The 50,569-nt window shown below is 74.0% G+C and carries 25 protein-coding genes (1 of these 25 only partly in view); 20 read left to right on the forward strand and 5 right to left on the reverse strand.

Annotated elements, in window-relative coordinates; translation table 11 throughout:
• A protein-coding gene (locus AB0399_RS18240; RefSeq protein ID WP_366411992.1) for a hypothetical protein crosses the window boundary here: on the reverse strand, positions 1-157 show its 5' portion. The gene continues 104 nt to the left of window position 1, outside the view; the window shows 157 of its 261 coding nt (coding positions 1-157); it begins with the start codon at positions 155-157; its stop codon lies off the left edge, out of view.
• A gap of 145 nt (positions 158-302) precedes the next feature.
• Between AB0399_RS18240 and AB0399_RS18245 the strand changes: the two genes are divergently transcribed.
• From AB0399_RS18245 to AB0399_RS18320, 16 genes are all read left to right on the forward strand, one after another.
• Positions 303-866, forward strand: coding sequence for a nitroreductase family protein (locus AB0399_RS18245; protein ID WP_329361291.1), 564 nt, complete (start codon positions 303-305; stop codon positions 864-866).
• A gap of 150 nt (positions 867-1,016) precedes the next feature.
• Complete coding sequence (locus tag AB0399_RS18250; RefSeq protein WP_366411993.1) at positions 1,017-1,775, forward strand: VOC family protein; 759 nt, start codon at positions 1,017-1,019, stop codon at positions 1,773-1,775.
• A gap of 142 nt (positions 1,776-1,917) precedes the next feature.
• Positions 1,918-2,715, forward strand: a complete 798-nt coding sequence (locus AB0399_RS18255) for a HEAT repeat domain-containing protein (protein WP_366411994.1) — start codon at positions 1,918-1,920, stop codon at positions 2,713-2,715.
• Between the two features lie 3 nt (positions 2,716-2,718).
• Complete coding sequence (locus AB0399_RS18260) at positions 2,719-3,747, forward strand: MerR family transcriptional regulator (RefSeq protein WP_366411995.1); 1,029 nt, start codon at positions 2,719-2,721, stop codon at positions 3,745-3,747.
• A 1,907-nt stretch (positions 3,748-5,654) separates the two neighbouring features.
• Entirely contained in the window at positions 5,655-9,608 is a 3,954-nt protein-coding gene (gene eccCa / locus AB0399_RS18265; protein ID WP_366412012.1) for a type VII secretion protein EccCa, read from the forward strand.
• Between the two features lie 244 nt (positions 9,609-9,852).
• Positions 9,853-11,253 (forward strand): type VII secretion integral membrane protein EccD, encoded by a 1,401-nt coding sequence (gene eccD / locus AB0399_RS18270; protein WP_366411996.1) that lies wholly within the window; start codon positions 9,853-9,855, stop codon positions 11,251-11,253.
• A gap of 27 nt (positions 11,254-11,280) precedes the next feature.
• A complete protein-coding gene (gene eccB / locus AB0399_RS18275) occupies positions 11,281-12,621 on the forward strand; it encodes a type VII secretion protein EccB (protein WP_366411997.1) in 1,341 nt (446 codons plus the stop codon).
• Positions 12,614-16,855, forward strand: a complete 4,242-nt coding sequence (locus AB0399_RS18280; protein WP_366411998.1) for a hypothetical protein — start codon at positions 12,614-12,616, stop codon at positions 16,853-16,855. The genes eccB and AB0399_RS18280 overlap by 8 nt, the downstream gene beginning before the upstream one ends.
• On the forward strand, positions 16,852-20,193 hold the full coding sequence (locus AB0399_RS18285) for a right-handed parallel beta-helix repeat-containing protein (RefSeq protein WP_366411999.1): 3,342 nt from the start codon (positions 16,852-16,854) through the stop codon (positions 20,191-20,193). The genes AB0399_RS18280 and AB0399_RS18285 overlap by 4 nt, the downstream gene beginning before the upstream one ends.
• 87 nt (positions 20,194-20,280) lie before the next feature.
• Positions 20,281-20,616 (forward strand): WXG100 family type VII secretion target, encoded by a 336-nt coding sequence (locus tag AB0399_RS18290; RefSeq protein ID WP_329361273.1) that lies wholly within the window; start codon positions 20,281-20,283, stop codon positions 20,614-20,616.
• Positions 20,617-20,675: 59 nt separating this feature from the next.
• Positions 20,676-20,963 carry a WXG100 family type VII secretion target gene (locus tag AB0399_RS18295; RefSeq protein ID WP_329361270.1) on the forward strand — a complete coding sequence of 96 codons (288 nt, stop codon included), beginning with the start codon at positions 20,676-20,678 and terminating at the stop codon, positions 20,961-20,963.
• Between the two features lie 6 nt (positions 20,964-20,969).
• Complete coding sequence (locus AB0399_RS18300) at positions 20,970-21,527, forward strand: hypothetical protein (RefSeq protein WP_328473519.1); 558 nt, start codon at positions 20,970-20,972, stop codon at positions 21,525-21,527.
• A gap of 211 nt (positions 21,528-21,738) precedes the next feature.
• Positions 21,739-25,350, forward strand: a complete 3,612-nt coding sequence (locus tag AB0399_RS18305) for a hypothetical protein (RefSeq protein WP_366412000.1) — start codon at positions 21,739-21,741, stop codon at positions 25,348-25,350.
• 149 nt (positions 25,351-25,499) lie between these two features.
• Entirely contained in the window at positions 25,500-25,937 is a 438-nt protein-coding gene (locus AB0399_RS18310) for a YbaB/EbfC family nucleoid-associated protein (RefSeq protein WP_366412001.1), read from the forward strand.
• A gap of 142 nt (positions 25,938-26,079) precedes the next feature.
• A complete protein-coding gene (locus tag AB0399_RS18315; protein WP_366412002.1) occupies positions 26,080-26,493 on the forward strand; it encodes a hypothetical protein in 414 nt (137 codons plus the stop codon).
• Positions 26,490-37,442: a hypothetical protein gene (locus AB0399_RS18320; RefSeq protein ID WP_366412003.1), complete on the forward strand. Its 10,953-nt coding sequence runs from the start codon at positions 26,490-26,492 to the stop codon at positions 37,440-37,442. The genes AB0399_RS18315 and AB0399_RS18320 overlap by 4 nt, the downstream gene beginning before the upstream one ends.
• A 40-nt stretch (positions 37,443-37,482) precedes the next feature.
• Here the strand turns inward: AB0399_RS18320 and AB0399_RS18325 are convergent, their stop codons facing one another.
• Positions 37,483-37,935 carry a protein kilB gene (locus AB0399_RS18325; RefSeq protein WP_366412004.1) on the reverse strand — a complete coding sequence of 151 codons (453 nt, stop codon included), beginning with the start codon at positions 37,933-37,935 and terminating at the stop codon, positions 37,483-37,485.
• Positions 37,936-38,385: 450 nt separating this feature from the next.
• Here AB0399_RS18325 and AB0399_RS18330 point away from each other — a divergent pair, with 450 nt between their 5' ends.
• A complete protein-coding gene (locus tag AB0399_RS18330; protein WP_366412005.1) occupies positions 38,386-41,481 on the forward strand; it encodes a protease pro-enzyme activation domain-containing protein in 3,096 nt (1,031 codons plus the stop codon).
• Between the two features lie 139 nt (positions 41,482-41,620).
• Here the strand turns inward: AB0399_RS18330 and AB0399_RS18335 are convergent, their stop codons facing one another.
• Both AB0399_RS18335 and AB0399_RS18340 read right to left on the reverse strand, forming a co-directional pair.
• Positions 41,621-42,067, reverse strand: coding sequence for a hypothetical protein (locus AB0399_RS18335; protein ID WP_329361253.1), 447 nt, complete (start codon positions 42,065-42,067; stop codon positions 41,621-41,623).
• Between the two features lie 165 nt (positions 42,068-42,232).
• Positions 42,233-42,877, reverse strand: a complete 645-nt coding sequence (locus AB0399_RS18340; protein ID WP_366412006.1) for an HAD family phosphatase — start codon at positions 42,875-42,877, stop codon at positions 42,233-42,235.
• Between the two features lie 228 nt (positions 42,878-43,105).
• Between AB0399_RS18340 and AB0399_RS18345 the strand changes: the two genes are divergently transcribed.
• Positions 43,106-44,371 (forward strand): MFS transporter, encoded by a 1,266-nt coding sequence (locus AB0399_RS18345; RefSeq protein WP_366412007.1) that lies wholly within the window; start codon positions 43,106-43,108, stop codon positions 44,369-44,371.
• A 139-nt stretch (positions 44,372-44,510) separates the two neighbouring features.
• On the opposite strand, the gene AB0399_RS18350 is transcribed toward AB0399_RS18345, so the two are convergent.
• Positions 44,511-45,923, reverse strand: coding sequence for an ROK family transcriptional regulator (locus AB0399_RS18350; RefSeq protein ID WP_366412008.1), 1,413 nt, complete (start codon positions 45,921-45,923; stop codon positions 44,511-44,513).
• A 535-nt stretch (positions 45,924-46,458) separates the two neighbouring features.
• Here AB0399_RS18350 and AB0399_RS18355 point away from each other — a divergent pair.
• Positions 46,459-48,018 (forward strand): DUF5010 domain-containing protein, encoded by a 1,560-nt coding sequence (locus tag AB0399_RS18355; RefSeq protein ID WP_366412009.1) that lies wholly within the window; start codon positions 46,459-46,461, stop codon positions 48,016-48,018.
• A 310-nt stretch (positions 48,019-48,328) separates the two neighbouring features.
• Positions 48,329-50,431 carry a hypothetical protein gene (locus AB0399_RS18360; RefSeq protein WP_366412010.1) on the forward strand — a complete coding sequence of 701 codons (2,103 nt, stop codon included), beginning with the start codon at positions 48,329-48,331 and terminating at the stop codon, positions 50,429-50,431.
• Positions 50,432-50,569 lie beyond the last annotated feature (138 nt).

Consider the following 50,569-nt stretch of genomic DNA (forward strand, 5'->3'; position numbering starts at 1 on the left):
CGCGGGTCAACAGGATGAGCGGCCACTCGGGGCCCGCTCCGGTCGGCGCGCCGTCGAAGGCGAGCCGGTTCCAGGGTCCCTCGAAGCGCCAGGCTCGCCCTGCCGTGTCGGCGACCTCGTCGCCGAGCGAGAGGGCCGCGGGCGGCCTCCACGGCATGGAGTGGCCGGCGCCCTTCAGCCGGAGTCGCGCCCAGCTCGTGGCCGGCAACGAAGGGGCACCGCGGGCTCGGTGCGGGCTCGGTGCGGGGCTCGGGCTCCGTGCCGCTGGAATACGCGCACCCGGTGGCCGGTTGGGGCAGGACGTGAAGGGACCTCTCCAGCCGAGCGGGGGCATACACCCGCTGCTTGCCGGGCGCTTCAGCCCCTACGGGTTCGACCCCTCGGCTGCCGTCGACGACCACGCTCTCGGGCTGCTGCTGGAAGCCGCGCGGTGGGCGCCGTCGGCGGGGAACTCGCAGCCGTGGGGGTTCTTCACCGGCAGGCCGGGTGAAGCGGAGCACGACCGGATCGTTCCGCACCTCGCGCCGAGCTCCGCGCGGTGGGCGACGGACGCGGGCCTGCTCGTGGTCACCTTGACGCGCCGCCACGTGGACGCCACGCAGCAGTTGCTCTACTCCGAGTTCGCGGACTACGACCTGGGCCAGGCGGTGGCGCACATGACCATCCAGGCCCAGGCTCTGGGGCTGGACTCGCACCAGTTCCGGGCCTTCGACCTGGAGGGGCTCAGCAAGGAGCTGGACCCGCAACCGGGCTGGGCGATCGTCTCGATGGTCGCGGTGGGCAAGGCCGCCGGCGGGGCGCCGGAGGGCCGCGAGCGGCGAAGCGTCGCGGAGCTGCGTTCCGGTCCGTGGTCGGCGGCGCGGTAGCCGAGCGCGGGAGCGGGGTGGCAGGCGGGGCAGGCGCACCGGGCCGGGGTAGCAGACGGAGCAAGCGCACCGGGCCGGGGGCGGTGGGCGCCGGTCCGGCGGGGCCGTGCCCGCGGCCGTCCGCGCGTGGACCGTGGATAGGATCGCCGGATGGCGCTGCGACCTGTGCAGGTGAACTTCAAGGCCCTTGACGCCTCGGCGGTCGGCCGGTTCTGGGCGGAGGCGCTCGGCTGGAGCGCCCACAGCGGCGGCGTGACCACGTACGCCGGACCGTCCGGCGACCTGGTCTGGCCGGACCCGGTCGTGCTCGGTGTCGAGGTCGTGCCCGTGCCGGAACCCAAGACGGCGACGAAGAACCGCGTGCACCTCGATCTCGCCAGCACCTCCCCGGCCCATCAGGCGGAGCTGGTCGCGCGGCTGCGGGCGCTCGGGGCGACGCCCGCCGACGTGGGCCAGGGCGAGGTGCCGTGGACGGTCCTCGCCGACCCGGAGGGCAACGAGTTCTGCGTGCTGGAGCCCCGGGAGGTCTACCGGGACACCGGCCCGATCGCCGCGGTGGTGGTCGACTGCGTCGATGCGCGGGCCATGGCCGGGTTCTGGGGCGCGGCGACGGACTGGACCGTGCACGAGGTGGACGACGACCACGCGGTGCTGCGTTCGGCCCGGGGCGGCGGACCGTATCTGGAGTTCCTGCGCGGGCCCGACGCCAAGACCGTGCCGGACCGCGTCCACCTCGACCTGCTGCCGTACCCCGGTGACGACAAGGCCGCGGAGGTGGCACGGCTGCGGGCGCTCGGCGCCACCGACCTCGACCTCGGGCAGGGTGACGTCCCGTGGACGTGCCTGGCCGACCCGGAGGGGCACGAGTTCTGCGTCCTCGCCCTGCCGGACGCGGACGCGGAGTCGTGACGGTTCCCGGTACGCGGGAGCCCCGGCACCCGGACGTCCCGGCACGTCGGCGGGTGCACGCGTGGCGGGGTCCGTTCGGCCCGGACGGTTTGACCTTGACACGGTGACAAGGTCTTCACTCCTTGCCGAGGAGGTGGTCGCGATGACGATCACGGCAGGGGACGCGGATGCCGTACGAGCCATCGAGGCGCTGGCGGACGGGCGTTCGTCGGTGCGGCTGCGCGCCGCTCTCGCGGCCGGCACGGCGCCGGACCCGCGCTTCGTCGGCCCGCTCGTCGAGCGGTGCGCGGTCGAGCCCGAGTTCTTCGTCCGCGACACGCTGACCTGGGCGCTCACCCGGCACCCGGTGTCCCTGACGCTTCCCGGGCTGCTCCGCGAGCTCCGCTCGAAGCGTGCGCAGGCGCGGAGCCAGGCGCTGCACACGCTGTCCAAGATCGGCGACCGGAGGGCGTGGCCGGCCATCACCCGCGAGCTGCTGTCCGACGCCGACGACGAGGTGGCGCGGTGCGCCTGGCGGACCGCGGTCGTGCTGGTGCCGGAAGGCGAGGAGGCCGCGCTGGCCGCGGTGTTGGTGACGCAGTTGGGGCGAGGCGGGCGGGAGACCCGGCTGAGCCTGAGCCGGGCGCTGGTCGCGCTGGTCGCGCTGGACGAAGCGGTGCTGCCGGCGCTGCGCGTCGCAAGCGCGGACCCCGACCCGCGCACGCGTACGCACGCCCTCGCCACGGAGGGGCTGCTGCGTGACCCGGAATCGGGGTTCGAGTTCGCGGTCGAGGAGGCGAAGCGCGCGGTGGCGCTCGGCGAGGCGGACCAGACCGGTCAGGTGGGCGAGGCGGGCGATGGGGGCGAAGGGGGCGAGGCGGGTCCGTCGGGTCTTTCAGGTCCGTCCGGCGGTTCCGGCGACCCCGGCGCCTCGGGTCGGGCCGGCCAGGAGGGACCGTAGGACGTGCTGATCGGTGAGGTGGCGCGGCGCTCCGGGGTGAGCGCCCGCATGCTGCGGCACTACGAGTCGCTCGGGCTGCTGCGCCCGACGGGCCGCACCGGCGCCGGTTACCGGGAGTACTCCCGGGAGGACGTCCGGCGGGTCCTCGACATCGAGAGCCTGCGCTCGCTGGGCCTGCCGCTGCGCGAGGTCGGCCGCGCGCTCGACGACCCCGGCCTGACCCCCTCCGCGCTCGTCGGCGACCTCATCCGCCAGACCCGCGAACGCATCGCGGCGGAGACCGAACTGCTCACGCGGCTGCGCCGGATCGATGCCGCGGAGCCCGCCGGCTGGGACGACGTCCTGCGGGTCATCGCGCTCCTGCGGTCCCTGGGCTCGACGAGCGCCGACGCACGCCAACGCGCGGCGCTCTCCTCGGCCGGCGAGGTCCAGGTGCCGGTGGAGGCCCTGGTCCAGGCGGCACTGAGCGAGACGGACCCGAACGTCGCGGGGGCCCTTCGATGGGCGCTGGCGCGATCGGACGACGGCGCTCCCGCGCTGCTGGCGGAAGGGCTCGATTCGCCGCTGGCCGCGGTGCGGGAACGTGCGGTCCGGGCGCTCGCCGAGCTGACCGGCGCGGAGGCCACCGACCGGCTGCGGGAGGCGCTGGCGAGTCCCGACCCGGCGGTCCGCGGGCACGCGGCGCTGGAACTCGGCACACGTGGTGAGGTCGACGCCGTCCCGACGCTCGTCGACATGATCGTGGCGGGCCGCAACGACACCGACGCGGCCGACGCGCTGAGCAGGTTGAGCACATCGGGCACGGGCGCGGGCGCGGGCGACACCGCGACGGCCGACCGGATCGCGACCGGCCTCGTCGACCGCCTCGCCCCGGGCGCGGAACAGGCACCCGCACGCGGACGGCTGACCCAGGCGCTCGCGGGCATCCCCGGGACGACGGTGACCGCGGCCTTGAGGGAGTTGTCGCATGACGCGGACCGCGCCGTCGCGCTGACCGCGGTGTACCTCCTCCAACGGCGCGACGCACCATGACGGTTCGCGCCGAGCTGCCTGGTCTGCGCTGAGCTACCGGGGCTGCGCTGAGCTGCCGGGTCCCCGCCGAACTGCCGGGTCCCCGTCGGGCTGATGGGTCCCTGCCGAACCGGCCTGGGGCGACGGGCTGTTGTGCGCGCTTGAGCCGCGGCGCGGTGACCGCCGACCGGGCTCGACCCTCGGGACCGCCGCGGGTGTCGAGGACTCCGGTTCCGCCCGGGAACGGGTCGGCCTCGCCTCGGACACCTGATCGAAGGCCACCTGGTTCGGCGACCTCACCGCCACCGCGATACGCCGGGCGCGGCAGCCGCCAGGCGCGAGCGCCAACCGGCCCTCCGCGATTCCGCTTTGGGCCCCGCCTTCCGCGGACGACTCCGGTTCGACCGCCGGTTCCGCCTCCGGTTATCGGTCGGGCGGCTTGCTCCGCTCTTCGGCGTCCGCCCACAATTCCGGTGACCATCCGCGATCGCGCGGTCGCCGTGCGGTCGGCGAATTGCCGCCGCCCGACCAAACGTCCGGTCGTCAGGAAAGTCGGTTGACGGTACACGCTCCTCACCGCCCGCCCGGCGCAGAACAATTGGTACGGACCCCGCGCCGGACGGCGGCCTTACGGGCGGGCGTGGCCGCGGTGGAGCGAGGCGGCGCCCGGGCGCGCGGTCCGATACCGGCCGGTACGCCGCTGCCTGCGAGGACGCCCGAGCTCTGCCGTTCCGCCGCGCGGTGACGGTTCCCGAGAAGCGTCATCCCGGCGGGCGGTGGCCGGCGCCGTGAAATCCCGGCATTGACGGCAGCCGAATCCCGTACGCAACGCGGAATGTACGGGGGAGGCGAGCGGAATCCATCGCCGACCCTGACGGCCTTTCGGAAAGGAAAAGCGCGTTGTTCCGGAAACGGTGACCTCCCGGCCGTCGTGGCGTTTCCCCGATGGTGTCCTGTTGGGGCGTTCCGGCATTCGGCGAAGGGGAATTCGAGGTGCGCGGGGGCGACGGCGCCGTTCGCCGCGCGGGGCGGCCGGGGCGCGGACGGCGGGGCGCTGCCATGTAACGGCGCTCGGCTCCGATCGCGTAGCGCCGCCCGCCCCCGGTGCGACTGGCGCCCCGGCGGGCCCCGCCGCCGTGCGGCCCTACGCGGGCCCGCCTCGACGGCTCGGGGCTGCTCGGGCCGCTCCGACCGCTTCGACACCGATCGCGCGGACCGCCCCTCTTTGTCCTGGCTGCGGCGTTGGTCGCGGAACATGCCGTTCGGCGGATCTTCCCGCGTACGCGAGAGGCGGGGGAGCGGTGACGGGGGCTCGGCCGATCCCACCCGATTCGGACCCGGGGTTGCCCGTTCCGCTCCTCCCGGCTGACCGGTTGCAGGATGAAACGGTCGATGAAACGGCGGGCGCCGACGGGCCGCGCGGCGGCGGGCATTGGCCGTCGCGGTGTCCTCGCCGGCCCTCGCGGCGCCGTGCGGGCGCGGGGCCCGCGCCGCCGTGCTCGCCGTGCCATGCCCGTCACCTGCGGCAATGCGTCGGGCGGGAACGCGGACGATGCCGGGCGCGGCGGATCGTGTCCGCTTCGTTACCGGGAGACTCCGAGAAAACCGACGCGTGAAGGACTAAAGATGAATTGCCGGGGAATAATGGACCGCCGCAAACAGCGGGTCTTCACCTACGGGACCGTAGGAAATGGCGTTCCTTCGGCCCGATGTCCCTGTGCCGGTGCGGCTCGCACGATCGGGGAAGCGGTGCCGCGACCGGTTACCGTGGCCGGGCGCTGCGAACGGAAAGGAAAATGGGGGCTGTTGCAAGGCGGGGAGGATTCCCTATAGTCGCTGCGGTAACGAGTGACATGCACACTGCATCGGGAGTCACCGCTTTGAGCATTAAGCCGGTGAAGCGCTCACCTCGCCGCGACGGGCCGCCGATGCCCGACGGGCAGGTGGAGTTGGCCGAGCCGCCGGTACTGGGTGAACCCGCCGGCGTGGACTTCGGTTCCGCGCTGCTGTACCTGCCGATGGGGCTGGGTGCCGGTGCGATGGTGCTCATGTTCAGCGTCCGCAGCATGGGCCCGACCACCTACATGATGTCCGGGATGATGGGCGTCGCCATGATCAGCATGACGCTGACCCAGGTGGGCCGCAGCAGCTCGGAGCGCCGCCGCCGGATGAAGGCCGAACGCCGCGACTACCTGCGGTACCTGGCGCAGCGTCGGCGCCAGGCCCGGACCGCCGCGGCCGAGCAGCGCGCCGCCCTGCTGTGGGACAACCCCGACCCGCGCGCGCTGTGGGCGTTCGCGATGGGGCCGCGGCTGTGGGAACGCCGCCCCAGCCACGAGGACTTCGGCCGGGTCCGGATCGGCATGGGCATCCGCCGCGCCGAACTGGTCTTCCTGCCGCCGCAGACCAAGCCCGTCGAGGACCTCGAACCGCTCACCGCGATCTCGCTGCGCCGCTTCACCAAGGCCCACCAGACCGTTCCCGACCTGCCCATCCCGGTGGCGCTGCGCCGCTTCACCCGGGTGGAGTTCGCCGGCGACGGCCAGGAGGCGCTGGCCCTGATGCGGGCGATGGTCGCCCAACTCGCCGTGCTGCACGCCCCCGACGAGCTGCGCGTCGCGGTGCTCGGCAACCCGGCCGCCCGCGCCGAGTGGGACTGGGTCAAGTGGCTGCCGCACAACGCCCACCCCGACGAGCAGGACGACGCCGGCGCGCTCCGGCTGGCCGCCGGCGACCACGACGAACTGATGGCGCTGCTCGGCCCCGAGGTGCGCGACCGCCCCGACCACGACCCCGACGCGTCCCCGAACGTCACCGAGCCCTACCTGGTGGTCATCGCCCAGGGTGCCCATCTGCCGGACAGTTCACGGCTGTTGGGGGAGGGGATGCGCAACACCCTGCTGCTCGACGCCACCGGCGCCCTGCGCGGCGGCGACGACGTCCTGCGGCTGACCGTCCGCGACGGCACCGTCAGCTTCCCGGCCGGCGACGACGCCTCCGCGTCCGCGACCGCCGACGCGCTCAGCGCCACCGCCGCCGAGACCCTCGCCCGGGGCCTGGCGCCGCTGCGCACCGGCGGCAGCGTGGACCTGACCGAACGCCCGCTGGAGTCCGACTTCGACCTGACATCGCTGCTGAGCATCCGCGACCCCCGCACCTTCGACGTGGCCGCCAAGTGGCGCCCCCGGCAGACCCAGTCGGCCCGGCTGCGCGTTCCGCTCGGCGTCACCGACGAGGGCGAGGTCGTCGAACTGGACCTCAAGGAGTCCGCGCAGGGCGGCATGGGCCCGCACGGCCTGCTGATCGGCGCCACCGGCTCCGGCAAGAGCGAACTGCTGCGCACCCTGGTGATGGGACTGGCCGCCACCCACTCCTCCGAGGTCCTCAACCTCGTGCTGGTGGACTTCAAGGGCGGCGCGACCTTCCTCAACATGGACCGGCTGCCGCACACCTCGGCCGTCATCACCAACCTCGCCGACGAGATCCACCTGGTGGACCGGATGCGGGACTCCATCAACGGCGAGATGATCCGCCGCCAGGAACTCCTGCGCGAGTCCGGCCACTCCTCGCTCTTCGACTACGAGAAGGCGCGTGTCGCGGGCGCCACCCTCGCCCCGCTTCCCTCGCTGCTCATCATCGTCGACGAGTTCTCCGAACTGCTCGCCAGCAAGCCGGAGTTCGTCGACCTGTTCGTCTCCGTCGGCCGGCTCGGCCGAAGCCTGGGCGTCCACCTGCTGCTCGCCTCGCAGCGGCTGGACGAGAGCCGTATCCACAAGGTCGAGGGCCACCTGTCCTACCGGCTGGCCCTGCGCACCTTCTCCTCGATGGAGTCCCGCAGCGTCATCGGCGTCTCGCACGCCTACGAGCTGCCGTCGGCACCCGGCAACGGCTACCTGAAGGTCGACACCACCAACCTGGTCCGCTTCAAGGCCGCCTACGTCTCCGGCCCGGCGCCCGAACCCGCCGCCGAGAACGACCCGGCCCAGCAGCAGCGCGCCGCCCAGGAGGTCACCGTCTTCGGGCTCGACCGCAGCGGCGAACTGCTCTCCGCGCGCGCCGAGGAGACCGCGGCGCTCGCCGAGGCGGCCCGGGCCGCGCAGGCGGCCCGCGGCGCGGCCGCCACCACCGGCCCCGACGGCGAACCCCTCAGCGAGGAGAGCCTGTTGGAGGTACTCGTCGGCCGGCTGGAGGACGCCGGTCCGCCGGCCCGCCAGGTGTGGCTGCCGCCGCTGGACTCCTCCGTCAGCCTCGACCAGGTGCTGCCCGCCATCGTGCCGGACCCCGACCGGGGCATGAGCGCGGCCGACTACCCCCGGCTCGCCTCGCTGCGCTTCCCGCTCGGCATGGTGGACAAGCCCTACGAGCAGTCCCGCGACCTGCTCACCGCGGACCTGTCCGGCGCCGACGGGCACATCGGCCTGGTCGGCGCGCCGCGCACCGGCAAGTCCACGATGCTGCGCACCTTGATGCTGTCCCTCGCGCTGACCCACACCCCGCAGGAGATCCAGTTCTACTGCCTGGACTTCGGCGGCGGCGGCCTGGTGTCCACCTCCGGCCTCCCGCACGTCGGCTCGGTCGCCACCCGGCTCGACCGGGACCGGGTACAGCGCACCGTCGCCGAGCTGACCCAGCTCCTGGAGCGCCGCGAGGCCGAGTTCGGCGCGCGCGGACTGGAGTCCATGGCCGGCTACCGCGCGCAGCGCGCCACCGGCGAACTGGACGACCCGTACGGCGACGTGTTCCTCGTCGTGGACGGCTGGGGCACGCTGCGGCAGGACTACGAGGACATCGAACCGCGCGTCATCGACCTGGCCGCCCGCGGACTGTCCTTCGGCATCCACGTCATCGGCTCCGCGGTGCGCTGGTCGGAGTTCCGGCCGCGGCTGCGGGACCTGCTGGGCACCAAGTTCGAACTGCGGCTCGGCGACACGCTGGAGTCCGAGGTCGGCGCGCGGGCCGCGGCGGCCGTGCCGCACCAGCCCGGCCGCGGCCTGACCTCCGCCGGCCACCACTTCCTGGCGGCACTGCCCCGGCTGGACAGCTCCCCGCACACCGAGGACCTCACCGCGGCGACCAAGGAGGCCGTCGCGGAGATCGACACCTTCTGGACCGGCCGCCCCGCGCCCGGCGTGCGGCTGCTGCCCGGCCGGCTGTCGACCGCCCAACTCCCGCCGGCCGAGGGCGACCTGCGGGTCTGCCTGGGCTGGGACGAGCAGCGCCTGGAACCCGCCTGGCACGACTTCTCCGTCAACCCGCACCTGATGGTGTTCGGCGACAACGAGACCGGCAAGACCAACATGCTGCGGCTGATGGTCGCCGCCATCACCTCCCGCTACACCCCCGAGGAAGCCCGCATCATGGTCGCCGACCCCGGCCGCGGCCTGCTCACCGCGGTCCCCGAGGCGTACCGGGTCGGCTACGTCGTGGACAGCGACGCGCTCGGCCAACTGGCCGCCAGCGCCGCGGTGTCGGTCGGCAAGCGGGTGCCCGGCGCCGACATCTCGCCGGAGAACCTGGCCCGCCGCGACTGGTGGAGCGGCCCGCTGCTGTTCGTGCTCATCGACGACTTCGACCTGTTCTCCGGCGCACCGGGCTCGCCGTCCCCGATGACGCCCCTGGTGCCGCTGCTGGCCCAGGCCCCGCACATCGGACTCCACCTGGTCCTGTCCCGCAGCACCTCGGGCGCGATGCGGGCGATGATGGACCCGGTGCTGCGGCGCCTGTGGGAGCTGGGCAACCCGGCCCTGCTCTTCTCCTACCCCAAGGAGGAGGGCAAGTTCATCGGCGAGGCGAAGCCGCGCACCCTGCCGCCCGGCCGCGCCCAGCTCGTCACCCGGCGCTCGGTCAAGCTCATGCAGACCGGACTGGTGGCCGCGGAATGAGCCGATCCCGTCCCGCCGCCGCCGAGTTCCGCGCCGCCACCGGACGTACGACCGGTCAACGTACGACCGGTCAACGTACGACCGGTCAACGTACGACGGGCGAACGCACCGCCGCTGCCCGTGCGACCACCGTCCGTACGACCGGCGCCCGAACCACCGCTGCCCGTACCACCGTTGGGCGCACCGGCGGCGGCCGTACCGCCGCCGCGCGCGACCGAGCCCCCCACCGCACAGGAGCGACCCGATGACCACTGCCTCCGTGGTTCCCGGAGCCGGGACCGGCACCGAGGTGTGCCGGGTGACCGTCGTCGGCCCCGGCGGACAGGCCGACCTCGCGATCCCGGTCACGCTGCCGGTGTCGGCGCTGCTGCCCGTCCTCGTCGAGCACGTGGTCTCCGACGTGCGCGACCGCGGCGCGCCGTGGGCGCTGCAACGCCTCGGCGAGGCACCGCTCGACCCGGACGGCACCCCCGCCGGACTCGGCCTGCGGCACGGCGACGTGCTCCACCTGCGCCCGGCCGACGACCCGCTGCCCACCCTGCACTTCGACGACGTCGCCGACGGCGTCGCGCACGTCGTCGGCTCGCTGCCCGGCCGCTGGCGGCCCGAGCTGACCCGCGCGCTGTCCCTGACCATGGCCGCCCTGGCCGTCGTCATGCTCGCGCTGGCCCTGCTGAGCGCCGGCCCCGGCGACTTCGCGGGGGCCGGCGCGGGCATCGCCGCGGTGCTGTTCGCCGCGGCCTGCGCCACTGGCGCCCGGCTGGCCGCCGACCGGGCCGCGGTGGTGACCGCGGGAATCGCGGCGATGGCCATGGGCGGACTGGCCGGACTCGCCTTCCGCGCCGGCCCGCACGGCGGCTTCGACCCCGGCGTGCCCGGCCTGCTGGTCGCCACCGGCTGCGTCACCGCCGTCGCCGTCGCGCTGGTCGCTCTGCGCGCCATGCCGTTCCTGCTGCCCGGCACCGCGGTCGTCGTCGCCGCGGCCGCGGCCGCCGCCATCGGGCTGCGCGCCGCCTTCGACTGGCGGGCCGGCCAGGCCGTCGCCGTGGTCGGGGTCGGACTGTTCGTCCTCGGCCACTTCGCCCCCCGGCTCTCGCTGCGCGCCGCCCGGCTGCGGGTACCCCAACTCCCGCACAACGCGGAAGAGTTGCAGGAGGACGTCGATCCCGAGCCGCAGGAGCGGGTGGAGCGCCGGGTACGGGCCGCCACCTCCTACCTGGACGCGCTCAGCCTCGGGTTCTCGCTCGCCTTCGCCGTCGTCTTCTGGTTCATGATCCGCGAACACGGCTGGATCGGCTGGGCGTTGCCGCTCGTCCTCGGCGCCGCGGTGCTGCTGCGCGCCCGCGGCCTGGCCGGCACCCTCCAGCGGGTGCCCACCGTCATCGCCGGCGGCGTCGGCCTGGCCCTGCTGCTCCTGCAGCAGTGGACCACCGGCGGCCCCGGCGAGCGCGGCATCGCCGCCGCGCTCCTGGTGCTCACCGCCGTCGCCCTGCTGGCCGGCGCCTGGCGGCTGCCCTCCAGCCGCCTGCTGCCGGTCTGGGGCCACAGCGGCGACATCACCGAGATGCTCGTCGCGATGTCGCTGCTGCCCCTGCTCCTCCAACTCCTGCACGTCTACTCGCATGTGCGCGGACTGACGAGCTGACGGACCGGAACCGAGAGGAGGACCCCCATGCAGACCCGACGGGACCACGTCCAGGCGTACCAGTTCGCCGTCGGCCGGCTGGCCACCGCACTCGTCAGCGGCGACCCCGGCCGCGGCGACAGCCCCACCCGCCGCGCCTCGCTCGGCACCTTCTTCGGCGTGGGCATCGTCATCCTGCTGTGCGTGGGCTTCGGCGTCTACGGCCTGATCGCGCCGGCCCCCGACCACTCCTGGCGCGCCTCGGGCGCGTACATCGTGGAGAAGGAGACCGGCAACCGCTACCTGTACGTCGACGGCGAGCTGCGCCCGGTCCGCAACTACTCCTCGGTGCTGCTGCTCGCCCGCAACCCCACCGCGCACACCGTCTCCCGCCAGGACCTCGAAGGCATCCCGCACGGCACCGCGGTCGGCATCCCCGGCGCGCCCGACGAGGTCCCCGCCCCCTCCCAGGTGATCGGCGACGCCTGGACCCGCTGCCTGCGGCCGCAGTTCGCCGGCGGGCAGAGCATCGACTTCAGCCCCGCGGGCCGGACCACGGCCTTCCCCGCCGACCGGCAGACGCTGCTCGTCGCCGCCGACGGCACCCGCTACCTGCTGTGGAAGGGCACCAAGTACCGCGTCCCGGACCAGGCGACGCTGGTCGCGCTCGGCCTGGACACCGACCAGCCGACCGCCGCCCCCGGCGACTGGCTCGCCGCGGTGCCCACCGGCCGCGCGCTGACCGCGGTCCGCCCCGCCGGACAGGGCAAGCCCGGTGGCACGGTCGCCGGACACGCCGTCACCGTCGGCCAGTTGTTCACCACCACCACCACGGCCGGCGAGCGGCACTACTACGTGATGACCCGCGGCGGGGTGGCCCGTACCAACGCCACCGAGTCCGCGCTGCTGGCCGCCGAGCCGCACGTTCCCCCACCCCTCCAGGTGCCCTCCTCCGCGCTGGCCGCCGTCCGCCTCACCGACGACCCCGAGATGGCCGGCGCGCTGCCGGACGTGGCCGGCGCCCCCGCGGTGTCCGCCGACGGCCAGACGGTGTGCCTGGCCCAGCACGTCGACGGCAGCGCCCTGGGCACGCAGGTCGTCCTCGAACGCGGGGACGCCGCCACCGGCAGCCGCGCCGTCCTCGTCCCGCCCGGCCACGGCCTGGTGGTCAGCAGCCGCGAGGAGACGCTCAGGAAGGCCACCCACCCCAGGACCTACCTCGTCACCGACGACGGCACCGCCTACCGGCTGGCGAGCGACGACGTCACCGCCGCCCTCGGACTGTCGGGACTGGTCTCCCTGCTCCCCGACGACATGATCGCCCTGCTGCCGACCGGCCCCCTCCTGACCATGCCCGGCTCGACGAGCGCGGGAGGCGGCCGTGTTTAAGGGCATCCGCGCGCTGCTGCCGCCCGGCCCCTCGCTCCAGTGCCGCGCCGTCGGCGACGCCCTGCTGATCCAGCCCAAGGGCAGGACCGACCAGTCCGCCTGGCGGTTCGCCAACGCCCTGGCCCGCGACGACCAGCACACCGTCGTGGTCGTGGACGTCCCCGGCGTCGCCCCCGACACCGCGGCCGACGCGATGGCCCGGGCACTGGCCGACAGTACCGGCAGCCTGCGCCTGGTCTTCGGCAGCGGCACCTCCGCGGAGATCCGCAGGGCCGGGCAGCGGATCGCCGACGAACTCGGCACGGTCGTGGTGGTCCCCGACGGCGAGGTGCTGCCCACCGCGGGCGGCGGCCTCTACATCCCCGGCGGCCACGGCTCCGGCTGGCTGCGGCTGCGGCCCGGCCGCCCCTTCGAACACGACTCCATGGGATTCCCCAAGCCCCGCTGGCAGTTCTCGATGATGGACCGGCCCTGGGTGACCAGCCCGTACGCCGTCGTCGAGCCGCTGCCCTGCGGAGTGTGGGTGCGCGGCGCGCTGCCGGACGCGGCGGAGGACAACCGCCGCCGGCTCTTCGGCCGCCTCGCCATCGACCCCGACGTCATGACCGTCGTCCTGGGCTGCCCCGGCGGCCCGGCGGTACCGCTGGCGGACGTCGTACGGTTCTGGGACACCGTGATGCCGACGACCCGCTCGCGCATCCGCTTCGTGCACTTCGGCCCCGTCGCCCTGCCCCAGGAGGGCGAGGCGCTCGGCCAGCAGCTCGCCGACGCGCTGGAGCACCAGGTCGTCCTCTACACCGGCATGACCGACGACGACCGCGCGCCGTCCGACCCGGCCGGCCCCTCCGACCCGTCGGGCACCTCGCCGAACGGTGCCGCGCCGGACGGCGACGAACGCACCGGCGGGCGCTCCGCCTTCGTCCGCGAACTCCTCTACAGCCCGCGCGGCACCGAAGGCGCGCCGCCGCCCGCACTGGTCGGAGTGCGCGAACCGCTGCCCGGCTTCCCACCGGTCGCCCCCGGTGTCTACGAGTACGCCTTCGACGCCGTGCTGGAGGTCGTCCAGAGCGGGCTGTGGATGCGCCCGCACACCGAACCCGACGACGGCGACGACGTCCGCAGGATCGCCGCCGCCCCCGGCGACCGGCTCTTCCTCTACCACCGCGGCACCCCGGACATGGCCGCGCGCATGCGGGCGCTGGCCGAGGACGCGCTGTGGCGGCTCGGCGCCGACGCCCGCGGCGACTTCGTCCTGCGGCCCGCCGACGACCCGGCCGTCGACACCGGCGCCTGGTACGCCGAGCCGATCGCCGTGTCCGACCCGCACGAAGCGGTGACGGCGGCGATCCCGCCGACCACCCGGCCCGCCGGCACCGCGCCCTGGGCGGCGCCTGGCACGGCGGCAACCGGTGCGGTGGGCAGTGCGGTTGATAACGTTGTCGGGGGTGGCGGAGGCCTCGGGGGCGGGGTAGGGGTCGGGGTCGGGGTCGGGGTCGGCGAGAGCGTTCCTGGGGCTGTGGCGAACGAGTCCGCCGCGGGTCCGGCCGCCGAGCCGCGGCACGCTCCGGTCGCTCCGGCCACTCCCTTCCAGGCGGAGGTGTGGGCGTCCGCTGCCGAGGATCTGTCCGCACCCGCACCAGCACCCGCGTCCGCCTCCGTGTCCGCCTCCGTGTCCCGGGCCGTCGCCGAGGAGCCGTCGAGTCCGCGGCCGTTGAGCGGCCTGACCGCCGAACTCGCCCTGCCCGACGGCTGGGTCACCTCGACCGCCACCGGGTCCAACACGGCCGAGGCGGCGATCCCGGCGATGCCCTCCGCGCCTCCCGTCGCGGCGGGCCCCGAGGCGACGGTGACGGCCGGGGCCGCCGCGACCTCTTCGGGTGCCGCAACCGCCGACGGGGCTCTTCAGACGGCCACTTCCGTGTCGGCTGACCCAACGGGCAATGGTGTCACGGGAGTTGGGGCTCCGCAGCAGGCTGCCGCTGCTCCCGTTCCTACGGTCACGCGGCCGGAAGCTTCGGTGACGCCTCTGCTTGCCGGGCGCGCGGGTTCGGGTGAACCGGATGCGTCGGGTGTGGCGGGCGCCTCGGTGGGTGGAGTTGGTGGTGGCGGTTGGGGTGTGCCTGGGGGTGTGGGGATTTCGCGTTCCGGTGCGACGGAGTCGGGGTCGGGTGCGCACGCGGGGGTCGGTGCGGATTCGGAGCGTGGGTCGCTTGCGGGTGGGGGTGCTGGGCCCGAGGGGCCGGCCCACCCGGCCACCGGCCCCGCCGCTGTTGCGCCGGCGCCGCCGTTGCCGGACCCGTTGCCCGCTCCATCCGGGGCGGACGGTCACCCGTCGGTGCGCCGGCTCGCTCTTCCGCTGGCCCACCCGACCACGATCTTCCCGCCGTCGAGCGACAGCCCGGCGCCCGCCGCCGCTGGACCCATGCCTCCGGCGATGCCCTCGGCGACGCAGCCGGCGCCGGCCCCGCGGCACGCACCCGTCCCCCCTGTAGCGCCCTCGACTTCCGGTGCGCTGCCCGCGCCTGGCGCCGCACCCGTGCCCCCGGCCTCGGGCCCGTCCGTGAGTACGTCCCGGGGCGCAGTGCCCGCGCCGGGAGCCGCGCCCGGGTTCGTACCGCCGCCGGAGCCCACCCCGCCGGGTACACCAACTGCCGTGCTGCCAGGTGCTGCTGGGTCCCCTCCGGTGGCGCCGGAGGCCGCGGCACCTGTGCCGGTCGCTTCGAACGTCGGTGGGTCGGGGTCGTCAGCGCCTGTGCCGTCACGTGCGTCAACTGCGTTGCCGCCGACCGCTGCCGGCCCGGAGTCCCGGGTGGCGCCGTCGGTGCCGCCCGCCGCGGCACCCGTGCCGTCCGCTCCCTACGCCGGTGGGCCCACGCCGGGGTCCGCCGTACCGCCTGGGACGTCAACCGCACTGCCACCAGCCGCTGCTGGGCTGCCCCCGCAGCGCGTGGCGCCTGGACCGGGCGCCGTGCCTCCATCCGTGGCGGCGCCTTTGCCGCCGGGGTTGCCGCAGCCCGTGTCCGGTGCGCCGTCGCGGGTCCCGGCGGCGCCGGGAGCATCGCAGCCCGCGGGGACCGCGCCGTCCACCTCGGGCGCGCCGACTCCGCAGCCGTCGGGCGCCGTTGGGCCCGCGCTCGTACCGCCGCCTGCCGCGCCGCCGCCTGCCGCGCCGCGGCCGGTCGGGCTGCGGTTGGAGTCCGCTGGGGTGTACCCGGCGGCTCCGGTGGTGGCCGAACCCCCGCCCGCCGTCAGCGAGTTGGCGCCGCGGATGACCGTCGCGGCCACCCCCGTACAACCGCCCGCCGCGCAGGCGCCCGTGGGGGTTCGCGTGCAGCCCGTGCCGAAGGGGGCCGCGTGTGCGGTGCCGCCGGAGCGGGGGATCGAGCGGGAGCGGGACTGGGTGCGCAAGACGTTCCGGGCGCAGTACGACGTGGCCGCGGGAACGGTGGCGCGGGTGATGTCGGAGGTGCCCGGGCTGCGCAGCGCGAGCCGGGAGAAGGCGTCGGACGCGCTGATCGACCTGGTCGCGGTGCGCCTGTACCTGACCGGGAACAGCGCGGGTGTGGACGAGTCCGTGCGGTCCGCGCGGGTCGGGCCGCATGTGCCGCTCGCGCGCTGCGTGGCCTCGGGGCTGCGCAGGCTGCCGTCGTACCGGGGCGCGGCCGTGCTGGGCGCGGAGCTGACCGACGCGGAACGGGACTGGTACCGGGACGGGCGGCTGGTGACGGAGTGGTCGTTCTGCCCGGCGTTCGCGCTGCCGACGGCGGACCTCCCGGCGGACCTTCCGGCGGAGCCGCGGTTCGTGATCTGGTCGATGACCGCGCGGCGCACCGGCCTGCTGGACGCCGCGGTGCCCGACCGGGTGGTGTTCCTGCCCGGCACGACGTTCAAGGTGCTGCGCCCGGCCGGCACCGCGGGCGACCCGGTCCTGATCCGGGAGATGGCGGCGACCGAGATCGGCGCGGACGGACGGGTGAAGCCCGGGCGCTCCGCGCTGGACGACCTCGCCCTGGAGAGCCTGGAGCGAGCCGCCGCCGCGCTGGCGAAGGCAACGGCGAGTACGCCGGCGGGAGCATCGGCGAAGTCACCGGCCGGGGCGGGCCGGGCCCCGGGTCCGCGGTCCCCGCAGCCGCAGACCCCGCCCGGCCTGATGGCCACCGCGCCCCGGCCGCGCGCCGGGGCCGGCCCGCACGCACCCGCGCAGGGCGCGACTCACGAGGGAGCGACGCTGTGAACCGGCAAGTGCTAGTGGTCTCCCCGGACCGGCCGGGCGCGTACCGGTCGCTGACCGAGGCGCTCGCGGACGCCGCGGAGGGCGCGCTGATCACGGTGGGCCCCGGCCGCTACGAGGAGGCCCTGCACCTGGTGCGCACGGTCACCCTGGCCGCCGACGGCGCCGGCGGCACGGCCCAGGTGCACGCCCCCGCCGGCAGCACCGTCGTCGTGGACGCGGAGGCCGTGCAGATCTCCGGGCTGCTGCTCAGCGGCGCCGACCCGGAGGCGCCGGTGCTCGACGTGCGCCGCGGGCAGGCCGCGCTGGACGGCTGCCGGGTGGCGGGTCAGGCGTGGACGGCGGTGCTGGCGTGGGACGCGGGCACGGTGGCGCTGCGCGACTGCCAGGTCACCAACTCCCGTGGCGCCGGAGTGGTGTTGACGTCCGGTGGCGGCAATGTCGTGGAGCGGACCACCATCTCCGAGGCCGGCTCGTCGGCCGTGGTCGTCGCCGAGCAGGGCCGGCTCACGCTGCGCTCGTCCACCCTGGACCGCGCCGCGGGCAACGGCCTGTGCGTCAACGGCCGCGGCGCCGTCGTCGTCGAGGCCACCCGGATCACCGGCAGCGGCAAGCCCGCGCTCGCCGTCGAGCAGGACGGCCGGGCCGAGTTGAGCCGCGTGGAGGTGACGGGCAGCGCCGGCCTGGACGCGTACCTCGCCAGCACCGCCGACGTCACTTTGGCCGACTGCGTGTTCACCGGGTCCCGGGGCGAGTCGGTGTACGTCAAGGAGTGCGCGCCCGTCCTGCGCGACTGCGTGATCACCGCAGCGGCCCAGGTCGCCCTGCACGCGGCGGCCGGCGCCCGGCCGGTGCTGGAGCGCTGCCGGATCGACGACACCCCGGTGGGCGTGCTCACGGAGGACGGCGCCGAGGTCACCGCGACCGAACTGGCCGTGCGGAACGCCGCGACGGCCGCGGTGCGGCTGGGCGGCGGCGCGGCCCGGCTGACCCGGCTGTCGGTCGCCGACGGAGGCCCCGCGGTGCAGGCGCTCGGCGGCGCCCGGCTGGACGTCGACGAGGCCGACGCCACCGCGAGCGGGACCGTGGGCATCGAGTTGGGGCAGGGAGTACGGGCCCGGCTGTCCGAGGTGCGGCTGCGCGTGGGCGGCGGCTGCGCGCTCGCCCTGGCGGACTCCGCCCACGCCGAACTGGACGGCTCGACCGTCGAGGGCGGCGGCGTCGTCATCGGCGCGGACAGCGAACTGACGGCCCGGGACAGCGAGTTCAGCGGCTCCGACGGCGACGGCCTGCGGGTCGCAGGCGGCACGCTCACCGCCGTCGGCTGCCGGGTGCACGGCGCCCGCGGTCACGGCGTGCACCTCGCCGCCGCCTCCCGCGCGGAGCTGAGCAACTGCACCGTCTTCGACAACGCCGGCGAGGGCATCCGCTCGGAGACCGCCGAGCCGGTCGGCGTCCACGACTGCGAGGTGCGCGACAACTCCGTTACAGGCGAACGCCGTTCGGCCGCCGGGCGCGGTGGCGGCAGCGGACCTGACGCGGGCGGCAAGGAGCTGACGGCCACGTCGGCCGCCGGCGGCGGCGCCGCGGGCCCGGGTCCGGCCGTGACGGCCACCGGCGGCACGGGCGCCGGCCCGCTCGCCGAACTCCAGTCGCTGGTCGGCCTGGAGAGCGTCAAGCGCGAGGTCACCGGCCTGATCGACCTCAACAAGATGACCAAGCGGCGGATGGAGATGGGCCTGCCCATGCCGCCGATGAGCCGGCACCTGGTCTTCGCCGGCCCGCCCGGCACCGGCAAGACCACGGTGGCCCGCCTCTACGGCGCGGTGTTGGCCGAGTTGGGCATCCTGCGGCAGGGCCACATCGTGGAGGTGGCCCGCGCCGACCTGGTCGCGCAGATCATCGGCGGCACCGCCATCAAGACCACCGAGGTCTTCACCAAGGCACTCGGCGGCGTGCTCTTCATCGACGAGGCATACACCCTGACCAACCAGTCCCGCGGCTCGGGACCGGACTTCGGCCAGGAAGCCGTCGAGACGCTGATGAAGCTGATGGAGGACCACCGCGACGAGATCGTGGTCATCGTCGCCGGCTACTCGGCGCAGATGGACCAGTTCCTCGCCTCCAACCCCGGCATGGCTTCCCGCTTCGCGCGGACCATCGAGTTCCCCAACTACGAACCGGACGAACTCGTCACCATCGTGCGGGGGTTGTGCGGCAAGCACTACTACGAACTCGACGACGGCGCCCTGGAAGCGTTGAACCGCTACTTCGTGGACGTGCCCAAGGGCGACACCTTCGGCAACGGCCGGGTGGCCCGCAAGATCTTCGAGGAGATGATCGGCCGCCAGGCCACCCGGCTGTCCGCCCAACCCCACCAGGACGACAGCGCGTTGAGCGTCCTGACCGGCGAGGACGTGACCGAGCTGCCCGGCACCCCGACCGCCGGCGACAGCGACCCCGAACTGCCCGAGCTGCCCGGACTGCGCCGGCTGGCCGCCATCACCGGCCTGGACACCGCCCGTTCGGCGCTGCGCACCCGGCTGCGCGCCCTGTCGGCCGCCCAGCAGCGGCCCGGCACGCGCCCCGAACCGCTGTCCGCCCGGGCCAACGTCGTGCTCGAAGGCCCGCCCGGCAGCGGCCGCCGCGCCCTCGCCGCGCTCTACGGGCGCTGCCTGGCCGAGCTGGGGCTGCTGCCCACCGGCGCCACCCGGCACATCCGGCTCTCCTCGCTGCCCGCCCGCTGGGCCGAACAGCCCCTGCTGCGGCTGGCGTCGGCGCTGGAGGAGAACGCCGGCGGGGTGCTCGTACTGGAGTGGACCGAGGCGTTCGAGCAGCGCAGCCCGCAGTCCCGCGAGGCCGTGCTCAACGCGCTCGCCCGGATCGTCACCGTGCCCGGCGACACCGTGCTGGCGCTCATCGGCACCCCCGAGCACCTGATCGGCCTGATGCGCGAACGCACCGACGTCGCCCAGGGGTTCGCCGAATACGCCCGCCTGGAGCCGTACACCCCGGAGCAGACCGTGGAGCTGGTGCGGCGCCGGCTGCGCGGCTACGGCTTTCAGATGGACGAGGACGTCGCCCAGGCACTGGCCGAGACCTTCGCCCGCTCGCCCGAACAAGCCGGCGCCTACCGCGCGCACCGGCTCGCCGAGAGCCTCGCCGCGAGCGCGCGGGCGCGCACCGTCACCCCGGCCGACCTGCCCCGCCAGGCCCCCGAGCAGGCGGCGGTGCTCGCGCCGGACGAGAGCGCCCGGGACGAGAGCGCCCCGCCCCCGGCCGCGCCCTCCGAACCCCCCGAACCCCCGTACCAGCGGCCGGAACCGCTGGCCCGGCTGTGAGCTTCCGGCCCGCCGTGACCACCAGCGGCACCCGCGGCGGACCGGGACGGAAGAGCAGACGCACACCGACGAGAGGACAGCCCGACCATGGCACTGACATCAGTCGAACTGCAGGGAATGACCGCCGCCCAGGGCACCTTCCAGACCGCCCTCGACGACGGCGCCACCTCCTACGCCCAGATGGCCGGCCAGATCGACGGCCTGCGCGGGAGCTGGACCGGTGACGCCTCGACGATCTACGGCAACGCCATGCAGGCGTGGCTGGACGACTTCAACAAGGTGAACCAGGCGCTGCGGACGATGCTGGAGAAGCTCCAGCAGAACACGCAGGTCTACGCCAACACCCACGAGGAGACCCAGCAGACCGCCCACACGGTCGCCCAGAACATCGCCTCCGGCGTCACCAGCCTCCCGGGTTTCTGACCCGCACCGGCCGCACCGCACCACCGCCCGTTCCCCCTCTTTCCTCCAAGGAGCCCCCCGTGGCGACGTACACCGTCCAGATGGAGCAGGTCGACGTCATCGTCGGCGAGATGAACGCCATCACGCAGCGGATCAACCAGGCCCTGGCCGACCTCGACAACCAGGCCAGGATCAACCTGAGCGAGTGGACCAGCGACGCGCAGGCCACCTACGCCGAGGTCAAGGCGCAGTGGGACGCCGCTGCCGCGGACATGACCCAGAAGGCCGCCCTGGCCACCCAGCAGCTCGGCAACATCAACGAGTACTACTCCCTGGGCGAGCGCGCAGGCGTCCAACTCTGGGGCTGACCCGCCATGACCTACGGAACCCTCGACGGCACCCTGCCCCCGTCGCCCCCGGCGCCGAAGCACACCGCCCAGGCGTACGACGGCGGTACCACGCTGCCGGCCGGGCAGGGCACGTACAGCAACGACACGCCGTTCACCCCGCCGTCGGTGCCGGGCGGCACCGACGGCGGCAAGGGGACGAGCGTGGACACCCCGTCGATGGACGTGTTCGCCGACAACATCGACAAGCTCATCGCGCCCACGCAGGCCGCCGCCAAGAAGCTGGACCCGGTCAGCACGGCTCCGGGCGCCTTCTACCACGCCGACCAGATCCGCTCGAAGGTCAACGGGCTCAACGCCGACTCCGGGCTGAAGGCCCAGTACGGCAAGGTCCTGGCGGATCTGGTGCAGGGGCTCGGCGACCTGCGGGACGGAGTCAGGCAACTGGCGTCGCGCTACTCCACGTTGGAGGACGCCAACAAGATGACGTCCCAGGATCTGCAGACCGCCATGCAGTCGGCGGACGGCGACTTCTCCGTCCTGCTGACCGACTCGGGCGGGGCGTCGTCCGGCGGGGGCGCGTAACCGCGCGCGGCAGCAGCCGCGTTCACCGTACGCGGCGGCTCACGCGGTGGCTCACGCGGCAGCACACGCGTCACCCAGCGGATGGCACGGCGGGTCGAGGACGACAGGTCGTGCGTAAGTGTCCTGTCCGGCGGGGCGGTTCGGATCACCGGACGCCCCGCCGGCCAGGACCGGCGACCAGCGACGGCGCAATGACGGAGGACTTGCTCACATGGGCACCGACTACGACAGCAACGGATTCTCGCAGGGCGACGACGGCGCCATCTACGGCGACCCGTCCGACACCGGCCAGATCTCCGACTACGACAGTTGGGACTGGAAGCAGATCGAGGCCGCGATCCGTGGCATGTCCGCCGGCACGGACGACCCCGACAACGTCGACCGTGCCGCGGCCGTCGCGTCGCCGCAGAGCCTCCAGGACGCGGCGAACGTCTTCTACCACGTCCAGGTGGTGCTGTCGGGCGTCGCCCAGGCCCTCCAGGACCAGGCCAAGGCGCTCGCCGGTGACGACGGCCCGTGGAAGGGCGACGCCGCCGACGCCTTCTACGACATGATGAGCACCTTCTCCAAACAGGTCGCCGCGACGGCCGACGTGCTGTCCGGCGGCCAGACCGCCGACGGCGGCAGCGGTTCGGGCAACTCCGTCCCGCAGCAGCTCGCGGACAACTCCGTCAACCTCCTCAACGCGCAGAACAAGATCGGCGAGATCGACGCCTGGTACGCCAACCAGGCCACGCTGATGGGCGTCACGCCGATGAGCAACGGCCTGATCCCGGTGAGCAAGAAGCCCGAACTGGTCAAGATGCTCAACCACGACATGCGCGCGGTGCTGAAGAACCTGGCCGCCGACTACCAGGTCACCATCGACTCGGTCCGCCCGCCCGGCACCATCACCGGGCCCGCCGCGACCGACCCGCCGCCGGTCGACGAGCCGCCCGCGGACGCCCCGCCGGACGACTACCAGCCCGCCGACTACACCCCGTCCGATCCCGCGGACCTGTCGAACTCCGATGGCGGCGGCCTCGACACGCTCGCGCCCGACGCCGCGCTGACCAGTGCCGCCGGATACGACCCCGCCCAGGACGCGATGCCCAGCCCGTACTCCGGCAGCCTGGACACCAACGGGCCCGGCTCCGGCCTCGGCGGGGACAGCGACCTGGGCGGGCAGGGCGGCCTGGGCGGCCTGGGACCGGACGGCGGCCTCGGCACGGACAACAGCACGCTGGACCCGAACGCCTTCGACCGGATGCTCAACCCCACGGCGTTCAGCGGCGGAACGGGCGTCGACGGGAGCGGCGGCCTGGGCGGTGACACCGGCCTCGGCGGCGACAGCGGCCTGGGGAGCGACACCGGCCTCGGCGGCGACAGCGGCGGCCTCGGCGGCCTGCCCCTGGCGAACCCGTCCGCGTTCGGCGGCGGCACCGGACTGGGCGGCACCGGCACCCTGCCCGAGTCCGACCTCGCCGAGGACCCCAGCACCTGGAAGGACGGCGCGACCGCGGCCGACTTCCCCGGCGACACCGGCATCGGCGGGACCTCGGGCCTCGGCGACGGTTCCGGCCTCGGCGGCCTCGGCGACACCAAGGGCCTCTCGCCGTCCGCCTTCCCGGGCAGCACCACCACGGGCGGCTCGGCGCCCAACGCCGCCGACCTCGGCCTGGAGACGGACACTCCCGGCTTCTCCCCCTCCGCCTTCCCCGGCTCCACCGGCCTGTCCGCGAACGGCGGCGGCCTCACCGGCGGCACCAGAAGCGGGACGCCGTTCACGCCGGGGATGGGTGGGGGTGCGCAGTCGGCTGCGGGTGGGTTGGATCGTAGTGATGCGTCGGGGTTGTTGGAGGGGGACGGTGAGCCGTGGTCGGGGGATGTGGGGACGGCGGGGGAGGGGTTTTTGCCGTCGGGTGGTGTTCCGGTGGGTGTGGATGGTGGGTTGGATCTGCCGGGGTTTGAGCCGTCGGAGTTTCCGGGTTCTTCGGGGTTGGGTGGGGAGGGTGCTGGTGTGGGTGGTGCTGGTGGGGGGACGCCGTTCATGCCGGGGATGGGTGGGGGTGCGCAGTCGGCTGCGGGTGGGTTGGATCGTAGTGATGCGTCGGGGTTGTTGGAGGGGGATGCTGAGCCGTGGTCGGGGGATGTGGGGACGGCGGGGGAGGGGTTTTTGCCGTCGGGTGGTGTTCCGGTGGGTGCGGGTGGTGGGTTGGATCTGCCGGGGTTTGAGGCGTCGGAGTTTCCGGGTTCTTCGGGGTTGGGTGGGGAGGGTGCTGGTGTGGGTGGCACCGGAGGCGGGACGCCGTTCATGCCGGGGATGGGTGGGGGTGCGCAGTCGGCTGCGGGTGGGTTGGATCGTAGTGATGCGTCGGGGTTGTTGGAGGGGGACGGTGAGCCGTGGTCGGGGGATGTGGGGACGGCGGGGGAGGGGTTTTTGCCGTCGGGTGGTGTTCCGGTCGGTGCTGATGGTGGGTTGGATCTGCCCGAATCCGAGGCGGCGGCCTTCCCGGGTTCGTCGGAGTTGGGTGGCACCGGAGGCGGGACGCCGTTCATGCCGGGGATGGGTGGGGGTGGTGCGCAGTCGGCTGCCGGTGGGGCGGACCGCAGCGACGCGTCGGGGTTGCTCGATCCGACAGCCGAGCCGTGGACCGGGGCGGACGACCCTGCGTCCGGTGAGGTCGCGGCGGCCGGGACCGTACCCGGCGGGCAGGAAGGGCTCGACCTGCCCGGCGCCCTGCCCGAGGAGCAGGAGACGGCCGCGCAGGGCGGGATGCCCGGGATGATGATGCCGGGGATGGGGGGAGCGCCGGGTGGGGCGGCGGGTCGGGAGGAGGGTGCGTCCTCCGACGCGTCGGGGCTGCTCGCGCCGAGCGCCGAGCCGTGGACGGAACCGGGAGTGCCGGTGGCCGAGGCGTCCGGATCGGCGCCGGCCGGTACCGGAGCGGCCACGCTGTCCGGGCTGCCGAACGGCACGGAGGCGGGCGCCGGAGCCGCGCCCGTACCGGCCGCCGCCGAGGAAAGCGGGGCCGACGGGACCACGGAAGGGTTCGCGGTGCCCGCCGCGGCCGAGGCGTCCGCCGTACCCGCGGCGACCCCGTTCCTGCCGATGGGCGGCATGAGCGCGGCCGGTGCTCCCGGCCGCCGGGACGAGGACGACCACGGCACCCTCGTGGAGCCGACCGGCGAGGCGTTCGCGGAACCGGCGGCCCGCGAGGCCCTGGCCGCCGACGCGCTGGCGGCCGGCGTCACCGCGCCGGCCGCCCCGGCCGTACCGGAGGGCCCGGCGCACGGCGGCGACCCGCAGTACGCGGCGTACGACGGGTACGACCCCTCGGGCGGCGGCGAACTCGGCGACCCGCTGGTGGTGTTGCGGCCGGCCGACGACGACCTGTCGGAGGAGGACACCGCGGCCTGGGGCGTGGCGGGAGCGTCGTTCGCACCGCTGCTGTGGGCGGCGCGGCCCGAGGAGGAGGCGGAGATCTCCGCGCCCGGGTACGCGACCGCCGACGAGGGGACCTGGGGCACGAGCCCCGGGGGCGCTCCGCGCGGGGCTGACGGTGCCGCGCAGGCGGAGGGCGAGGACCAGCCGCTGGCCACCTGGCGGCCCAACCGGCCCGCGGCGAACGGTGAGTCGGCGGTTCTCGCACCGGCCGAACAGCCGCTGTCCTGCGCACCCGCGTCCGCGGACGACGAGTGGGACGAGGAGGAACCGGAGGGAGCCCAGGACGAGTCCGCCGACGAGGAGCCCGCCGCGCGCGGCATCGCCGACCTGCTGGTGCAGGAGGGCGACACGTGGGGCTCGCCGCCGGTCGCCGACGGCCCGAACGGGGTGTTCTGAATGGCCCCCGCCGGGAGGAGCGCGCACGCGGCCCGGTGGGGTACGGAGCCGTACGACGGTGGTCGCCACCGCCACCGCCACCGCCACTGCCATCGAAACCGCCACCGCGACCGCGCGGCAACACGAGGGCGACGTGAGGAGAGGAAGCCGTGAGCACGCCGTACGACCGGGACATCGAAGGACTGCTGGAGCTCTACCGCAAGCAGCGGGAGGAGGCCGTCGAGACGCGGCGGCGGATCAACGAGGTGACGGGCACGGCGACCGCGCCGCGCCAGACGGTGAAGGTGACCGTGGGCGCGCAGGGCGACGTGACGGCCATCGACTTCCCGACCGGCGCCTATCACCGCATGGCGCCCAAGGAGCTGTCGGACGTCCTGCTGGCCACGATCCGCGAGGCGCGGGCCGAAGCCATGGAGAAGGTCGCGGAACTGACGTCGCTGGCGCTGCCGCCCGGCGTGACCGTGGGCGATCTGCTGCGCGGCGAGGTGGACCCGGCGGCGATCCTGCCCGACGACCCGCCCATGCCGGACGCGGTGCGGGACTACCTCGACAACGGCCGGCCTGAGGGAGCCGCGCGTCGCCCGTAGCCGCCACCCGTTCCGCCGCGCTCTGCCCCAACAGCCGTTCCACGTAGGTCCGTTCACGTCCGCTCGGGTCCATCCGCTCGGGTCCATCCGCCCAGGTCCATCCGCTCACGCGTCAGCGCCGTGCCCACCCCAGGGGGTTCCCATGTCAGGCGAGTCGTTCTCGGTCGACACCGACGGTCTCCAGGCCCAGATGCCGTACATGCAGGAACTGGCCCAGCGGTTCCGGAACGTTCACGAGGCGCTGGAGGCGCGGCTGGGCGCGCTCGGCGAGTGCTGGGGCGACGACGCGTCCGGCGAGGCGTTCCTGCGGCAGTACACCAAGCCCAAGGGGCAGATCCTCGAGGCGACCCAGGACGCCGGCGACGTGCTGCGCAGCACCGGCGACGGCCTGCGGACCATGGCCCGGGGCTACCAGAACATCGAGTCCCAGAACTCGGAGTCCGCCCGGAAGCTCGGGACGTCGCTGGAGCCGGGCTCGGTCCCCGGCGGCGAGAGCGGCGGACAGGGCGGAGGAGAGGGCGGCGACGGCAGCCACAAGGGGTCCGGCCGCCCGTGAGCATCAACCTGCCCCCCGAACTCGGCTGGGTCGCCCGCCTCGCCGTCGGCCAGTCATGGCCCAAGGGCGACGAGGACAAGATGCACAGCCTCGGCCTGGCCTGGGAGGACGCCGCGCAGGCGCTCGCGGCCATCAGCCGGGAGATCACCCCCGCCACCCGGGGCGTGCTCAACAGCGTCGGCGGCTCGGTCGCGGACGAGTTCGCCTCGTTCGTCCGCCAACTCCAGTCCAACGTGCCGGACATGGCCGAGGCGTCGGGCCAACTCGGCAAGCTCGGCCGGAACACCGGGGTGCAGCTGGAGTACGCGAAGTACATGATCCTGGCCCAACTCGTCTGGCTGGCCTTCGAGATCGCCCAGATGGCGTTCTGGGCACCGGAGGCCATCCCCGCGCTGATCACCTCCGCGCGGCTGATCGTCCGGATGCTGCTGCGCCGCCTGCTCACCTCGATCTCCACCGGCATCGGCATGATGGTGGGGATGGACGCGGTCATCCAGGGCATCCAGATGCTCAAGGGCGACCGCACGTCGTGGAGCGTGCAGAACACGATCTCCGCCATCGAGAGCGGGGCGATCGGCGGTGCCATCGGCGGCCTCACCTTCGGGCTGGGCGACGCGTTCGTCCCGAAGTTCGCCGGTTCGCTGATCGGCAAGGGGTTCCTCGGCGGGGCCTCCGGGGTGGCGAGCACCGCGGCCATGAACGCGCTGTTCGGCAGCGGCGAGCCCTCGGACCTCGGATTCGGCGGCGCGGCCGGTGCGATAGGCGCGATCGCCGGGGGCGGCGGCAAGCGGCGCGGGAGCGGCGGCGACGAGACGAAGGTCGACGACTTCGACTTCCACCTGCCGGACGTCCCGGATCTTCCCGACCTGCACGGCCCCGGCAAGCTGCCGGAGGAAGGCATGGGCGGCGGTCTGGGCGACGGTCTGGGCGGCTTGGGCGGCCTTGAAGGTGACAGGGGCAGCGGTGGCGGTAGTGGTAGTGGTGGCAGCGGCGGATTCGGCTCCGGCAGCCACGGCAGCACGGGTACGCCCGCGGGCGGTTCGCACGGTACGCCCGTGCGCACGACGGGCGGCGACCACCAGGTGTCGGGCAGTACGTCCGGCGTACGGCCGCCCGTCGAGTCGGGGACGGGCCACGTGCCCCCGGCGGAGGCCGACTCCCACGAGGCGGCGGTGTCCTCGCCGGTGAGCGTGCCCGCGCCCGAGGCCCGTACGAACGGGTCCCCGTCCGGAGCCGGCGGTCACGGGGCCGACACCGGCGGCAGCACCAGTACGTCCGCCTCGCACAGCGCCCCGCCGATCACGACCACGAACCACCCGGCGGCCACGGGCGACGGGCACGTCAGCGAGCCGATCGTCCACGAGAACGCGCCGCGGAACGCTGAACTCCCCGGCTTCACCACGGCGTTCCCCTCCGGCAACGACCACGCGGCAGGCGGAGCGGGGGACACCGGGGCGCGTGAGTCGGCCGCGCCGCCGCCGGTCCGTGGGGCGTCGGGCGGTGCCGGAACGGGTTCCGCCCCGCCGGTCCGGTCCGGCAGCGGGCAGGGCGGATCGTCGTCCGGTGGGCCGTCCGAGGTCGCGCCTCGTGCGCCACGGCCGCCCACGTCCGTCAGTACGGAGGGCGGTGGCCTCGGCGCGGGGGCTGGGGCGGGGGCGGGCGCGGGCAACGGCGCTGGCGGCGGCGCGCAGCACGCGGGCGCCACCCCGCCGGCGCACCAGCCCCCGGCCGTGGTCGCGGAACCCGGCGGCAGCGGTGACTCCCACCCCCTCCTTCCGGACGCTCCCACGCAGACCCCGGGCACGTCGCCCACGTCGCCCACGTCGCTCGCGTCGGGCGGGCCGGGGGAGGGCGGTGGCGGCAGCCACGCGTTCCCGGACGTGCCGACGCATGCGCCGGGCGCGCCGCCGGTCGAGCAGGTCGCGCCGGTGGACCCCGCCTCCTCGGCGGGCGGGGGCGCCGGTCAGGTCCACACGTTCCCCGACGTGCCCACGCACACCCCCGGCACCGTGACGTCCCCCGCCCCGGGCGCGGGCGCGTCCCCGGCCCACTCCGCCGGCGGCGGGCCCTCGACGGAGCCGCTGCCGGGCGGGGGCGACAGCACGCACGGTGACGCCCCCCACGGCGGTGACCCGGCACTGGCGTCCCTGAACCACCTCACGGTGCCCACCCACCCGGTGGGGCACAGCGGCGGCTCCACGCACCCGATCCATGACGCGCCGGACGCGCCGGCCACCCCGCCGGCCTCGCCGACCGCGCACGTCGGTCCCCGGCTCGACGCGCTCGACCGGGCCGGCCGGGACGCGGGCATGTCGCCGTCGGACCGGCAGGCGTACCGCGAGGCCGTCGACCAGGCGGTGCGGTCGGGGAACCTGAGCGAGACGACCCGCCAACTCCAGGCGTTCCGCGCACACGTGGAGACGCGGGCGCTCGACCAGCACTACGACGCGTTCCGTCAGCACGCGGAGGGGGGATTCGCCCACACCCGGGCGCCGCAGTCCGAACGGTCCACCTGGGACCACCTGGTGGATGGGGTCGAACAGGCCCGCCGCGGGGGAGATTCGGACCTGCTGGACAGCCAACTGCGCGCGTACACCGCCTTCGTGGAGCGCCACGCCCCCACGGAGGCGCTCACCGGCCTGGACACCCCGCAGCCGTACCACCCGGACGTCGAGAACGTACGGCGCCAACTGGCGACCGCCACCGGGCCGGAGGCGGACCGGCTGCGTACCCGACTCGCGGACCTGCGGCGGACCGCCGAGCTGCGCGACCGGTTCGACCGGCTCAACAGCCGCCCGGGCGGCCCCGATCCGCAGGAGGCGGCGCTCCAGCGGGCCGTCGACCAGGCCGACGGCCCGGAAACGGCGGCCCAGGCCCTCGCCCAACTCCACGACCACCGCGCCGACCAGGCCCTCCAGCAGCGCCTGGACCAGCTCGACTCCGACCACGTCCCCGGCGGCGATGCCGACAGCGGCGGGGGGCACGGCGGACACGACGGCCTCGACGACCTGCGGCAGCGCCTCGACACGCTGCGCGGCGACACCGACCCCCACGAGCAGGAACTGCTCCGGCAACTCGACCACGCGCCGGGCCCCGACGAGGCCGCCGACGCGTTGGACGCGCTGCACGACCACCGCGACCAGCAGGACCTGGCACGCCTCCAGCAGCGCCTCGACCAGCTGCACACCGAGCCGGCCCCGCCGACCGGCGCCGCCACCGAGGCACACACCGCGACCGACGGCCCCAGCACGGACACCCCGACCCGCAGCGGCCGCGACGACCTGCCGACCGACGACGAACTGCGGCAGCGCCTCAACGCGTTGGACGACGGCGACCCCACCGCCCGGAACCTCCGGCACCAGGCGCACGACGCGAACTCGCCGGAGGAGGCGCGGCGCGCCCTGGACGAGCGCGCGGCCCGGCAGGCGCAACTGGACCAGCAGCGCCAGGACGAGGCGGACCGGCTGCGCCGGGAACTCGACCGCGCCGAGGAACAGCACACCCGGGACCTGCTGTCGGGGCGGCAGGACGCCGCCGACAAGTCCGCCCGTACCGTCGCGGATCTGCGCGACCAGCTCGACCAGGCGCTCCCGCACGACCAGCGGACCTCCGACCTGCACTGGGAGATCGGCCAGGCGCTGGGCGGGCAGCAGGACCCCGGACACCTCGGCCGGATCGGGACCGACCCGCAGCCGGCCGGCGGCCACGAGTCCCCGTCGACCGACGACACCGCGCCCACACGGCAGCCCCACCCCGTGGTCGACCGGCCGCTCGGCACTTCCCCCAGCGTGCCGGACACGACCAGCATGTCCGGGTCCGGCGCGGACCACGACACGAGCCACGGCACGAGCGACACCGCGTACGACACGCCGCTCCGGCAGCAGCCCACGGACAACGCCGCCCCGCCCGCGACCGTGCACACCGCGCCCCACCCCGGCACGGACCAACTCCCGCTCCAGGAACGCCCCCAGCCGTCCGAGCAGCAGACCTCCCCGGCCACCAGCACCGACCCGGCCCGCGGTCCCGTACCGGACACCAACGGCCTGGACGAGTTGCTACACAGCCCGGGGACGGAGGGCGACCTCACGGCCGACGACCACACGAACGACCACCCCGCCGGCCGCACCGGTGACCACCCGTCCTCGGACACGGCGGTGACCACGCCTCCGGACACCTCCACGTCCACCGACACATCGACGTCCACCGCCACCTCCGCGCCTGCCGTCCGGCCACCGGCCCGGCTGAACCACGCGCCGCGGTTCGTCGTGCGCTCGTCCTTCGACCAGCGCCGGTTTGGCGTCGGCGGGCAGACGTACACCGACCTGACGGTGAAGGTCGCGCTGCACCCCGGCGACACGGACCCGCGGAGCGTCGCCGACACGCGGAACCGCGTGCAGGAGGGCGTCGAGACCTACTTCAACGCCCCCGGCTACCGGCTGCCCAACGGCGACCTGCTGCACGTCACGGTCGAGCACGTGGCCCCGGGCGAACAGGCCCACCTGAACGTCGACATGACGCACGGCGACGGCAGCGGTCACACCGACCAGCGGACGTGGCCGACGGGAGCGCCCCCGATCACCTATGCCCACGAGATCGGGCACCAACTCGGCCTGCGGGACGAGTACCACGACACCGGCGACCCGGAACACGCGGGCGTCACCGGCGGGTTGATGGGGAACTACCACGTGCCGTCCGAACACGGTCTGCCGCAGGGCGGGTTGGGCGGGCGACACCTGTCACTGCTGGGCGCGCTCACCGGCGGGGACACCGCCGAGACCCCGCATCCGGGTACGGACACGGGTACGGGCGCGGGCGCGGCTGCGGACACGGGTGCCGGACCGCGCACCGACGTGAGCGACGATCCCGCTTGGCAGGTCGCCCGGTCCCAGGTCCCGCCGGTCACCCGTGACCACGTCCACGTGGACCCGGTCACCGACCCCTTCGCCCACCCCGCCACCACCCCGGTGGACCCGCCGGTCGACACCGGCGCGGGCACCGACTCCGGCACCGTTCCGGGGACGGACACCACCGGGCGGCCCGAGGGGGACCCGGCGCCGCAGCTGACGGACGGCTGGCACAGCTCCTCGCTCGCCGGCAAGCGCATCGTGGAGGCGCCGGGACCGGAGGCCGTACGGCAGCGGGTCGAGGCGCTGCTCGGGGACCACGCGAACGACCCGCTGGTGGTGCAGCGGTTGAACGGCCGGTTCGACCCCGCCCACTTCCGCAAGCAGTACCCGCGGATGATCAACGGGGGCTGGCGCTTCCCGATCCACGTCGGCGGCCACCCGTACGAGGTGCGGGTGGGGGCGGACACGACGCCCTGGCAGCTGGACCCGACGCGCGACGCGGGCAAGGACAACGACGGCGACGGGCTGGACGTGAAGTCGGGGGGCGAGTTCACGCCGCCCAAGGTGAAGACGGAGCTGTCGAGTTCGCAGTCCGGGCTCGACTACAACCCGTCGTTCGTGCAACCGGTGAACCCCAACCTGAGCGTCCTGGTGAGCGGTTCGGCCAAGGCCGGGGGCGCCGGCCACGGTACGGAGACGACCAGCACGACGTCGACGAAGACGGCCGGCGAGGTCAAGCTGACCGGAAAGACGGACAGTTACACCTCGCAGGCCACGTTCGACATCCAGGTGGTGGACCACCACGGCGAGCCGCTCACCGTGGGCGGCGAAGGCGGCGCGCCGCCGCAGCCCGCCCCGCCGATCGGCGGACAGCTCAGAGCGGACGTACCGCGATCGAGCCCTCGGTCCGACACGCAGCCGCACACCTGGCAGGGGTGGAATCCGCCACCGCGTACGACGGGCGGCGACCACACGGCACCCGCGCCGGCACCTGACACGGCGACGGCCCCCACGCCCAAGAGCGCCACCGGCCATCCGCTGACGATCACCGGTCTGGACGGGGTCCGCGACGCCGTGTTCGACGCGCTGCCGAAGGACGCGCGACCGGGCGGCACCGCCCACCAGGACATCGTGGACTTCCTCGATCCGGACCACGTCACCGAGCAGTTCGAGCAGGTGTCGGGCGGCGGCCTGATCTCCAAGCCGCTGACGCTGTCCGACGGCGGCACCGGCTTCCTGCGGCTGACCGCGGAGCCGGGGACGTCCACCGTGCTGCACACGACGGACAGCACCACCAGTTCGGGGGCCACGACCAGCGGCGAGCAGGCCCGCAACCACTCGCAGAGCAGCGGATGGGCGCTGGGCGCGGGCGGGGGCGCCTCGGGCGAGGTCTGGCACAACCCGGCCACCGACGAGACGAGGTGGCTGACGGGGACGGCCGGTTACACCTACGGGCAGTCAACGGCCCACGGCTCCAAGGGCACGCATGGGGTCGAGGAGGGCATCACCCTCGAACGCAAGGGCCCCGCCGACGTGGTGAGCACCCCCACCCGGTACCGCGTGTGGCTGACCCGGCAGCACCTGTCGCCGGGCACCGACGGCCTGCACGGCACCACGACGCAGGAGATCACCGACCACACCCCGCCGCCGGCCCCCGCGCCGGGCACGCACGTCGTCCAGGTCGAGCCGCCCCTGCGGGCGCCGACCGGCGAGGTCGTACGCGTGGTACCACGGCCACCGGAGCAGACGGAGCAGACGGAGCAGACGGAGCAGACCGGCCACGAGACGGCTACGGCGCAGGCGACCGGTTCCGACAGCACCGCGACGCCGCCGCCCGCCGTGCGGCAGCCGCCTTCCGGGCAGCAGTTGAGCGGTCCCGCGCTCGTCCAGCGCACGACCTACTCCGACTTCCCGGGCTCGGAGCAGTTGGAGCGCCACATCGTGCAGACGATGTGGGAGACGGCCCCCGGTGTGCTGCCGCCCCCGGAGGCCGTCCACCCCCCGCAGGGGGCGGTCGTGGGGGACCACCAGCCGGTCCGCGTCTCGCCCAAGGCGTTCACCAACCTGGCCGACCTGCGCCGGCAGATCGCGCCGTCCCAACTCGGCGGCGGTGGAAACCGGTTGCTGGACGGCACGTTCCGGGTCAGCCTGGACAGCTCGCACCTGCCGTTGCTGAACGCCAAGACCTACGACGTGCTGGTGAAGGCGAACCTCGGCCCCGGCACCCACGAGGGGGCGCACACCGCGACGGCGAAGAACACGCTGACGCAGACCGCCGGCACGGAACGGTCGGTCACGCAGGGCAGTTCGCACACGGTGGCGGGCAGCGGCAACCTGCGCAGCTCGCTGGACCACACGGACTACCAGCGCGGCTTCCTCAACGTGAACGCCGATGGCGGGTACGCGCCCACCCACGGCACGACGGTCGGCGACACCACCGAGGTGAAGCGGACCCTGACCGTCTCCGGCGACCGCGACCGCTTCTCGTATCCGGTCTCCTTCGACGTCTTGACGACCCGTCAGGACGCGGATCATCCGGTGGTGCGGGTGCCCACGCTCCCGATCGAGCCGCACCACCAGTCGGTGCGGCACGTGGAGACCGGCGGCGGGCAGGTCACCGTCGACGTGGGGCGGACCGAGACACCCACCGACGTGCCGCCGCGGCAGGTGACGGTCGACCACCTGCCGGACCACCACCTCGTGGACCACGTCGGCGACGAGGACGCGTACCGCGACCACGCCCGCCAGGCCGTCGAGAGCGCCTTCACCACCCGCCACGACAAGGGGAGTTCGCCGCTGCCGGTGCACGTCCCGGCGCTCGACGACCTGCTCGGCCCGCTCGCCACGCAGTCCCAACTGCGCGCGAGTGTCTCGGCGTCGCACGGAGGGTGGACCAACACCGCGGACCAGCACGTGGGTTCGGGCCGCAACCGCGACACCGCCGGGCTGTCCCAACGCACCCACCTGCACCATCTCACGTACCGCGAGACGCTGGCCGGCGACGGGAAGCTGGACGTCGAGACCAAGACCGAGACATCCGTGAAGGTGCAGGACAAGGCGGCCGCAACGGGCAAGGGCGGCCTCGGCGGCGACTTCGGCCGCTTCCCGGGCACGCCGGAGGACCCGCACGCCTCGACGTACCAACTGCGCGGTGGTGTAAGGGGAAAGGGGTCGTACGGCGGCAGCAGCACCGACGCCGTCAAGCACTCCTTCACGACGAACCGCAAGACCTCCCAGGGCGGCCCCTGGCACGTGTACGAGGGCGACGCGCGCATCACCTTGCAGGGCAAGGTCACCAGCTCCACGGGCGACGTCACGTACGGCGAACCCGTGACCCACGACCACCGGGTGCGCGTCCTGCTCTCGGACGCCGACGTCCGCGCGCTGGCCCAGGGCGCGCACCCCCATCAGGCCGCGAGTACGGTCACCGACACCCACTCCGGCAGCGACACCCACTCCGGCACCGATACGGACACCACGCAGCAACCGCCGCGCCGCTCCGTACCGTTGGAGAGCGGCGTGAGCGGCGGGAGCCGGATCGAGATCCCGTCGACCGACGAGATCCTGCGCGAGATCGACCGGCAGATCCGCAGCGGCTCGCTTCCCCCGGGCGACCTGGAGGCCGGCAACGGTCTGGGCGAAGTCCCGCTGTCGGCACTGCCGTTCGCGGATCTGGTGACGCCGGACCATCTCGGGGCGCACTACGACGACCTGGTCGGGCCGGGCCTGCTGGTCCACACGGTGGACAACCACCACGGTGTCCGCACGTTGACGCAGGTGCTGATCAAGGCGACCCCTGGCGGGTGGCAGCACGACGGACGGCAGACGGACGGCGGTTCGACCCGCAAGGTCACCGTCAGCGAGGCCGTGACGGGGGACCGCGGCCGGACCTGGTCGGTGGGCGGCGACGGCAACATCCGCGCGTCGTACCGCGCCCCGACCGCCGAGAGCCACCTCAACAACGTGACGTACTCGGGCACGGCCGGAGCGGAGACGAAGGGCAACACGTCGCACGCGTCCAGCCAGACCACCAAGGTCGAGCACAAGACCACCGCGGCCGGCAGCCTGCACAAGTTCAGCACGCCGATGCGGTTCGACGTGACGGTCACCCGGCGCAACGCCACGCAGCGGTTCGTCCACCTGCCCGCGCCCGAACCGGTGCGGCCGGACTGGCGGGCGACCGCCTGGGTGCCCGAGTCCATGACGACCACCGGTCCGGTCACCGACACCACGGGCGGCACGACGACCACGCATCAGCCAGGCACCGGGCAGGAGCCGGCCGACCAGCTCGCGCCCGGCGGCCAACACCCGCCCGGTGAACAGCACATGCCCGGCGATCCGGGCGTCGGCGGTATCGAGATGCGGCCGGTGAACGGCACACCCGAGCAACGCCTTCAGTGGCGTACCGACTTCGACTCCGGCCACGACCTGGTCGGCCTGGACCACCCCGAGCAGTTGATCAATGCGGCGCACACCGCGTTGAACGCGCCGCGCCCGTGGGGAAACAGCGTCCTCGGCCGCACCGGGTCGGTCGCGTCCCAGGCGTGGAGCGCGACGACCGGTGCGCTCGGCAGCGCCGCGTGGTCGATGACACCCGACGCCGCCCGTCGTGTCGTCGAGTCGTTCGTGCACGACCCGCGGGTGGGGCCGGACCATCAGCTCCACACCGAGCAGACCACGCCGCTGCCGCAGCAGATCTCCACCCGGCAGGCGCTGTCGGGCCAGGCGCTGTCCACGGTCTTCCCGCAACTGAAGGACCCGGCCGGCGGCTACCACACGGTGCCGCTCGGCCAGGACGGCCGGACCGGCCTGAAGGTCTCCATGGAACCGACCGGCCAGGCCCAGGAGGTCGGCCGCCGCGACGACGCGAAGGACGAGGTCACCGTCTCGACCGAGGACGACCTGTCCACGTCGGCCGGGCGGGGCGTGTCCTACAGCGTCGCCCCCGCCGACGTCGTCTTCCTCACCCGCAACCCCGGGCTCTCGGTGCCGCTGCCCGGCCTCAACTCCGTACAGATCAGCCGCGACCAGTCGCTCGCCGCCGACTCCGCGGTCACCCTCCCGCCCGGCACCCCCGGCCGCCGGCCGGCCCCCGCGACGGTCCCGTACGGCCTCACCGGCGACAAGCCAGGCCAGGGCACGACCGAGGGCACCCAGCGCCTCCTGCGCCAACCCGTCCGCATCACCCTGCGGAAGTACGACGGAAACGGCGCCTACGGTGACCCCGTCACCACCACCCACCACGCCTACTACTGGTCCACGTCCGCGCCTACGTCCACGTCCGCGGTTGCGTCTACGTCCGCGGCTACGACCACGGGCGCGGGAGACGACGAGGTCGAGGCGGTGCCGCCGCCGGCGGTGACGGTCCCGACGATCGAGATCACCGCACCGGACACCCCCCTCGTCACGGCCCCGGCGCACCCCGTCGCCACCGTCACGTCCCCGCACGCGTCGTCGTCGTTGCAGGTGCCGCCGCACCTCCCCGCCCCCGTACACGCGCCGGCCCCCGTCCACGCCCCCGCCCCCATACACGCCCCGGCGCTCGTCGACGAGCCCGCCCCCGTACACGCGCCGGCCCCCGTCCACGCCCCCGCCCCCGTACACACCCCGGCGCCCGTCGACGAGCCCGCACCCGTCCACGCGCCCGCGCCCACCTCGACCGGTGCGCCGTCGGCGTGGGAGGTGCCGTACGACGGGAACGAGGGCGGCGGGCAAGGGCAGTTGACCGAGGTGCAGCGGGCCTGGGTGGATCGCAGTGCGCAGGAGGCGGCGACCCGGATCGCCGCCGCGGTGGCCGGGGGAGGGCCGGTGCCGGTGATCCGGATCGAGGGCAGCGCGGTGGTGCCGGTCGACGGCGTGCCGCACTTCGGCCGGTCCCTCCAACTCGCCGACGCCCGCGCGCGGAACGTCGCCGCCGCGTACGGGGCCGCGCTGCGAGCCGCGATGGCCGACCTGCGTGCCTCGGGTCAGGCGCTGCCCCCGGCGGAGGACGTCCTGATCACCTTCGGCCCCTCCGTCCCGTGGCCGCCGGCCGTCGGCGCGGACCCGGCGACCGGCTCCGTGACCGTGGTCCTCGGCCCGCCGCGCACCGCGACCGTCTGACGCGGGCGCCCGCGGCCGGACCGGAAGGAGAGGGCAGCGGTCAGGCCATGGCGCGGCCCGCCGCGGCCACGAGGGTGTCGGTCGCGGTGATCGCGTTCTCCCGTCGCGCGGCCAGGGTGGCGCGGTCGGGGGCGTCGCGCAGGTCGAACGCGGCCTCCGCGGCCTGCCGTGCGGTCTGCGCGAGGGCGGGCTCGATGACGGAGACCGAGACCAGCGGGGCGGTGACCGCCGAGCGGGTGGCGCGCGAGGCGTTACGGGCCGCCTCGAACCCCTCGGGGTCCGTGCCGTCCAGCCGCAGCACCTCGCGGTGCCACATGGCGCGCCGGTGGTCGCCGAGCGCGGCGACCAGCTCGCCGAGCGCCGCACGGAGCGCCTGCGCCTTCTCGTCGGCGCGGGCGGCCTGCCGGGCCCGCCGGTCGCCGCGGCTTTGCAGCAGCCCGGTGAGCGCCCCGCCGAGCAGGGTGCCGGCCACGGCTATGACGCTGGACCACATCAGGACTCTCCCTCGCTACGACGCCGCATCACCCGAGGATTCTCCCGGGCGGAGCCGGCTGCGCGGCCCCGGCAACGCCCGCCGGACCGCGACCAGTTGGGTGTGGCGCTCCGCCACACCCCGTGACCTGGGGGTACCGCCCGCCACCCGAGTCCCAAGAGCAGGTAAAAACCGCACACCTGAACGAGCGGTCGCCCGGTCATAGCTGATACAAAGCAACTCCGGCTTCTCGCGCGCGCGGGCGACCCGTCCGTGCCGCCGCGACACCGTCACAGCGGGGGCTTTCCGCAACCCCGGCCCGGGACCTGTCAGGTCCCGCGCCGGGTCGCGACCGGGGGGGATACCGATCGCACGGTCCCGGACGTCCGACGACGTCCGGCGCTGCCGCCTGTGGTGGGGAACCAACGTGCCCGCACGGCCGGCTGCGGCGCACAGGAGGAGTGCTCGTTCATGGGGATTGGCACGGGTCCGGACATCCGGGCACGGCAGGGGAGTTGGCGTCGGGGGGTGCTCGGCCCGGTGGTGGCCGTCGCGGCTCTGGCGGTGGTGGCCGCGGGAGCGCCCGCGGCCGTCGCGGACGGCGGAAGCGGCGGGGCGTCCGCCGCGCCGAAGCGGGTCGGCACGGCGCCGCACCTGCCGCGGGGGGCGGTGAAGATGGCGGCGCCCGCCGGAGACACCCCGATCGAGTTGGGCGTCGAGCTGGCACCGCGGGACCCGGCCGGCCTGCGCACGTTCATCACGGACGTGTCCACGCCCGGCTCGCCGCTGTACCACCATTACCTGAAGACCGGCCAGTTCAAGACGGCGTTCGGGCCGACCGGTGCGACCGTGGGCCGGGTGCGCGCGGCCCTGAAGGCCCAGGGCCTGACCGCCGGGAAGCTGTCCGCCGACGGCATGACGCTGCCGGTGCACACCACCATGGCCGCGGCCGCCAAGTCGCTGCACACCGGCTTCACCGGCTTCCGCGCCCCTGACGGCCGCCGCGGCATCCTCAACACGGCCGCGCCCGCGCTGCCCGCCGACGCGGCGCCCGCCGTGGCCGGGATCACCGGCCTGGACACGCTCGCGCACCTCAGCCCGCACCTGTCGCCGAAGGTGCGGAAGGTCGCCGCGTCCACCGCCAATGCCCGCGCGGTCACCCCGAACGTGACCGGCCACACCCCGAGCCTGTGCTCGTCGGTGAAGTCGGGCCTGGCCTCGGGCGGCAACATCGACACCCAGCAGTACTGGAGTGCCCGTTCGCTGGCGACCGCCTACGGCATGGCCGACCAGCCGGACGTCGGCACCGGCGTGTCCGTCGGGATCTTCGAGCTGGAGAACTACGGCACGAAGGACATCGCCGCCTACCAGTCCTGCTACGGCACAAAGGTCTCCGTCAGCGCCGTCAAGGTGGACGGCGGCCCGAAGCTCGCCGCCGACACGCTCGACGCCTCCGGCTCCCAGGTGGGCGTGGAGTCGGCGCTCGACATCGAGGACCTGATCGGCCTCGTCCCGCAGGCGTCCCTGGTCGTCTACCAGGGCCCCGACGCGGCGGACGCGAGCGACCAGGACGTCCTGGACGTGTACCAGAAGATGGTCACGGACAACAAGGTCAAGGTCATATCCACCAGTTGGGGTGCCTGCACCGCCGACCAGAGCGGCGCGTTCCTCGGCGCCGAGAACAGCATCTTCGCCGAGGCCGCCGCCCAGGGCCAGACCGTGACGGCCGCCTCCGGTGACGACGGTTCCGGCGACTGCTGGTACGACGCGGACGGCGACGGCGTCAACGACGACCCGAACGGCGGGCAGGTCTCCGTCGACGACCCGGCCGGGCAGCCCTACGTCCTGGGCGTCGGCGGCACCTCCATGACGGGCTCGAACGCCACGCAGAGCGCCTGGAACAGCGAGGGCGACGCCACCGGCGGCGGTGTCTCCTCGTACTTCGACCTCGACTCCGCCACCGGCTACCAGGCCGGCCGGCAGGGCCCCGGGTACTTCGACGCCTGCGCGGCCGCCGCGGGCCGGACCTGCCGGCAGGTCCCGGACGTCGCCGCGCTGGCCGACCCCGACCAGGGCTACCTGGTCGAGTGGGGGGAAGCCTCCAAGAACCAGGAGTACGCGGGCTGGTACCTCGTCGGCGGCACCAGCGGCGCCTCGCCGACCTGGGCGGCCGTCGCCGCGCAGGCCGACCTCGACCTCGGCTGCGCCGCGGACGGGCCGATCGGTTTCGCCAACCCCGCGCTCTACCAGCTCCCGTCGAGCGCCTTCCACGACATCACCAGCGGTGACAACGTCGTCCCCGGCCAGAACGTCCAGCCGTCCGGCCTCTTCACCGCCGGGTCCGGCTACGACATGACGACCGGCCTGGGCACCCCGCAGAACGCGCGCAACGCGATCACCGCGCTGTGCAAGGCCGTTCCGGCCTCCCCGGGCGGCACCTTCACCCCGGTCAACCCGGCCCGGGTGCTCGACACCCGGGCGAAGATCGGCGTCACCACGACGACCCCGGTCAAGGCCAACGGCAAGGTCGTCCTCCAGGTCGCCGGCAGTGCCGGCGGCGCGGTCCCGTCCTCCGGCGTGACCTCCGTCGTGCTCAACGTCACCGCGACCGCGGAGACCACCGGCGGCCACCTGATCGCCTACCCCGACGGCGGCACCCAGCCCACCTCGTCCAACCTCAACTGGACGCCCGGCCGCAACATCCCCAACCTGGTGATCGTGCCCGTCGGCGCGAACGGCAAGGTCGACCTGCTCAACGCCTCGTCGGGCACGGTGCACTTCGTGGCCGACGTCTTCGGCTACTTCTCCGCCGCCGCCTCCGGCGCCACGTACTACCCCGTGGGCCCCGCCCGGGTGCTCGACACCCGGGCGAAGATCGGCGTCACCACGACCACCCCGGTCAAGGCCGACGGCACCGTGGCGCTCACCGTCGCCGGGGCCGGCGGGGTGCCCGCCACCGGGGCCACCGCCGTGGTGCTCAACGTGACCGCCACCGCCGAGCAGTCCTCCGGGCACCTCATCGCCTACCCGGGCGGCACCACCCGGCCCGACTCCTCGAACCTCAACTGGATCGCGGGCAAGTCGGTGCCGAACCTGGTGATCGTGCCGGTCGGCGCCGACGGCACGGTGGACCTGTACAACGCCAGTTCCGGCACGACGCACTTCGTGGCCGACGTCTTCGGCTACTACCAGGCCGACGCCGGCGGCGCGCTGTTCCACCCGGCCGGCCCGGTCCGGCTGCTCGACACCCGCAACGGCACCGGCGCGCCCAGCGCCGGGCAGCTCAGCTCCAGCGGGTCGCTCTCGCTGAGCCTGGCCGACGACGGCTCCCTGGCCTCCGCCAAGGCCGTCGTGCTCAACGTGACCGTCGTCAACGGCACCAAGGGCGGCGTGCTCACCGTGTGGCCCGACGGGCAGGCCCAGCCGACCTCGTCCAACCTCAACTGGTCGGCGGGGCAGACGATCGCGAACCTCGTGACCGTCCCGGTGATCGACGGCAAGGTCGACTTCCACGCGAGCGCCGGCTCCGTCGACGTCGTCGCCGACCTGTTCGGCTACTACGCCTGACCCGCGGCTGACCCGCGTCTCGACCCGCGGCTGACCGCCCGGGGCCACGCCGGCCCCGGGCACCGGCCCACCCCGCGCCTCCCGGCCCACCCGGCCGGGAGGCGCACCCCGTCCTGCGGCGGTTTCGTACGCACCGCGGCTACGGCTGCGAAGGCTGCCGCCGCCTCGGGCGGCGCGCGGACGGCCCGGCGGTCCACAGCCACGGGTGAGCGCGGGTACGCCCCGCGATGTCCGTGCTGTGCCGGGCGGCCACGATCGTCATCACCGGCCACGTGAGCACCGTCACGACCATCTCCACCGGGCCGACCCCGGTGGCCAACGCCACGACCAGCAGCTCCGCAGGGAACGTCACGGCCGCCGCCAGCGCGCCCAACAAGGCCAGGCGCCGTGCGCTCGTACCGGTCCGTCGTGAGGCGAGGGTCAGCCCGCCACCGACGCAGATCCCCATCAGCACGCCCGCCGCCGAACTGCCGGCCACGAGTTCCCCGCAACGGGACAAGGCGCTCAGCGCGTCCTGCGTGCTGCCCCGTGCGAGGCAGGAGAGCCCGGCCCCCAACGCGAACGTGGCCCAAAGCCCCCCGGGCACGCCCGCCATCAAGAGGCCGACCCTGACGCCGCGCCCCGGCCCACCCCGTCCGCTCATGGACCCCATCTTCCACCGGCGCGGCGGCCACGCGCCCGGATACGGTCGCACCGCCTCGTCAACTCGCCCGGCACCGGCACGTGTCGACAGCGCCCGTGCTCCATACGGCTAAGGCGCGGACGACGCCGGCGGCTCCGTGCCGGCCGGCAGCCAGGCGTCGATGACCTCGACCAGCTCGTCGAGCCCGGTGAACACGTGCCCGGTCATGCCGAGGGCCCGCGCGGCGCGGACGTTCTCCTCGCGGTCGTCGACGAAGAGGAAGCCGGCGGGCGGGGTGTGCAGGGCGCTGACGCAGTGGTGGAACGCGGCCGGGTCCGGCTTGGCCGCGCGGATCTTCCCGGAGAGGGCGAGATGGTCCAGGTTCCGCAGCCAGGGCTGGGCCGCGAGGAAGGCATCCGCGTGGTCCGCGGGAATGTTGGAGAGCACGGCCACCCCGGCCCGGCCGCGCAGGGACTGCGTGAAGGCCACCATGCGCCCGTCGACGCGCGACCAGCTGTCGATGTCGGTGAGCCGCAACTCCTCCACCGTACGGGGATCGGCAGGACGGGACAGCCGCCGGAGCACCGCGGCCCAGTACTCCGGCGCGGTCTGCCGTCCGGCGTCGTACGGCGGGCGCAGGTCCCAGTACGCCTCGGCGAAGGCGTCGGCGGGCGCGTCGCAGGAGGCGGCCATCCGCGTAAGGGCACCGGGGCGCTGGTGCAGGGCGATGACCCCGTAGAGGTCGAACAGCACGATCCGCCGGTCGGCGGGCATGGCACTCCTTCCGGTCGAGGCGACGAACGTGTCCAAGGGCGCTGCCCAGGCCCGCGTTCGGCCTCGGGTCCGGGCAGGCGCTCGGCTCCGGTGCGCGGAAGCGGTGTCCCATCCGCACAACGAACATCGATCATGAGCGTACAGGAATCAATCAAACAGGTTTGATGTTCCTTTCGTTCGAAGATACGGTGTGTGATCTCTTGTGCCTGATCCCCCGGGGGGACCGTCTTGTCACCTGTACTGGCCGCGGCCGATGTCGTGCCCGCCCCTTCCGCGGTGCGCTCGGTGTGGGACTCGCCGCTGTACCGCGGGGCGACCGTCGCGCTGTTCCTGTCCGGGCTCGGAACCTCGGCCGCGGCCCCGCAGATCACCCTGTTCCTCGTCGACGACCTGCACGTCTCGCTGACCACGGCGGGGCTCTACTACCTGACGAGCGTCACCGCCCCGGTCGCCGGCTATCTCGTCGGCGCCCGCTCGGACCGCACCGGAAGGCGGCTCGGGCTGTTCCGGCTGTGCGCCGTCCTCGGGGCTCTCGGCTGGTGCGCCATGGCCTTCGCGCACCAGGTGTGGATGCCGTTCGTGATCAGCGCCGTGGTCCTGGCGTTCGCCGGCGGCGCCGGGTCGCAGTTGTTCGCCGCGGTCCACGACGACCTGCAGGCCACGGCCAGCCCGATCGGGGACGGGGTGGTCTCGGTCGTGCGCATGGCGCTGACCGCCGGGTGGATCGTGGGCCCGGTCGCGGGCTCGCTGCTGGCCATGACGTCCGGCCCGCGCGTGATGCTGATGGCCACCGGGGTGTGCACTCTGGCGCAGATCCTCCCGATGGGCTTCGCGCGCGCCCGCTCGGCCCCACACGCCGATCAGGCCGCCGGCGCAGAGGCGGACGCAGAGGTGCCCGGGTCCCAGGCGCCGGCCCGACCGCACGTCGGCATACGGACGATGCTGCCCCTGCTGACCTTCACCGGGCTGTACGTGCTCGTCTACGCGGGCGAGCCGATCAAGTACGGCTATCTGACGATCTACATGCACGACGACCTGCACCTGCCGACGACGGTCAGTGGCGCGGTCATCGCCATCCAGCCCCTGATCGAGCTGGCCCTGATGCCGGTGGCGGTCGTCGTGGCCCGCCGGACCGGGATGATGCGCCTGATGGTCCTCGGCGCTGCCTTCGGCGTCGGCGCGAACCTGTGCTTCGCCATCACCGCGGGCGCGGCCGGCATGTTCGCCGGCCAGATCCTCATGGGCGGGGTCTGGGGGGTGTTCGCGGGCCTCGGCATCATCGTCGCCCAGCGCCTGCTGCCCCAGGCCGTCGCGACCGCCTCGGCCGTCTTCATGAGCTCGACCGCGATCGCCAGCGCCCTCGGCGGGCTGACCGGCAGCCTCGGCGTGAGCCTGCTGGGACTGCCGCACGTGTTCCTCGCACCGGCCCTGTACGGCACGGTGGCGACCGTCGGCATCGCCGTCATGAGCCGCTCCCGGCACGCCGCGGGCTGACCGCCCGACCCCCCGGACCTGCGATCAACCCGAGGGCCCTGTCCGCCCGTCCGCAGGCACGGCCCGCGCGATACGGCTCGGCTGCCACGCCCGGATGCCACAGCCCGGGTGCCACCGTCCGCGCGCCGCCTCGGGCGCGCTACACCGGTTCGGCCTGCGTGGCGGGGGCGGCGGCGGACAGCAGTTGGGACGCGTCGGCCAGGATCAGGCCCGCGGCGCCGCGGACCTCCGCGCCGTCGCCCAGGTGCCCGGTGACGATGTCGACGCTCCTGACGGCGGAGGGCAGTGCGTGGCGGTGGACGCCTGCCCGCAGCGGTTCGAGGAGGTCCTCGCCCGCGGCCGCCAGGTCCCCGCCGACCACGATGAGGCGGGGGTTGAGGAGGGTGACCAGGTTGGACAGCGCGCGGCCGACCGCGTCGCCCGCGTCGCGGACGGAGCGCAGGGCGCCCGCGTTGCGCTGCTCGATGAGGCCGGGCAGGTCCTGGGCGGCGACGTGCTGGCCCCAGCTGTCGGAGAGGAGGCGGGCGATGGCGACGGGGCTGGCGACGGTCTCCAGGCAGCCGCGGTTGCCGCAGCGGCAGATCAGGCCGTCCGCGGTGAGCGGCAGGTGCCCGATCTCCCCGGCCAGGCCCCGTGCGCCCAGCAGCAGTTTGCCGTTGCTGACGATGCCCGCGCCGATCCCGGCGGACAGCCGGACGTAGACCATGTCGCGGGTGTGCCGCCCGGCGCCGTACATCCGCTCCGCGAGTGCGCCCGCGTTCGCGTCGTTGGTGACCCGCACCGGCAGGGAGGTGCGGCGGTGCAGCTCGTCGATCAGGCGCATGCCGACCCAGCCGGGCATGATGCCCTCCGCGCCCAGGGCGCCGCTGCCCTTCTCGACCGGGGAGGCGATCCCGACCCCGATGCCGAGCACCCGGTCCCGGTCCACTCCGGTCTCCTGGAGGGCCCGGTCGACCAGCACGGCGACCAGGTCGAGGGTCTCCTCGGGAGCCCGGTCCACCTCCTTGGCCACCCAGTGCTCCCACACCACCGCGCCGAACAGGTCGCAGAGGATGGCCCGGACATGCTGGTGCCCGATGTCCGCACCGATCGCGTACCCCGCGGTCGGCACCAGGGACAGGGACTGCGCGGGGCGGCCGGTGCGGCGCGGCTCCGGGTCCTCGGGCCCCTCGTCCTCGGTCACCAGACCGACCGCGATCAGGTCGGTGATCAGCGAGGAGACCGTGGCCCTGGACAGCCCGGTGACCCGCACCAGTTCCGGACGACTGCTGCGCACGGTGGTGTGCAGGGCCTCCAGGACCCGTAGCCTTCCTACCTCGCGAAGGTTGACTGGAGTTTCGATCGTGACCCCCAGGGGTGATTGCGTGGTCGGCGCCGAGGCGGGCCCTTCGAGCTTCCGCAGGCCGCATCGGTGGCGTGCCATTTTGTGCAAAGGTCGATAGAACTCTCGGCGAAACATCGGCCCGTCCGGCGGTTTCTTGCCAGCATTGTGGCATGGCCTAACCGCGGACGGGCCTTCTGGGCGCCATTTTGATCGTACCCGACAAAACATGCCGGTCGCGCCCTACCGGATCGGCCGGCGGGTCGGCGGGACCGTGCCGCGGCTCACCGGCCCCCGTGCGGCGGCGCCCGCGACCACCGCTCCGGCGGGCAGCGTGCGCTGGTCGACTGGTCAGCGCGTCTTTGTCCGAAGTTGATCGGAACTCCGGCGGACTCTCGCTGCCAAAGGGCTTGACGCGCCTAGGTGTTCGCAACAAACTCCCTCACGAGGCGCACGCTGGGCCGCAGTTCATCCGAGTTAGAGCCAAAGTCGTCCGGCCCAGGACATCGCCCCACGTACGCGGCGCCGCGCCGGAGCGGCGCCGCACCCGTACCCGCTCCGGTGCTCCGTCCTGGTCAGGCAGAGGGAGCACCGGAGCGATCGTCCGGTGACGCGTCGCCCCCCACCGCGACCGCCGCCAACTCACCCACCCCCCACAGCCGGTGGCGGCCGGGAAGGTCCGGGCCGGCAAGGAAGGACGTGCGACGACATGGCACACGCGAAAAGAGGCCCCCGCGGCAGGCGGTGGCTGCCGATCGGTGCGGCCGTGGCAGCCGCGGCCCTGTGGTGGTCGGTTCCCACCACCGGCTGGGGCGCCGGCGCCACGGCCGCCGCGCCGGCCGCGTCCGTGGTGGACACCGGAGGTTCGGTCCTGTCGCACCGCGACTCCTCCGACACCGGCGCCCTGGGCGTCACCTTCGGCTTCGAGGACCGGACCATCGCGGGCGGCCCGTACGTCAACCAGAGCAACCAGATCTACAACCTCCCCATGTACGACGCCACCACAGGCTCGTCCGAGGACTTCTGGCTCAACTACGTCGAGGAACTGGTCTCCTCCGGCGTCGACTTCGTCGCGGTGGACACCCGCGGGTACGTGCCCGGCAGTTCCGTGCCCAACGAGGGCGGCGACCCGCGCGCGCTGACCGGGCTGGTCGCCGCGATCAACAAGGCCGGAGACGCGGGCAAGCTCAAGATCGCCGCGTTCGACGACACCCCCGCCTCGATGACGGACAAGAAGAACCAGATCAAGCACAAGACCGGCGGCTACTCCCCGACCTTCGACATGAGCGACACGACGGGTGCGGGGGAGGGCGGTCACCAGTACCTGTGGGACAACGACCTGAAGGCGTTCTACCAGGCCGTCCCCGACAACCTGCTCTACAAGGTGAACGGGCAGCCGCTGGTCTACCTGTGGTCGGACAACGACTTCGCCTTCGCCAACCAGGGCAACGGCAACTCCGCCAACCTGCTGAAGTACGTCCGCTCGCAGGCCCAGTCGCAGTTCAACGAGAATCCCTACTTCGTCACCGACCAGTCGTGGATCACGAACGACTCGGCCGTTTCCCAGGTCGCCAACGGCCAGGACGGCTGGTTCGGCGTCCCGGACCCCAAGTACACCAACATGACGCTGAACGGGGCGAGTTTCGGTGCCACCGTGCCGAGCTTCCACTTCGTCAGCGGCTCCAGCAACATGGTCATCGACCCCGACCACGGGCAGACGTTCGTCAACGGCCTCGCGAACACGGTCGGCAAGAACGACCTCATCACCCTGGTCGAGGGCTTCAGCGACTGGTCGGAGAACGCGGCCCTGTGGCGTACCAAGAGCGCCGACTACGCCACCACCCAGCGCGACTATCCCAACCAGAACATCAACATCCTGCGGCGCTACTCCAAGACGCCGTTCCCGGCCACGCTGACCGTGCAGGCCGAGAGCGCCGACAGCGTCAGCGACACCACGCCGACCAACACCCTCGGCAAGTACCGGGACGACGCGCTCGACGTCGAGACGACCGGCGACTCGGGCGGCGGCTGGGACGTGGGCGCCATCGCCACCGGTGAATGGGAGCAGTGGAACGAGCTCCCGATGCAGGGCACCGAGGACCTGAAGGTGCGGGTCGCCACGCCGCTGACCGGCGCGCAACTGCGCTTCGTGGTCGACGGCGTGGCCGGACCGACGATCAACGTGCCCACCACCGGCGGCTGGCAGACCTGGCAGACCATCGACGCCGGCACGTTCCAGTTCACCGCGGGCACCTCCCACACGGTCAAGCTCGAATACGTCAACGGCGGCCTCAACACGAACTGGTGGCAGGCGACCGCCTCGTAGGGCGGGCGGTCGGCGAAGGGCGGGGCATGGGCCGGTCGCCATGCCCCGCTCCGGCGTGCGCGGGAACATCCGGAAAGGCGTCGCGAACGTGCGGATAATTGGCTGGATCACGCACATTTCGGTGTTGCCATGAGCATGTAGTCCAGACCATTGTGGATCGCGTCGCGACCCCAGGGGCCGTGGTGAACGGACCGGACCGCGTGCCGCGACGAGGCGGGCGCGGACACAAGCGGCGTCACGACGGCCACGGCAGCCACACGATCCGTTCCCCGTCACGACGCCTTGCCCAGACGGGTAGGTGACGCTGATCGTGTTCCGTCCCCGATGCACAAACCGCCGACATGGACCCGGACGTCGCTCGCGCCGGGCGCTAGTCCTGCTGAGTGCGGCGGGCCTGCTGTCGCTCGGCGCCGCCGGAAACGCGCTGGGAGCGCCGTCCGGCACCTCGTCCGCCCGAACCCCGGCGGCGAGCGCCGCCTCGTCCACGTCCGCCCGGCCCGGCGGCTCGACGCCCGTCACCCTCGGCTCGGGCGACCGCGTCGATGTGGCCGCCGGGCCGGGCGGCAGCAGCTACCTGGTGCCCCGGACGCCCGGCGGAAGCACGATGCTCACGTCGTTCCAGTTCGGCACGGGTGACGCCTACGTCCTGCCGTTCACCTCGACACCCCAGGTCGGCGGCTCGCTGGACCTGTCCCGGTACGACGTGACCGCGCTGGCCCGCGGCGGCGTCACGGCCGGCGTCACGGCCGGTGCCTCGGACAACGCCTCGGACGCTTCCACGCAGGGACCGGACACCCAGGTCGCGCCGCACTATCCGATGTACCGCCTCCAGATCAACGCCACCGACCTCACCGGAGCGCTGTCCGACCCGCTCGTGATGCTGGTCAACACCGACGACATGACCAGGATGGCCACCTACGTCCAGCTCCAGGGCGGCGTGGCCAGAGTCGCGGTCCCCGCCGGGAACTACAGCCTGGCCGGCGAGTTCGGTGAGTACGACGCCCAGGGCAACCTCACCACCGCCCGCCTGGTCACGGTCACCGACCTCGCCGTGGGGGCCGACGGCACCAACGTGACGCTGGACGAGAAGACCGCCTCCTCGCGGGTGTCGGCGACCACGCCCCGCCCGAGCACGCAGGACGGCGGCACCTTCAGCTGGACGCGCCGCGACGCCACCGGCGATCCCACCCACGCGGTCAAGGTGTGGTTCGGCGAGCAGAACGGCGACGTCCCCTTCTACGTCAACCCGCAACCCGCCGCGAAGGTCGGCGCGCTGCACTTCATGTGGCAGTGGGACGCGGCCGGCACGGACACCACGAACTCCCCGACCCCGTACCGCTACGACCTGACGTACGCATCGTCCGACGTGCCCGCGGACAACACCGAGGCAGCCACCGACACCCAACTCGCCACGGTCAAGCACGACTTCTCCACCGACCCGGCCGGCACCGGGACCGGGAGCCTCATGACCAACGCCGACGACGCCTGGACATCCGGCGTGGGGTGGGAGGCGGACTACGCGATGCCGGGCACCGTCACGCAGTATCTGCGCAGCGCGCCCGGCGTCAGCTGGGAGCACAACGTGTGGTCCCCGTCGCCGGCGCAGTCCTGGCAGTCCACCCCGCACACGTTCGCCGCGCGGCACGCGTACCTCGAACCCTGGGCGCACGGGCCGCTGGCCGGCGGGATGGGCCAGTACACCGGACCGGGGTGGACCTGCCTGGGGTGCGTCGCGGACGGCACGCTCGGCCTGCGGGACCTCACCCTCGTCGACAGCGTGCCCGACCACATCGGCTACGGCTACGCCGACGGCACCTTCACCCTCTACCAGAACGGGCAACAGGTGGTCAGCCAGGCCGGCGGCAGCGCCCAGCTCACCGGTGTCCCGGCCGCGACCACGACCTACCGGGCCGTGTACGACCAGGACTTCTCCCCGGTGATCATGACCAGCCAGTCCACCCACGTCACCACCGACGTCACGTTCGTGTACCGGCCCGGTCAGGCGGACACCGCGCTGCCGGCGGGGGACAAGTGCACAGGGCAGAGCGCGACCACTCCCTGCCAGATCCTCCCGGCGCTCACCGTGAACTACCAGCTGGCCGCGGACCTGACCAACACCAGCGCGAGCGCCGTGCAGACGATGGGCGTCAACGTCGGGCACCTCGCCTACGACGGGCACGGCTCGCACGCGGCGATCACCTCGGCCCACGTGTCGGTGTCCTTCGACGGCGGCAGCACCTGGCAGCCCGCGGCCGTCGCCGGTTACGCGGGCCACTACGTCGCGGCGTGGCACAACCCAGCCTCCGCGGCGGGCACCGACCCGAGCCTCAAGATCACGGCGACGGACAACGCGGGCGGGTCCCTCACCCAGACCATCGCCCACGCGTACACCATCGCCGCGGCCACCAGCTGAGCCGACCCCTCAAGCAGCCGGCGGGCCCAGGTGACCAGAACCCCCTGGCGTGGAACTCCCCGGGTTGACCCACCCCCGGGTCCCCCCGCCCAGGCCCACAATGACCGCCGCGGCCGCCGTGGTTTGGTGAACCCCCCC

Source organism: Streptomyces sp. NPDC088194, from assembly GCF_040702025.1.
In the GTDB taxonomy this organism is placed as follows: Bacteria; Actinomycetota; Actinomycetes; order Streptomycetales; family Streptomycetaceae; genus Actinacidiphila.

Coding starts and splice junctions, on each gene's coding strand:
- AB0399_RS18250 (WP_366411993.1), top strand. CDS start 1,017: ATGGCGCTGCGACCTGTGCAGGTGAACTTCAAGGCCCTTGACGCCTCG.
- AB0399_RS18255 (WP_366411994.1), top strand. CDS start 1,918: ATGACGATCACGGCAGGGGACGCGGATGCCGTACGAGCCATCGAGGCG.
- eccCa (WP_366412012.1), top strand. CDS start 5,655: ATGCCCGACGGGCAGGTGGAGTTGGCCGAGCCGCCGGTACTGGGTGAA.
- eccD (WP_366411996.1), top strand. CDS start 9,853: ATGACCACTGCCTCCGTGGTTCCCGGAGCCGGGACCGGCACCGAGGTG.
- eccB (WP_366411997.1), top strand. CDS start 11,281: ATGCAGACCCGACGGGACCACGTCCAGGCGTACCAGTTCGCCGTCGGC.
- AB0399_RS18290 (WP_329361273.1), top strand. CDS start 20,281: ATGGCACTGACATCAGTCGAACTGCAGGGAATGACCGCCGCCCAGGGC.
- AB0399_RS18300 (WP_328473519.1), top strand. CDS start 20,970: ATGACCTACGGAACCCTCGACGGCACCCTGCCCCCGTCGCCCCCGGCG.
- AB0399_RS18305 (WP_366412000.1), top strand. CDS start 21,739: ATGGGCACCGACTACGACAGCAACGGATTCTCGCAGGGCGACGACGGC.
- AB0399_RS18315 (WP_366412002.1), top strand. CDS start 26,080: ATGTCAGGCGAGTCGTTCTCGGTCGACACCGACGGTCTCCAGGCCCAG.
- AB0399_RS18325 (WP_366412004.1), bottom strand. CDS start 37,935: ATGTGGTCCAGCGTCATAGCCGTGGCCGGCACCCTGCTCGGCGGGGCG.
- AB0399_RS18330 (WP_366412005.1), top strand. CDS start 38,386: ATGGGGATTGGCACGGGTCCGGACATCCGGGCACGGCAGGGGAGTTGG.
- AB0399_RS18340 (WP_366412006.1), bottom strand. CDS start 42,877: ATGCCCGCCGACCGGCGGATCGTGCTGTTCGACCTCTACGGGGTCATC.
- AB0399_RS18350 (WP_366412008.1), bottom strand. CDS start 45,923: ATGTTTTGTCGGGTACGATCAAAATGGCGCCCAGAAGGCCCGTCCGCG.